The following is a 57,671-nucleotide window of genomic DNA, read 5'->3' on the forward strand; positions in this document are numbered from 1 at the left end:
CGGGACCTTACGCGGCATGGATGCCGCGTAAGAGCCTACAAGGACGTACTTGCGGCGTGTCCCGCGACGGTGGGCGGACAAGGGCCCGGCTGCCAGGCCACAGATCGTCCGCCCTAGCCGCAGATCGTCCGCACTGCAAGCGCGCGATAGACCTGCACAATCGCGTTCAAGCAATACGCTCCAGCCAGCGCACCGCATAAGCCGGCAGTACCAGCCGCATGTCATCGCTCAGCGATTCGACAGCCGCCTCGCCGCCATCTGCCACCACCTTCCATCGGCCATCTCTGAGCGCGGCAAGCTCTACCGTCAACGGTTGTTTGCCGAAGTTGTGCACGGCCAGGAAGCGATCGCCGCGCGTCAATGCAAACAGGCGCGCATCGCCCAGCGCAAGGCTGCCCAGCGCCTGATCGGCCGCCAGTGCGGGCAGCGCGGCACGTTGCCGGATCAATCCACGTAGCCGGCGATACACCGTGCCGCTCAGGCTACCCGCATCTTCGCGCTGTGCTGCAAGCTGCCAATCCATTGCCGGGCGATGCAACCAGCGACCTTCATGCCGACGCTGCGGATCGTCGCGGTAGCTGCCGTCGTTGGGCAGGGCGAGTTCGTCGCCCATGTAGATCAACGGCACGCCCGGCATCGCCAGCGCGATGGCATAGAGCAACACCAGCCGATCCACCGCCATGCGCAACGCCGCCGTATCGCCCGATGCCTGTGCGGCCTGGATCCCGGCCAGTGCCGCGGCCATGCCATTGGTGCCGTGCACGCCGTCGCCACTGCTCTGGAAGCTCTCGCCACGCGCGTAGCTGCCCGGCACCTCGTTGGCATAGAAGCGCGCGACATCGCGCAGTGCGAATGGCGGCTGCGCGGCGTTGCCGGCGGCTTCGTGTTGCAGCACGTTCCAGCCGATATCGTCGTGGCAGCGCACATAGCTCAGCCAGGCGCAGTTGGCCGGCAAGGGCGGGCTATGCGCGATGACGTTGTGCAGGATGTCGCCGCGTTGCAGCGCCAGCGCCGACCAACCGGCCGCCATCAGCGTGCTGTGATAGGCCAGGTGGCATTCGTGGCCCTGGTCTGCACCGCTGCCGAAGTAGGGCGGCAATTGCGTCATCGGCACGATGGCTTCGGCCTTCATCACCACCGACGGCGCAACGATGTCGGTGACCGCGCGCAGCGCCACCAGCAGGGTATGCGCCTCGCGTTGATTCATGCAGTCGGTGCCGGTGCGCTTCCACAGATACGCGGTGGAATCCAGGCGGAAGGCTTCCACACCCAGATTGGCCAGCTGCAGCATCGCCAGCGCCATCTCGCCGAACACCGCCGGGTTACTCCAGTTCAGATCCCACTGATAGGGATAGAACGTGGTCCACATCCACTGGCCGGTGGCGTCCACCCAGGTGAAGTTGCCGGGTGCGGTATGCGGGAAGACCTGCCCCAGCGTGGCTTCGTACTGGTCGGGCTGCGTGCGATCGGCGAAGTGATGGTAGTAGTTGAGATAGCGCGCATCGCCGGCCCGCGCCGCCTGCGCCCAGGCGTGATCGTCGGCGGTATGGTTGAGCACGAAATCTGCGCACAGGCTGATGCCGGCCTCGCGCAGGCGTGTGGTCAGCGCGACGAGATCGTCGTTGCTGCCCAGGCTTGGCTCCACCTGGCCATAATCGCTGACCGCAAAGCCACCATCGTTATCGCCGGCGCGTGCACGCAGGAACGGCAGCAGGTGTAGATAGCGCACACCCAGTTCCTGCAGATACGGCACGCGTTCGGCCACGCCCTGCAGCGTGCCGGCGAAGCGGTCCACATACGCGCTGTAGCCCAGCATGTGCTGCTCGCCGAACCAGCCGGGCTGACGCGATGTGTCGAGCTGTTGCAGTGGCTGTGGCCGCTGTTGCGCGCTGCTGCCAAGCGCGCTCAACCACTGCGTCAGCCACGACGTATAGTCCGGGCGTTGCCCATACAGCGCTTGTAGCGCGTCGAGCAGACGCGGCGCATGCCGGTCGAAGCGCGGTAACAGCACGCTCGCACGCTGCGCATCCAGGGGCGCGGCAAACGCCGCGCGCAATGCAGTGAAATCGGTGGGGGAGGTGCTCATTGGCAAGCGCCGGGACGAACCCGGCGAGGGGTCCTTAGAAGTCGTAACGCAGGCTGATGCTGGTGGTGCGGCCGGCAATCGAGCGTGCGCGGATGATGCCGTTGGCCGGGATGCTGGCTTCTTCGGCCTCGGTCAGGCCGAAGGTGTTGAACAGGTTGTTGACGTTGAGCGCGACAGTGAGTGCGTCGGTCACGCGGTAGTCGCCGAACAGGTTCACCTGCGTATAGCCCGGCATCTTCAACTGGTTGGAGTCCTGGGTGTAGGCATCGGTGGTACCGATCAGGTTGATACCGAACTGGTAGCCGTCGCCGCGATAGCTGGGTGTCAACTGCCACACCACATCGGCCTGGCGACGCGGCACGTTGCCGGTGTTTTCCGGAGTGATCTGGTCCTTGGAAATCTCCGCATCGGTCCAGGTCAGGCCGCCGTTGACGGTGAAGCCCTCGTAGCGGTAGCTGGCTTCCAGCTCCACGCCGTGCGCCTCGTAGCTGCGGTTGAAGAAACGCTGGCTGGTGACTTCGAAGTTCTGTTCCTCGGTGCGCGCCGAGAACGCGGTGGCGAACAGGCTCAGGCCGTCGCGGCGCCACTTCAGGCCGGCTTCGGCCTGGCGGACCACGTTGACGCCTTCATCGGAGGAGACCGAGCCGTCGTCGCGGACCACGCCGAACAGCAGGCGGTCGGCATTGGCGCGTGCGCCGCGGCTGATGCGCGCGAACGCGCCCAGGTCGTCGTTGATCAGGTAGTTGCTGCCCAGCGAATACGACAGGTAGTTCCAGTCGTAATCCACCGGCCGTGCGTTGGCGGTATCGACCGTGGCCACGCGTTGTTCCATCGGCTGGATCACGCCATCGCCGTTGACGTCCAGGTTCTGCGCGATCGCGGTGCCGGCATAGCTGCCGCGTGCATCGCCCATGTCGTAACGCAGGCTGCCGTCGATGCTGAACTTGCCGCTGTCGAAGGTCAGTGCGACGTACGGCGCGTTGACGTCGTAGCGCACGTCGTAGCTGCGGGTGATGCAGCAATCGCCCCAGAACGGGGTGCCGTACGCATACAGGCCATTTTGCGAGCGCGACACGCCGCCGGCATCGACCACGTTGAGCAGGCGCGAATCGCGGCCCAGGCTCTGCACGTAGGAGTTCCAGGTCCAGTCCATGTCGATGGTCTGGCGCGAGCTGTAATAGCCCATGCGCAGGTTGAGCGTGCGGCCGTCGCCGCCGAACTCGCGCGAGACGCTGAGGTCGTTGGTGACGTTGCCCAGGTCGTTGATCGCCACATTGAACAGATGCGTGCGGATCGCGTTGCCGGTGTAGGCCTGGCCGGCGTCCGGGCCGCTGGCCTGCACCAGTTGCGCGCCGGCGCCGCCGATGGACGCGGCCAGCGTGGCGGCATCGGTGACCTCGGCCGGGAATGGGCTGACGAAGCGGCCGCTGTTGTCGGCGATGCGGAACTTCTCGCTCAGGTTCCAGCCGCTGCCCAGGTCGAACCAGGCCTCGGCGCCGATGGTGCGCGAGATCGGGTGCATGCCGTCGCCCAGGTCGGTGCGGCGCGGCTGGTTGTTGCCGTCCAGGCCGACATCGCTGCGGAAATTGCGGCTGTACAAGGTGTCGTTGCCCGGATCGAAGCCGGCAAAGCCGCCCAGGTCCGGCGAGCCGTCGCGGCCACGCACGGAGGTCGGCACCGGCAGATAACCGGCGGCGCGATCGTTGAGGTATTTGCCGTAGACGCGCACGTAGCCGTTCTCGAACAGCCGGGTCAGGTTGGCCTTGAGCTGGCCGCCCTTGTCGGTGGTGTAACCGGCATCGCGCACGCCATCGCCCTGGCGGAAGAAGCCGCCGATGTTGAACTGCCAGTTTTCCGCGAACGGCGCGCCGTAGTCGAAGTCCACGCGGGTGTTGTCGTAATCCAGGCCGCGGCTCACGCCGACGCTGCCGCCTGCGGTGTCGCCGGTCTTGCTGATGAAGTTGATGATGCCGCCGGGCGCGTTGCTGGTGAACGTCGATGCCGAGCCGCCGCGGATGGCTTCGATGCGGTCCAGGGTGAAATCCGAGCGCAGGAAGATGTCCGAGTTGCCGAAGGCGATATCGCCGAATTCCATCACCGGCAGGCCGTCCTCCTGCAGCTGCAGGAACTTGGCGCCGCCGGAGGCGACCGGCAGGCCGCGCACGGCGATGTTGGCATTGCCTTCGCCACCGCTGGATTCGGAGCGGATGCCGGGGATGTTGCGGAAGATCTCGGCGGTGCTGCGCGGCGCCGACTGTTCGATCGCCTCGGCGCCCACGGTGCTGACCGACACGCTGGACTTCAACTTGGTGGTGGCGGTGGAAGTACCGGTGACGAACACCGAATCCAGATTGACCGCGGCGCTGTCGGCGGCCGGCGGGGTGACGGGTGCGGCCGTGGTCGCATCCTGCGCCAGCGCGGCTGGCGCGCACAGGCAGGAGACGACCGCGCAGGCCAGGGCATGCAGGCGCAGGGTGTGCAAGGTGGACATCGCGGTTCTCTCTCTCACGGATGGTGGTGTGCCGACGCCTGCATCGTCCCCTCCCAGGGAGTGGCCGTGTGGCCTGCAGTGCGAGCGCAGTAATACGCCCCAATGCAATCGATTGCAATCTTGCGTTGCAGCATCATTTCTCGGCTCTCTCGCTCATGTTTCGACAAGCGGAAACGTGTTGCGGCGCAGCGTTACAATCGATTGCAAAGACGGCAGGGTACAGTGCGCTGCGGCCACTGGGAGCCGCACCGATGCCCAGGGTTCTGCATGTCGTCGACCGCCACTCCGTTCTCCTTCGCGCGCATCCTGGCGCTCAACGCCGGCTTCTTCGGCGTGCAATACAGCTTCGGCCTGCAGCAGAGCAACATGAGCCCGATCTACAACTATCTGGGCGCCGATCACGCGAGCCTGCCGTACCTGTGGCTGGCCGGGCCGATCACCGGGCTGGTACTGCAGCCGTTCGTCGGCGCGTGGAGCGACCGCTCGGTGACTCGCTGGGGCCGGCGCATGCCGTACATGGTGCTGGGCGCGCTGGTGTGCAGCCTGTGCCTGTTGGCGATGCCGTTCAGCACTGCGCTGTGGATGGCGGTGTGCCTGCTGTGGATCCTGGATGCGGCCAACAACGTGGCGATGGAGCCATACCGTGCGCTGGTCAGCGATGTGCTGGCGCCACCGCAGCGGCCGCTGGGCTATCTCACCCAAAGCGCGTTCACCGGGCTTGCGCAGACGCTGGCCTATCTCACCCCGCCGTTGCTGGTGTGGATGGGCATGAACCAGGACGCCGCCAATGCGCACCACATTCCCTATGTCACCATCGCCGCCTTCGTGATCGGTGCGGGGTTTTCTGCGGCCTCGATCCTGCTCACCGCGCGCAGCGTGCGCGAGCCGGTGCTTGCGCCGGCAGAGATCGCGCGGATGCGCCAGACCGGTGCCGGCCTGGGCGCCACAGTGCGCGAAATCTACGGCGCCCTGCGCGCAATGCCGCCGACCATGCGCCAGCTCGCGCCGGTGATGCTGTTCCAGTGGTACGCGATCTTCTGCTACTGGCAGTACATCGTGCTGTCGCTATCGACCAGCTTGTTCGGCACCACCGAAGCCGACTCGCATGGCTTCCGCCAGGCCGGCCTGGTCAATGGGCAGATCGGCGGGTTCTACAATTTCGTCGCCTTTCTGGCCGCGTTTGCGATGGTGCCGGTGGTGCGCCGCATCGGCCCCAAGTACACGCATGCGGCCTGCCTAGTCGCGGCCGGCGTGGGCATGTGGGTGTTGCCGGGTATCCAGGACCGCTGGCTGATGCTGCTGCCGATGATCGGCATCGGGCTCGCCTGGGCCAGCATGATGGGCAACCCGTACCTGATGCTGGCCGACAGCATTCCGCCCGAGCGCACCGGTGTGTACATGGGCCTGTTCAACCTGTTCATCGTGCTGCCCATGCTGATCCAGATCGTCACCTTGCCGCTGTATTACGAGTGGCTGTTGCACGGCGACCCGCGCAACGTGATCCGCCTGGCCGGCGCACTGATGCTGGCCGCCGCTGTGGCGATGCTATGCGTACGCGTCCGCAAGCCCAAGGCAGCAGTGGTGTAGCCGCGACGCGTTACGCCTGTGTCGCTGCGTACTGAAACAACCGACCGCGATAACGTGGACAGCAACGCGCAGTTACGCGCCGCGCACCAGCACGCCCGCTCTTACGATTCCCCAATCCCCAATCCCCAATCCCGGCCTCAAGCCGACTCACGCACCACTAATTTCACCGGCATTTCCACCGACTCCACCGCTTCGCCGCCGATCAACGCCAGCAGCCGGTCCACCAGCAGGCGCGCGGCCAGGCCCAGGTCCTGCCGCACTGTGGTCAACGGCGGTTGGCTGTAGGCGGCCAGCGGAATATCGTCGAAGCCCACCAGCGAGATGTCCTGTGGCACGCGATGCCCGGCTTCGACCAGGGCGCGGATCGCACCGACCGCAATCACATCGGAGGCGGCGAACAGCCCATCCGGCGGATCGGTCTTCTTGAGCATCGCGCGGGTGAGGCGGTAGGCGTCTTCGCTGAGGAAGTGGCTGCGCGCATGCAGGCGCGTATCGAACTCCAGCCCGTGCCGCTGCAGCGCATGGCGATAGCCGGCAAAGCGCGGTGCAACCTCGGGTAACTGGTCGTCGCCGAGAAAGGCGATGCGGCGACGGCCGCTGGCAATCAGATGTTCGGTGGCCAGCGCGCCGCCCTGGAAATTGTCGCTGCCCACGCTGATGTACGACTGCCCGTCGATGCGGCTGCCCCAGACCGCCATCGGCAGGCCATCGCGCGCGGCTTCGTCGAGCGCGGCATGTTCGGAACTTTGCCCCAGCACGATCACGCCATCGGAGCGGCTGCCGCGTGCGAGTTGTTCCACCCATCCGTCCTGATGCCGGTCGAGCTTGGACAGCAGCATGCTGTAGCCGCGCCCGGTCAGCTCCTCGGCCAGCAGCGCCAGCATCGTCATCATGAAGGGGTCCGACAGCGGCTGGTCCAGCGCATGCATCATCGGCACCGCCACGCTCACCGTGTTGGAGCGTTTGGCGCGCAGGCTGCGCGCGATCGGATCGACCTGGTAGCCGGCATCGGCGGCAATCTGCTTGATGTACGCACGCGTCCGCTCGGCCACCACCGGGCTGCCGGCCAGGGCACGCGACACGGTGGATTCGGACACGCCCGCCATGCGGGCGATGTCGGCCATCTGCGGGCGGGCACCCGGCGTGGCGCGTTCTGAAGGTTTGGCCATGTCAGCGCAGTGCGGAAAACGCCGAGTGTAATCAGTTCGCGCTGGAGGCGGGTTGATCGACGCAGTGGCGCCCGCTTGTGCGCGCTGGTCAAACGCAATCACGCACCTGCATGCAAGCGGCAGGCGCGCGGGGCGTGCATGACAGCGGCCACGACTAGCGGGGGGCTTTGGAGCGGTGAGGCTTCAGGGGAGTGAGGCTTCAGAGCAGTTGACCATCAGAGCAGAGCAGTTGACCATCAGAGCAGTGATGCGTCAGAGCGGTGATGCTTCACCGCCACTAGCAAGGACTGCGCTCAGCGCTCGGCTGGCGCGCTGGGTGTTCGGAGCCGGCATGTATCCTCCACACGAGTCCTACTCGAGCGTGTCGTCCGCATCGACCTGACGGCCGCTCGCTACGTTCTGTCTACGTTCTGTCAGCGGCTCTCAACCCATGTACAGACCGCCGTTGACCGCATAGTCGGCGCCGGTCACGTAGGCGGCCTCATCGGAGGCGAGCCAGGCGCACAGCCCGGCGACTTCGGCCGGTTTGCCGAGCCGGCGGATCGGCACCGAGGTGGCCAGGCGGTCGAGCACGTCGGGTGGGAAACTGCTGATCGAGGCGCTGGCGATATAGCCCGGCGAGATGGTGTTGACGGTGACCCCGCGCGAGGCCACTTCCTGCGCCAGGGCGCGGCTGAAGCCATGCATCGCCGCCTTGGCGGTGGCGAAATTGATCTGCCCGATCTGGCCCTTGTGCGCACTGACCGAGCCGATGTTGACGATGCGTCCCCAGCCGCGCGCGGTCATGCCGTCGACCACCTGCTTGGTGATGTTGAACAGGGAATGCAGGTTGCTGGCGATCACCGCGTTCCAGTCGTCGCGGCTCATCTGCCGGAACAGGGTGTCGCGGCTACCACCGGCGTTGTTGACCAGCACATCGATCTCGCCGACCTCGGCCTTGACCTTGGCGAACGCGGCCACGGTGGAATCCCAATCGGCGGCATTGCCTTCGGAGGCGACGAACTCGAACCCCTGCTCGCGCTGCTCGCGCAGCCAGGAGGTCTTGCGCGGCGAATTGGGTCCGCAACCGGCGACCACGGTATGTCCGCTGCGCGCCAGCTTCTGGCAGATCGCGGTACCCACACTGCCCATGCCACTGGTGACGTATGCGATGCGAAGTGTCATTGCTTGAACTCCTTCGGAGTTGGGATTCGGGATTGGGGATGAGGGGATTCGTAACAGCGGGCATTGGTTCGCTCTGGCTTTGGCGAATCCCCAATCCCGAATGCCGAATCCCGGCGCGCGGCTAGCGCGCCAACGGAAACAGGCCAAACAACAACCCGCCCGCCAACATCAACAGGGAAATCAGCACCGCCCACTTCAGCGTGAAGCGTTGATGGTCGGCGAAGTCGACCTTGGCCAGGCCGACCAGCAGATAGGTCGATGGCACCAGCGGGCTGAGCAGATGCACCGGTTGCCCGGCCAGCGAGGCGCGCGCCATTTCCACCGGGGTGATGCCGTAGTGGCCGGCGGCCTCGGACAGGATCGGCAGCACGCCGAAGTAGAACGCGTCGTTGGACATGAAGAACGTAAACGGCATGCTGACGATCGCGGTGATCACCGCCAGATACGGGCCCCAGCTGTCCGGGATCACCGCCAGGAAGCTGCGCGACATCGCTTCGACCATGCCGGTGTTGGACAGGATGCCGGTGAAGATGCCGGCGGCGAAGATCAGCGACACCACCGACAGCACGTTACCGGCGTGATTGACCAGGCGGCGGCGCTGCTCAGCCAGGTTGGGGTAGTTGATCATCAGTGCCAACGCAAAGCCGATCATGAACAGCACTGGCATCGGCAGCACGCCGACCACCAGCGCGGCCATCAGCGCCAGGGTCAGGAGCAGGTTCACCCACAGCAGCTTGGGCCGCTTCATGTCCTCGGTGTCTTCCACGCGCGGCAGTGCATTGCTTTCTTCGGGGATGCTGGTGTCCAGCCAGTTGCCGTCGGCCGGCAGGCGCACCACGCCCAGGCGGCGCCGTTCGCGCATGCCCAGAAACCAGGCCAGCGTGAGGATGCCGGCGATCGCCATCGCCATCGCCGGCACCAGCGGCACGAATACATCGGCCGGATCCACGTGCAGGGCGGTGGCGGCACGCGCGGTGGGGCCGCCCCACGGGGTCAGGTTCATCACGCCGCTGGCCAGGATGGTCACGCAGGTGAGGTTGAGCGCGTTCATGCCCAGGCGCTGGTACAGCGGCAGCATCGCCGACACGGTGATCATGTAGGTGGTGGAGCCATCGCCGTCGAGCGAGATCAACATTGCCAGGATTGCCGTGCCCATGACGATCTTCAGCGGATCGCCCTTGACCAGGCGAAGGATGCGGCCGACCAGCGGATCGAACAGGCCGGCATCGATCATCACCCCGAAGTAGAGGATGGCGAACATCAGCATCACGCCGGTGGGCGCGATCTTCTTGATGCCGTCGAGCATCATCTCGTTGATGCCGGTGCCGAAGCCGCCCAGCAGCGCGAACACGATCGGCACCGTGATCAGAGCCACCAGCGGCGACAGCCGCTTGCTCATGATCAGGTACATGAAGGTGATCACCATTCCGAAACCGAGCGCGGTCAGCATGCGGGCAAATCCTTTGAGGCGTACAGCAGGGGGAGAGTGGAGCGCGCGGCGGCGGGTGCATTGCAGCAGCGGTGACGCATCATGCGAAGACCAGGCAAACGGTCAGAAGTCGTACTGGAAGCGGCCGGTCACCGCCAGCGTGTGATCGACCACCGCATCGGCCATGCGGTCGCGGTTGCGGCTGTCGATCACATTGAGCATCACGCGCATGTTCGGCTTGAAATACCAGTTGCCGCCCAGCGTCCACGACTGCGTGCTGGCGTTGATGAAATCGGGTTGGCCATCCAGATGCTGATCGCCGCGCATGTAGTCGTAACGCAAGGCCAGCTCGAACGCGCCGGAGGGGCGATTGGGCGTCTTGATCCGGCTGAAACGTCCGGTCTTGCGGTCGTAGCCGCGCGACTCGCCGGTGACGAACCAGCTGACCAGGCCGTAGCTGGCCAACACCTTGGCATGCTGCGAGCCGTCGTCGAGCAGGCCGCCGCTGAATTCGCTCTGCCACGACCAAGGGCCCAGCACTTCGGCGTATTCCAGCGACCATTTGTCGAAATCGGTATCGCGGCCATCGGCAAAGCGCGCCAGGGTGATGCGGCTGTTGTTGGCCAGATCGTTTTCCGGACGTGGACGGATCAACAGGGACGCCGCGCCGCCGCTGCCCGGATGCGAATAGCGCTCGTGCGCCAGCGACACGCCCAGGTGGCGCAGCCGTGCCTCGCCCATCTCCGGTGCGAAGGTCAGCCGCGTGCCGAGCGCGCCGCCCTTGGTCGAGGAATTGTCGATGCTTTCCAGGCTGTAGGCCGCGGTGGACCAGGTCGCATCGGGGCGATTGGCCTGCCAGGAGATCGCCTTGCGATAGATCGGCGCCAGCGTGGTGGAGGCATAGCCGCGTTCCAGGAACGGGCCGTAGTTGGAGCCGGTGCGATCGTCCAGCGAGAAGTACTGCTTGAACTGGCCCACGGTCAGCGTGCCGGCGGAAAACTTCTTGGCGATGTACACATCGCGCGCCAGGATGCCGCGGCTGCCGGACTCGTATTGCAGGCCGGCAAATTCCGCCTCGGCCTTGTAGGTGAAACCGTAGAACTTGCCGGCCACATCCAGCCACACGCGGCGGAACTGGGTGTCGTTGCGCTCGGGCGTGCCGCGTTCGTCGTTGTCGAACACGGTGAAGTCCCAGTGCACGCGCCCACCCACCTCGGCGGTGACCGGGCCGTCGCCCTCGGCCGCATGCGCGGCCGGTGCCAGGCACAGCGCGGCGCAGGTGGTGAAGACGCGCAGACGCAAGGTGTCGTTGCTCACAGACCCTCCCAGGTACATGTGTGAATCACGTTCAGCGATGCACCGCACAAGCACGCTGCGGCGCGTTGGCAGCAGCCTAGTCCGGTGAAGCTGTCATGGACCTGTCGTTTGGGCGGGGATTGGGGAGTTGGGATTGGGGATTGGCAAGAGCCAAAGAAGCTTTTGTTTGCGTGGCCTGTTACCTTCCGGCCGCGAGAGCATTGCCTTTGCGAATCCCCAATCCCGACTCCCCAATCCCCGCCCATGCGCCTGCTGCTAGTCGAAGACAACGCCGATCTCGCCGATGCCATCGTGCGGCGCATGCGCCGTAGCGGGCATGCGGTGGATTGGCAGTCCGATGGCCTGGCGGCGGCGAGTGTGCTGCGCTATCAGAGCTTCGATCTGGTGGTGCTGGATATCGGCCTGCCCAAGCTGGATGGGTTGCGCGTGCTGGCCGGGATGCGCGAGCGTGGCGATACCACGCCAGTGCTGATGCTGACCGCGCGCGATGGCATCGAAGACCGCGTGCAGGCGCTGGATGTCGGGGCCGACGACTACCTGGGCAAGCCGTTCGATTTCCGCGAGTTCGAGGCGCGTTGCCGGGTGCTGCTGCGGCGCAACCGCGGGCAGGCCAGCGAGGTGGTGCAGATCGGCGGGTTCGTGTTCGACAACGCCGCGCACACGCTGGTGCTGGACGGGGTGCCGATCGAGTTGCCCAATCGCGAATACCGCCTGTTCGAGATCCTGATCGGGCGCCTGGGCCATGTGGTGGGCAAGGACGAGATCGGCAACGGCTTGTTCGGTTTCGACGACGATGCCGGGCCGAATGCGATCGAGCTGTATGTCGGCCGCCTGCGTCGCAAGCTGGCGGGCGCGCCGTTGCGCATCGTCACCGTGCGCGGCGCCGGCTACAAGCTCGAAGAAGCCGATCCGCATGCGCCGGTGGAGCCGGGCCTCGATGGCTGAGCCGCGCATGGTGGCACCGTCGATCCGGCGCACCTTGCTGCTGTATCTGGGCAGCCTGTCGGTGCTGGGCGCGGTGGTGCTGTTCTTTGCCGCACGCGACTACGGCGAGCGGGCCGCCAACCGCTCCTACGACCACCTGCTGGTGTCCTCGGCCCTGTCCATCGTCGACAGCGTGGCGCTGGTCGGCGGCGACTGGCAGGTGGACCTGCCGTATGCCTCGCTGGACCTGCTCGGCATGGCACCGGAAGACCGCGTGTTCTACCGCGTGTTCGATGCGCAAGGCCGCACCATCACCGGCGAAGAGAGCTTGCCGTTGCCGGCGCGTGCGCCCGGCGACGAGCGCCCGGTGCTGTTCGATGCCGACTACAGCGGCGAGCCGGTGCGCTTTGCGGTGGTGATGCATCGGGTGGCATCGGCCTCCGGGCAGGGCGAGGTGCGCGTGCAGGTCGGTCAGACCCGGCGCGCCCGCGATGCGGTGGCACGCGATGTGGTGCTCAACGCGCTGGTGGCGATCGGCGTGCTGTCGCTGCTCGCCCTGGGCCTGGTGTGGCTGGGCGTGTATCGCGCCCTGCGCCCGTTGCAGCGTATCGAGCGCGACCTGTCGCGGCGCGAGCCCTCCGATCTGAAACCGCTCAGCGTGCCGGCGCCGCAGGAAATGCAGTTGATGGTGACCGCGCTCAATCGCTTCATGGCGCGGCTGTCGTCCAGCAACGAAACCCTGCGCGCCTTCATGGCCGAAGCCGCGCACCAGATGCGCACGCCGCTGGCCGCCTTGCGCGCTCAGGCGCAGCTGGCGATGGACGACGACGACCCGCGCGAGATGCAACGCAGCCTGGTGGCGATCGAGCGCAATGCCAGCCATATGAGCCGGCTGCTCAATCAATTGCTCAGCGACGCCAGCGTGATCCACCGCGCCAACTTGCAGCGCTTTGCCACCGTGGACCTGGCCGAAGTGCTGCACCAGGCCTTGCACGAGGCCTTGCCGCGCAGCGACGGCGCACCGCGCGTGCACCTGGCGATCGACCCGCAACCGGCACTGCTGCGCGGCGATGCGTTGCTGCTGCGCGAGGCGCTGAAGAACCTGATCGACAACGCCTGCAAATACGGTGCCGGGGCACCATTGCAGGTGGCGCTCACCAGCGACGGCAGCCATCACGTGCTGACCATCGCCGATCACGGCCCCGGCATTCCCGCCGCCGAAGCCGAGCGCGTGTTCGAGCGTTTCGTCCGCGGGCCGGATGCGCCGGCCGGCGGCGCGGGGCTGGGGCTGGCCATCGTCAAGCGCGTGGTCGAAGCGCACGGCGGGCGCATCGATCTGAGCAACCGCGTCGGTGGCGGGCTGATCGCCTCGTTGCATTTTCCTGGAGGGACGCGGTGATGCGCGTGCTGTTGCTGATGGTGGTCTTGCTGGCGCCGGTTGTTGCGCGCGCCGCGCCCGGCGATGTGCGGGTGTTTCCCGCGCACGGCCCGAAACAGGCGCAATTACGCGTACAAGGCTCCACCGATCTGGAAGTGTTCGGCGCGGTCATCCAGGACTACCAGCGCCTGCATCCGGGCACCGAGGTGATCTACGAGGACGTGATTGCCTGGGACATCTACGAGCGCTATCTGCATCCGGGCAAGGCCACGGCTGCCGCCGACATGCTGATCAGCGCCAGCATGGACCTGCAGACCAAGCTGGTGAACGACGGCCACGCGCTCGCGCATCGCTCCGCGCAGACCGAAGCGCTGCCGGCGTGGGCGCAGTGGCGGCACGAAGTGTTCGGCATCAGCTACGAGCCGGTGGCGATCGTCTACAACACACGCAAGCTGGCCGCCGCGCGGGTGCCGCGCACACGCCGGCAGTTGCTGGCCTTGCTGCGCGCGCCCGACGCGCCGCTGCGCGGCCGGGTCGGCACCTACGATGTCGAGCGCAGCGGCGTGGGCTATCTGTTCGCCACCCAGGACGGGCAGGTCGGCAGCATCGCCGGCGCGTTGCTGGCCGCGTTGGGGGCCAACCAGGTCAGGCTGGAAGAACGCACCGGCACCTTGCTCGACCGCGTCAGCCGTGGCGAGCTGCTGCTGGCCTACAACGTGCTCGGCTCCTATGCGCAGACGCGCATCGACGCCGGCGCGCCGCTGGGCATCGTGCAGCCGCAGGACTACACGCTGGTGGCCTTGCGCACTGCGGTGATCCCCAGGACTGCACCGCACGCGCCGGAGGCGCGCAGGTTCCTGGATTACCTGCTCTCGCCACGCGGCCAGCAGGTGCTCTCGCGCGAGGCGCGGCTGATGCCGATCCTGCCGGCCGCCGGCGGCCGTGGCGGCCCGGCGCAGCCGCCGTTCCGGCCGATCCCGCTCGGCCCCGGTCTGCTGGTGTATCTGGACAAGCTCAAACGCCGGCAGTTCCTGGATGCCTGGCGGGCCAGCACGCAGCCGCCGCGCTAGGCAAGCGCTGACGAGCTGCGCGAACGGCTGCATGCCGGCGCGGCGCGCGCTGCCGGCCTTGGCGTGCAGGGCGTGGACGCGGCGATTTCCACGCCCATTCTGGCTGCCCGGCAGGCCAGATGCCCGCGTAGCGAGGCGGGGATGGATGCCCGGACGCGGGAAACCGACACAGCCATGTGCCAGACTTGGCGCATGGCCGATCTCACCATCCTCGTCGCCGACGACCACCCGTTGTTCCGTGCCGCCGTGATCCATGTGCTGCAGCAGACCCTGCCGCAAGCCGATGTGGTGGAGGCCTCCAGCGCCGCCACACTGAGCGCGATGCTGCGCTCGCACCCACAGGCCGAGCTGGTGCTGCTGGACCTGGCGATGCCGGGCGCACGCGGCTTTTCGGCGCTATTGCACGTGCGCGGCGAGCATCCGGACATCCCGGTGGTGGTGATCTCCTCCAACGATCACCCACGCGTGATCCGGCGCGCGCAGCAGTTCGGCGCGGCCGGCTTCATTCCCAAATCCACCCCGGCCGAATCGATCGGCACCGCGGTGGCCAGCGTGCTGGAGGGCGGCACCTGGTTCCCGCCGATGACCGCCGAGCGCTCGGAGGCCGACGCGCAACTGGCCTCCAAGCTCGCCCAGCTCACCCCGCAACAGTTCCGCGTGCTGCTGAGCCTGGCCGATGGCCTGCTCAACAAGCAGATCGCACACGAACTCGGGCTGGCCGAGAACACCGTCAAGGTGCACGTCACCGCCATCCTGAAGAAACTGGACTGCTACAGCCGCACGCAGGCGGCAGTGCTGGTCAAGGCGCTGGAGCCGGAAGGCGAGGGCTGATCGCTCCGGCAAACGCCTTGCGGAGTCCGGTCAGCGCCGGATTGCGGCGAGCAGGCGCGGTGCAGCGGTGGCGCGCAGATTCTTGCCCATCTGCACTCCGCTCTGGTCAGCTGCGCAGCTGCAGCTTGTGCGTCCCGTAGATGAGCTGCTGCGCCATCGGCCGGCCGATAAAGCGTTCCGGGAAGATCGGCGCCAGCGCGCTGATCCGATCCAGCCGAGCCAGGTGTTCATCGCTCAAGACGATTTCCAGCGCACCGAAGTTGTCCTCGGCCTGCTGCAGCGTGCGTGCGCCCATCACCGGCGAGACCACAGCCGGATTGCGCAAGGTCCAGGCCAGCGCCACCTGCGAGCGCGAGGCGCCCAGTTCCTCGGCGACCGCACCGACCGCATCGGCGATCTCCAGCGAGCGTGCATTGAGATGCCCGGTCGAGGCGATCACGCCCTTGCGGCTGGTCGAGACCTCGGCCGCGTTGTCGTCGGAGAGATCGGCGCGGCTGTACTTGCCGGTCAGGATGCCACCGCCCAGCGGCGACCATGGCAGCACGCCCAGGCCCAGCTCGCGTGCCATCGGCAGCAGCTCGTGTTCGACGCTGCGCTCGACCAGGCTGTATTCGATCTGCAGCGCCACCAGCGGCGACCAGCCACGCAGGTCGGCCAGTGTCTGCAATTGCGCCACCCGCCAGGCCGGGGTGTTGCAGATGCCGAGGTAGAGCACCTTGCCCGATTGCACCAGATGCTCCAGCCCGCGCATCACTTCCTCCGGCGAGGTGGTGAAATCCCAGGCATGCAGGTACAGCAGGTCGATGCGGTCGGTGTCGAGCTGGCGCAGGCTGGTCTCGACCGAGCGGATCAGGTTGAGGCGATGATTGCCGCCGGCGTTGATGTTGTCCGGATCGCGCGCCATGGTGAACTTGGTGGCCAGCACGAAGCGCTCGCGGCGGTGCTTGAGCAGCGCGCCGAGGATGCGCTCGGAGCCGCCGTTGGTGTAGTTGACCGCGGTGTCGATGAAATTGCCGCCGCGGTCGGCATACGCATCGAAGATGCGCCTGGCTTCGTCCGCGTCCGCGCCCCAGCCCCAGTCTTCGCCGAAGGTCATGGTGCCCAGCGACAGTGGCGAGACGCGCAGTCCGGAGCGGCCGAGCAGGCGATAGTGGTCCAGCGACAGTGTCTGACTCATGCGGTGTGTCTCCCGGTAGTGGCGTTGTGCGTGTTGCGATGCACTGTGCCGCGGGCCGCCGGGTCGGCGTGAGCCTGGTGATCCGGCATTCTTGCCCGATCGTCCGGATCGTCCGGATCGTCCGGACCGTCACCTCGGCATCGTCACGCAGGAATGCGCGCCACTGGGAGGCGATTGAGCGACCAAGACGCTGATGTCTGCGACTTCGTTGCAGGGCCCTTGCCCGCCCACCCTCGCGGGACACGCCGCAAGTACGTCCGTGTAGGCTCTTACGCGGCATCCATGCCGCGTAAGGTCCCGCGACGGTGGGCGGGCAAGGACCAGTCGGGATAGTCGGTGTGCATGTTGCAAGCAATGCACGATGCATATTGTTCGGGTGATCCGTGGGTGGCTGCCTGGTCGGCGTGTATGGTTTTCAGCGAAGCAACCGACAAGCTCTCTGGTGCGGTGGCCTTGCCGCTTGCGGGACCGTGTGGCGGCATGGATGCCGCCACCGAGCCTCCACGGACGGATTCACGGCGTGTCCCGCGGGCCGCGCCCTCGACCGCCCAGGCTGTTGACTGCATCTAAACGACGCGACGAATCGGCATCCATGCGCAGCGGCAGGCGTGCGCAGGCGTATCGCGCGCTGCTGGCAATCACGCCACGCCATCAGAAATCCAGCGAATAGCCCAGCGTGATGGTGCGGCCGCGCCCGGCGAAGTAGCGCAGCGGTTCGACCAGGGCCGATTGCGAGTAGTAGGTGATGTACTGCTTGTCGAACAGGTTGGACACACCCATGCGCACTGCACCACGCGGCAACGCGTAGTTGAAGGTCGCATCCACCAGCGTGTAGCCGCTGAAGCGCTTGTCGGCCTCGTCGAAGGATTGGCTGAAGGCATGCTGGGCCTGCACGAACGAGGAGAACTTCGGCGTCCACTGCGCCGACCACGAGGCGATCACCCGGTTGGGCGCCACGTTGAGCCCATCCAGGCGTGCGTCCAGCTGCCCATCGTTATCGCTGTCGTAGCGGCCACGGGTGTAGGCATAGGACAGGCGCAGGCGATGTGCCGCATCCAGGCGATAGCCCAGGCTGGCGTCCACGCCCTGCACGCGGGTCTTTTCGCGGCTCATCATGAAGGCGCCGTTGATCGGCACCACGCGCGTGCCCAGGTCCGAGTTGGACTGGAAGTAGCTCAGGTCCGCGTCGAAGGCGCCGCGCGTGAGGCGGGTGCCCGCTTCCACGCTCTTGGTCAGGATCGGCTCCAGCGTGCTCAGGCTGGCCACGCGCGTGCCCGGCGTGTTGATCGCGCGCAGCACGCGGCCCACGTCCGGCATGCCGAAGCCTTCGGAATAGCTGGTGAAAAAGCTCACACCCTCGAGCGGCGTGTAGACCAGGCCGGTGTTGTAGAGGGTCTGGTTGAAGTCGAGCGTGCCGCCTTCGACAGCGACCCGGTTGTAGCGCCACAGCGTCTGGTAGCTGTCGATCTGCAACTCGGCTTCTTCGCGGCGCACGCCGGCGTGCAGGGTCAGCGTGGGCAGCAGCTTGTATTCGCCCTGCACGAACAGCGATAGATTGCGGTAGTCCGACTCGGGCACATAGGTCCGCCCGGTGCCGTACAGATCCTGCTTGCCGGTGTCGGCCAGCAGGTCGACGCCGCCGGTGAGCTTGAGCCGGCTGTCGAGCAGCTCGTCCCTGGTCAGGCTGATCTTGCTGCCCCACTTGGAGGCGACCGAACGCGATTGGTCGTACAAGGTGCCGACCGGGGCGATGCGCGGGTCCTGAAACGTGGACGAGTTGTCGGCACCGAACAGCCCTTCGAATTCCTGGTTGAACACCATCGCGCTCAGCTGCATGCCGGCCAGATCGTCATGGGTGTACGACAGGCTGGAGGTCAGCACATCGTTCCAGGGCGCGGTGCCCTGCGGCGTGCCGCGCACCGAGCTGGTGGGCAGGCCTTGCGCGCGGTTGCCGGCGACGCCGATGTAGTCATTGTCGTTCTTGATGCGGTAGCGGTTGACGCTGACGCTCAGGCGCTGGGTGTCGGTGAGGGCGTAGCCGAGCTTGGCCAGCACGTCGTAGCTCTTGGACGTCATCAGGTCGCCCTGAGTGTTGTCGGCGCCGATCGGCCGGCCTTGTCCATCCACGTACAGGCCCTGGTCGCTGTAGCTGGCCGAGAACAGGTAATCGAGCCTGTCCGAGCGGCCGTCCACGCGGTAGCGGGTCTCGACGCTGCTGGTTTCCGCACGCGTTTCTGAGGTAGGTGCGGTGGCCTGCACGTCGATGTGCTGGTTCAACGAGCCGTCCTGCGGGCGCCGGGTGATGATGTTGATGGTGCCGCCGGTGGCGCCCAGGCCGTTGATGGCATTGGCGCCCTGGATGACTTCGATGCGCTCGACCATCGCATAGTCGATGGTGTGCGCTTCGCGCCCGGTGGGGCGGATCGGATTGGACTGCGGCACGCCATCGATCAGGATCAGCGGCGTGCGCCCGCGCAGGGTTTCGCCGCTGCCATTCATCTTGCCGCGGCTGGGCGTGTACGAGGGAATCAGGTTGGCGAGCACGTCGGAGGAATTGCTGGAGATCGTCAGCTGCTGCTGGATCTGCGCCTTGTCGATGATCAACACCGTCTGCGGCGATTCGGCCACGGTCATGTTGGAGCGCGAGGCGGCGACCACCACGGTGTCCAGCGTGTCGGTGACGCCCGATTGCGCGGACGCGGTGGCAGAGGCGAGCAGGCAGAAGGTGGCAACGAACGGCATGCCGGCCGATCCGGAGACGGGAGACTTCATCGGGCAAGGAACTCCAAGGCGCGGTCGGCACATACGCAGCATGTGCACGGCAACGCGAAAGGTGAAGATTAAATGGGAATCATTATCGCAATTCTAGCAGGCGCGAGCGCCGCCACGCTGGGCATGCCGCAGCGTCGTGCGCTGCGAATGCGCGCGTTGGCAGCATCGCGGCGATGCCCGAGCCATGCGCCGCGCGTGCGGGTATCACCTGCGTCGGAAACAGGCGTGTGCATTCCTGCGGCGATGACCGCCTGCACGAATGTTGCAAGCCGCGCGCGCCGCGTCTGCAGGCGTCTGCGCACGCAGTGCAGCAGGCAACTGTCTATGCTATGGCGACCGCCATCGAACATCGCAGCCGCGGCATCGTGACCATCAAATTCGACCTCAACGATCTACAGGCATTCCGTGCCGTTGCCGAAAACGGCAGCTTCCGCCGCGCTGCCGAACGCATCCGCATCACCCAGCCGGCGCTCAGCCGCCGGATCGACAAGCTCGAGTCGGCGTTGAACGTCAAGCTGTTCGAGCGCACCACGCGCAAGGTCGCGCTCACCACGGTCGGGCAGGCGTTCATGCCGCAGGTCGAGCGCATGCTCGACGACCTGGACATGGCGTTGATGAGCATCGGCGATGCCGGATCCAGCCGGATGGGCACGGTGACCGTGGCGTGCGTGCCGTCTGCGGCGTACTACTTCATGCCCCAGGCGATTCACGGGCTGCATCAGCTGTTTCCGAAGATCCGCATCAGGCTGTTCGATGGCAGCGCCAGTCACGTCAGTGCGGCAGTGGCCTCCGGCGAGGCGGATTTCGGCGTCAGCTTCAGCGGCAACCTGGCACCGGAGGTCGAGTTCGAGCCGTTGCTGCAGGAGCGCTATGTGATTGCCTGCCGCCGGGACCATCCCCTGTCCGGACGCGAGCAGGTCAGCTGGCAGGAAGCCTATGGCCATGACTACATCACGCTCGACAAGACCTCGGGCAACCGGCTGGTGCTGGACCGGGCGCTGTCTGCATTCACGCCGGAGCAGCCGAGCATCTGCGAAACCCGCCACGTCACTACATTGCTGGGCTTGGTGGAGGCCGGCGTCGGCATTGCCGCCGTTCCTTCGATCGCCATGCCCTCCGGCCCGCATCCGGTGCTGGCGGCGGTGCCGCTGGTCGAACCGGAGGTGTTGCGCAACGTGGGGATCCTCAAACGCCGTGGGCGGACGCTGACACCGACCGCGCTCGAACTGGCGGAACTGGTGCGACGGATGCCCGCGCGCTCACGGTGAGACCGGATCCAGGCCGGTCGCGCGCGCAACCGCCTGCGCGTCACCCGACTGCAGGTAGGCAAGCAGGCGCCTGGCCGCTGCGGGATGATCCGCGCTGACCGGCACGCCTGCCGCATAGCGCGTGATCGACTGCAGCGGTTCGGGGATCTTGCCGACAACATCCACGCCTGCCACCGGCAGCAGTTCGGCCACCTGCTGAAAGCCCAACTGATAACTGCCGTCGGCCACCACCGAGCCCACCGGGATGCGTTCGATCTTGCGGCTCTTGGCCATCATCGGGCCCTGGATCTGCAGCTGCTTGAACAGTGTGGTCTCGATGTAGACGCCACTGGCGCTGTCGGAATAGGCAACGGAATCGGCCTGCAGCAACGCGTGTTTGAACTGCTCGACGGTATCGATCTGCGGCTTGGGTGCGCCACTGCGCACCACCATGCCGATCCGGGAATCGGCCAGCTCCACCCGCGATGCCGGATCCACCAGTCCCGCATCGATCAGTTTCTGCAGCGCGCTGCCCACCATGATCACCACATCGGCATGCTCGCCACGCGCAAGCCGGTTGGGAATGGCTTGCGGCGTCTGCCCCATCGAAGGGCCATGCAGTGTCGCAACTGTCACTCCGGTCTGCCTGCTGTACTGCGGCGCCAGACGTTCGAAGGCGGCGGTGAAACCGCCGGAGGTCATCACGGTCAGATCCTGCGCGGCTGCGGCCGGCGACAGCAGGGCCGTGGTGACAACCGCAGCCAGCAATTTTTTCCAGAGAGCCCGCATCATTTCGCCGCTCCCGCAGCCGGATCGAGGCCGGTCGCTGCCGCTGCGTTGCCATGCCGGCGATACAGGAACAGCGTTGCGAACAGCGCGCACACCGAGGCGAACACCAACCAGTACCCAGGGGCCGCCTTGTCGCCGCTGACATGGATCAGCCAAGTCGACATCACCGGCGTAAACCCACCAAAGACTGCCGTGGCCAGGCTGTAGGCGAGCGAGAAGCCCGCCACCCGCACATGCGCCGGCATCAGTTCGGTGAGGGCGGGAATCATGGCGCCGTTGTAGATACCGTAGAGGAAGGACAGCCACAGCAGCGCCTGCAACATGTGCGCAAAGCTCGGTGCGGATGCAAGGAACGCGAGCACCGGATAGGCGCTCAGTGCGCACACCACCGCCATGGTCACCAGCAACGGCTTACGGCCGAAGCGGTCGCTGAGCGCGCCGCCGATCGGCAGCCAGAGGAAGTTGGAGATGCCCACCAGCAGCGTCACGATCAAGGCGTCGCCGGTGCTGAGCTTGAGCACGCTCTTGCCGAAGGTCGGTGCGTACACGGTGATCAAATAGAACGCGGTCGTCGTCAGCGCCACCATCAAGCCGCCGGCAATCACGGTGCCGGCATTGTTCGCCAGCCCGCGCATCACCTGCTTCATCGTCACCCGCTGGGTGCGCTGCGCGAATTCCGCAGTCTCTTCCAGGCGCCGCCGCAGCAAAAAGATGAAGGGGATGATGACGCAACCGATGGCGAAGGGAATCCGCCAGCCCCACTGCGCCAGATCCTGCGGCGGCATCAGCTGGTTGAGCGCATAGCCGATGGCGGCCGCAGCGACGATGGCCACCTGCTGGCTGGCCGATTGCCAACTGGCATAGAAGCCGCGCCGCCCCGGCGTTGCCATCTCGGCCAGATACACCGACACACCGCCCATTTCGGCACCCGCCGAGAAGCCCTGCAGCAGCCGTCCGAGCAGCACCAGTGCCGGTGCCCACAAACCGATGCTGGCATAGCCCGGCACCAGCACGATCAGCACCGTGCCGCTGGCCATGATCGCCAGGGTGACGATCAAGCCCTTGCGGCGCCCGACATCGTCGATGTAGGCGCCCAGGATCACCGCGCCCAGCGGGCGCATCAGAAAGCCTGCGCCAAACACTGCGAAGGTCATCATCAGCGAGGCGAATTCATTGCTCGCCGGGAAGAACGCCGCGGCGATCTGGGTTGCGTAGAAACCAAACAGGAAGAAGTCGAACTGCTCGAGGAAGTTGCCCGAGGTCACCCTCAGCACCATCCCCAGTTTCGACTGCCGCGTTGCCTCAAGGTTCGAAGTCTGCATAGATCGCCCTCCACGCTAGGTATGCACGTGCGTCTGATAGGTGAGGCGATCGATTCTGGTGGAGCGGGCCGGCATTGATAATTGCTGCTTTCTCATCGACTGATGCGCGTTGAACATCAGCCACGCCGGAGCAATGCTCGACTCGACCTGGCGGCGATGCGACGAACGTGGCATGCAGCAGGTGCATGCAGGGAGTCCGCGAGGCGTGGGCGTTTATCGATCCAGGGCGTAGAAACGAACGCTGTCTCGAGCTGCCGATGCGCAGATCGGTCCTGAGTAGTGCGCGTACTACCGCTCTGCATCAACTGCTAGGCCGCATGCCGTGCCGGCAGCCGGGCAACCTATCCGCGCCGCAACAACATCTGGGTGACCAGTGCGCGCAGCGCGGGCGGGCGCACCGGCTTGGTCAGGAATCCCCAGCCCAGGTCGAGCGCGTGTTCGCGCAGCGCCGGGTCGGGTTCGGCGGTGACCAGGATCACGCGCGGTTCGCGTTGCCAGCGTTGCACCAACTGCGGCAGCAGCATGGGGCCGTAGTGCTCGCCCATGCGCACATCCAGCAACAACAGCTCCGGCACCTCGTCGGGGCTGGCGGCGGCCAATGCCTCGTCGGGTCCGCCGGCAAGGTCCACGCGGCATTCCCAGCGTTCCAGCAGGGCGCGGCTGGCCTCGCACACGCGCGGGTCGTCGTCCACGCACCACACGCGGCAACCATGCAGGATCGGGTCGTTGGCGTTTTCTGCGGTGGTGGTGGTTGGCGGCGGAAATTGCCTGACGATCGCAGCGCGTTCGCCCAGCGGCACGGTCACCGAAAACACGCTGCCGCTGCCCAGCGTGGAGCGCAGGCCGATGCGGTGGCCGAGCAGCCGGCCGATGCGCTCGACGATGGCCAGGCCCAGGCCGGCGCCACGGTCGTTGGCCACGCCGTCGTCCAGGCGCCGGAATTCTTCGAAGATCTCTTCCTGCAAGGCTTCGGGAATGCCGGGCCCCTGGTCGTGCACCTCGATGCGCAGCCAGCCGCCGCGACGACGGCAACCGATCAGCACCCGCCCGCGCGGGGTGTAGCGGATGGCGTTGGACAGGAAGTTCTGCAGGATGCGCCGCAGCAGGTTTTCATCGCTCAACACCACCGCGGACGTGGGCACCCAGTCCAGCACCAGGCCGCGGTCTTCGGCCAGGATGCCGAACTCGCGGGCCAGCGTTTCCAGCAGCGGGGCGATGGCGAAATCGCGCACCTGGGTCTTCAGGCTGCCGGCCTCCAGCCGCGAGATGTCCAGCAGGCTGTTGAGGATGGCGTCCTGCGCGGCGAGCGCGCCTTCGATGTTGTCGACCACGCGCGCGCTGCCGGCCTCGCCCACCTGTCCGCGCAGGACCGAGACGAACATGCGCGCGGCGTTGAGCGGTTGCAGCAGGTCGTGCACGGCCGAGGCGACGAAGCGGGTCTTGTAGCGATTGGCGCTCTCGGCCTCGCGCTTGGCCGCGGCCAGGTCGCGGGTCCGTTCGGCCACGCGGTGTTCCAGTGCATCGGCCAGCGAGCGCAGCTCGCGCGCGGCGTTCTTGTAACTGGTGATGTCGGCATAGCTGGTGACGAATCCGCCATCGGGCAGCGGATTGCCACGGATTTCCAGCACGGTGCCGTCTTCCTTTTCGCTCTCGCGCATATGCGGTTTGCCGCTGCGCAGATGATTGAGGCGGCGTTCGATCGCCGCTTCGATCGGCCCCGGTCCGAGCAGGCCGCGGCGTGCGTTGAAGCGGAACAGGTCTTCGATCGGCCGGCCGATCTTCAGCAGTTCGGGCGGGAAGCGGAACAGCTCCACATAGCGCGAATTCCACGCCACCAGATTGAGCGCCTCGTCGATCACCACCACGCCCTGCGGCAGGTGTTCCAGGCTGCGGCTCAGACCGGCATTGGCCTGTTGCGCGGCGGTGACCACGCCATCCTGCGCGGTACGCAGTTCTTCGGCGTGTTGTTGCAGCAGCGTTTCCAGCTCGTGCCGGCTGCGCTGGCGCAATGCGGACAGGCGCCGCCGCTGCTGCACGAACAACCACAGCAAGGCCAGTGCCAACCACGCACCGGCCGCGGCAATCGCCGCGGCGCGGCCGGCCGCTGCGCTGGCGCGGGTGTCGTGCAGCAGATGCAGGCGCCAGCCGCTTTCGGGCACCTCCAGGGTCTGCCACAGCACCGGGCCGGCGAGCGGTGGGTCGCTGACCTCGGCCAGCACGCCACCGTTGCCGGTCTGCTCGATCAGCCGGCGCCGCAGCGGCAGCAAGCCCTGGTCGGCGTACTGGCGGGTGCTGCGCAATTCGCTGCGATCGCGCAGGCTCAGCGGGGCCAGCATGCGGTAGCGCCACTGTGGGCGGCTGGCCAGGAACACCACCGCATGCGCGTCGGAGGCCAGCACGATGTCCGGGGTCTGCAACCACTCGCGTTCCAGCGCGGCCAGCGCGATCTTGATCACCACCACGCCCTGTACCTGGCCGCCGGCATCGACGATGGCCTGCGACAGGAAGTAGCCCGGTTCGCTGGTGGTCATGCCGATGCCGTAGAAACTGCCGCTGCCGTTGGCCAATGCCTGCTGGTAATACGGGCGGAAGGCGTAGTCCACGCCCACGTTGCTTCGCGCCGCGCGCCAGTTGCTGGCAGCCAGCGCAATGCCGTCGCGGTTGATGAGCGTCAGCGTAGAGGATTGGGTGACGTTGTTGGCGCGCTCGAGTTTGCGATTGAGCCGCTCCACCTGCGCGGGCGACAGCGGGCCGGAAACGGCCGCGCGCAGTTCCGGGTCCAGCGCCAGGATCTGCGGCAGCGTGCGATAGCGATCGATGCGTTGCTGCAGGGCCTGCGCGTACAGGCGCAGCTGGCGCCGCACGGTGGCACTTTCCTCGTGCAGGGCGTTCTGTTCGACAAAATGCCCGGCCGCCAGCATGGCCACCAGCATGCCGCCCAACACGATGGTCAGGGTGAGCAGCAGACGGCGGCGTTGCGAAGCGTACATGCCGACAAGTATGGCGGTGCGTCGATGCATCGTGCAGCCATCGCCGCCACGGCGCCCCAAAAACGACTGCGGCCGCATCCCCGGAAGGAAGCGGCCGCAGGGGCCTGCATGCTGGCTTGAATAGCCAGGTTGCCGCGTTGAAGCGGTCAACCGAAGCCAAGCCGCGGCCGAACAGGCCCGCGTCAGCGTTGCGCGATAAGGCTAGAACTGCACCTGCGCGCGCAGCTCCATCACATGCGGGGTTTCATGCACGCCGTTGCGCGTGGCATCCACCCAGCTGTAGTTGGCCTGCATCTTGAAGTGGCTGGTGAGGTACCAGTTGGCGCCGATGGTGGTGTCGTGCTGGCGGCCGCCGCTGACGCGGTTGTCTTCCAGATCCAGGCGGCTGTAGCGGGCGGTGAGCTCGACCGCGCCGTAATCGTGCGCCGGCTTGATGTTGCCCGGTACGCCGCCGGCATAGCTGCGCGACTCGCCGGTCAGCGTCCAGGTGCCATAGAGGTATTGGCCCTGCGCGATGTAATGCGGCAGGTTGTCGTTACGCGCCACCTCGGCGCGCAGCGCTTCGCTCTGCAGCGAGAACGGGCCGTGGATCCACACCGCTTCCACGCCGGCGCGGATCACGTGGTCCACATCGAGAATGGTGCCGGTGTCGATCAGGCGCACGTCGGTCAGGCCGGCTTCCGGGCGGGCACGCAGGCGCACGCGCGGGCTGAACGACACGCCGCGGCCGTCGCTGAAGCCGCGCGGGTTTTCCACCGAACCGGCCAGGCCCAGGTGCAGCACATTGCCTTCGGCCTTGAACGGGGTCCAGGCGGCATGCACGGCCTGGGTGGTGCCCGGGTTGTCGCCCTGCAGGTCCTTGCCGCCGTAGGCGCCGGCCTGCAGCAGGTACTGCTGGCGCTCCAGCGTCCATTCCACGCCGGTACGACGGCCCTGGAACACCGCCTGGATCGGCAGGCCCAGTTCCATGAAGCTGCCAGCACGCGAGCTCTGCACCGCTTCCAGGCCCACCGGCACCTTCATGTAGCCCATCCGCACGCGACCGTAGTCCTGGCCGAACAGCGCCTTGGTCTCGACGCGGAAGAACACGTCCAGCCACAGCTTGGACTCGAAATCGAAATACACCATGGCGTCGTAGACGCCCTTCTTCTTGAGGGTGGCGCCGAATTCCTTGCGGCGGAAGTCGGTGCGGTCTTCCAGGCGGTCGTCGCCGGAGAAGTTGTTGTCGTCGTAGGCATAGTTGCCGGTCAGGCCGAGCTCGGTGCCATCCCCGAAGGTGTATTTGGTGGGCCAGTTTTCCAGCGAGGTGGCCGCATTGGCGGCAGCGGGCGCGGCGGCGATGGCCAACGCGAGAACGAGCGGATTGAGGCGCATAGGTGTGGTCTTCGGCAAGGAGAAGGGGCCGGGCGTCCTGCCATGGCGGTCGCACTGAACAGCTTCAGCAAGCGCGCAGGTTCCGGACGGCCAACAACACAGGAATCGGTGTCTGCGTTAAACGGAATTAACGGCCGGTGGTGGCGCGGCTGAAGTGTAAGGCGACGTTCAGCCCGGGGACAGTGCGTAGTACCAATGGGCTATCGGCTCGGGCTGTGACGTACGGCCAGAATGCCCGCACCGGGTACCTGCTCAGGCACCCTCTATGTTCCCTCGGAGTGGCGTCATGCACATCAGCAAGCCTGCCGGCCCCTTGCCGGCGCCCGTCCCGTTTTACCGTCAGCTGTATTTCCAGGTGGTGGTGGCGATCGTCCTGGGTGCCCTGCTGGGCCACTTCGAGCCGGCCTTCGCCGAAAGCCTGAAGCCGCTGGGCGATGCCTTCATCAAGCTGGTGAAGATGATCATCGCCCCGGTGATCTTCCTGACCATCGTCACCGGCATCGCCGGCATGACCCACCTCAAGACGGTGGGCCGGGTCTTCGCCAAGTCGATGACCTACTTCCTGTTCTTCTCCACGCTGGCGTTGATCGTGGGCATGATCGTGGCGCACGTGGTGCAGCCCGGCGCCGGCATGAACATCAACCCGGCCGAGCTGGATCAGAGCGCGGTCAACACCTACGTGCAGAAGTCGCACGAGCTGAGCCTGGTCGGCTTCCTGATGGACATCATCCCGGCCACGCTGGTCAGCGCCTTCGTCGATGGCAACATCCTGCAGGTGCTGTTCGTGGCGGTGCTGTTCGGGATCGCGCTGGCCCTGGTCGGCGAGCGTGGCCGCCCGGTGCTGAGCTTCCTGGAAGCGCTGACCGCGCCGGTGTTCCGCCTGGTGCACATGCTGATGAAGGCCGCGCCGATCGGTGCGTTCGGTGCGATCGCCTTCACCATCGGCAAGTACGGGGTGGAATCTCTGGTCAACCTGGCCTGGCTGGTGGGGTCGTTTTACCTGACCTCGCTGTTCTTCGTGCTGGTGATCCTGGGCATCGTGTGCCGGTTGTGCGGCTTTTCGGTGCTCAAGCTGATCCGCTACCTCAAGGCCGAACTGCTGCTGGTGCTGGGGACCTCCTCGTCGGAGTCGGCGCTGCCGTCGCTGATGGAGAAGATGGAGAAGGCCGGCTGCGAGAAGTCGGTGGTGGGCCTGGTGGTGCCGACCGGCTACTCGTTCAATCTGGATGGCACCAACATCTACATGACCCTGGCCGCGTTGTTCATCGCCCAGGCCACCAATGTGGACCTGAGCCTGGGCCAGCAGATCACCCTGCTGGCGGTGGCAATGCTCAGCTCCAAGGGCGCGGCCGGCGTGACCGGCGCCGGCTTCATCACCCTGGCCGCCACGCTGTCGGTGGTGCCGGACGTGCCGGTGGCCGGCATGGCGCTGATCCTGGGCGTGGACCGCTTCATGAGCGAGTGCCGCTCGCTGACCAACTTCATCGGCAACGCGGTTGCCACCGTGGTGGTGTCGCGTTGGGAAAATGCGCTGGACCGCGACCAGCTCAAGCTGGTGCTGGATGGCGGCTCGCCGCCGCTGCAGGCACCGGTGGCCTCGACCGACGTCGTCGCCCCGATCAGCGCACGCTGATGCTTCCTACGGCCCTGTATTCCGTCGGCGCTGCCGGCGGGGTGCAGGGCCGTTTCCGCTTCCAGCCCACCCTGGCCGCCGCGCACGACGCGCTGCAGCCTGCGATCTTCCTGCCACGCCGACAGCTGCGCGACAGGCCCTTGTTCAGGCAGGAGGGTAGAATTCAGCCCTCCTGCGCCTTCGAGACCCACACAGCCGATGTCCAACGACGACTTCAAACAGGCCGCCCTCGACTACCACCGCCAGCAGCCGGCCGGCAAGATCAAGGTCACCGCGACCAAGCCGATGCTGACCCAGCGCGATCTGTCGCTGGCGTATTCGCCGGGCGTGGCCTTCGCCTGCGAGGCGATCGTCGAGGAACCCACCCAGGCCAGCGAGCTCACCGCGCGCGGTAATCTGGTGGCGGTGATCACCAACGGCACCGCGGTGCTGGGCCTGGGCAACATCGGCCCGCTGGCCTCCAAGCCGGTGATGGAAGGCAAGGGCGTGCTGTTCCAGAAGTTCGCCGGCATCGACGTGTTCGACATCGAGATCAACGAGAACGACCCGGACAAGCTGGTCGACATCATCGCCAGCCTGGAGCCGACCTTCGGCGGCATCAATCTGGAAGACATCAAGGCGCCGGAGTGCTTCATCGTCGAGCGCAAGCTGCGCGAGCGCATGAACATCCCGGTGTTCCATGACGACCAGCATGGCACCGCGATCATCGTCGGCGCCGCCGTGCTCAACGCGCTGGTGGTCACCGGCAAGAAGATCGAAGAGGTCAAGCTGGCCACCACCGGCATGGGCGCGGCCGGCATCTCCTGCGTCAACATGCTGGTCTCGCTGGGCCTGAAGCCGGAGAACATCCTGGCGCTGGACCGCGACGGCGTGATCCACACCGGCCGCACCGACCTGGACCCGGACAAGCAGCGCTACGCGCGCGACACCGACAAGCGCACCCTGGCCGAGATCGTCGAGGGTGCGGACATCTTCCTGGGCCTGTCGGCGGCCGGCATCCTCAAGCCGGAGATGGTCGCCAGCATGGCGCGCCAGCCGGTGATCTTCGCGCTGGCCAATCCCAACCCGGAAATCACCCCGGAAGCGGCCAAGGCGGTGCGTCCGGATTGCATCATCGGCACCGGCCGTTCGGACTACCCGAACCAGATCAACAACGTGCTGTGCTTCCCTTACCTGTTCCGCGGCGCGCTGGACGTGGGCGCCACCGGCATCAACGAGGAAATGAAGATCGCCTGCGTCAAGGCGATTGCGGCGATGGCGCGGCGCGAGGCCTCCGACCTGGGCGCGGCCTACGGCGGCGAGACCCCGAGCTTCGGCCCGGAATACCTGATTCCGCGTCCGCTGGACCCGCGCCTGCTGGTGGAGCTGTCGTCCGCCGTTGCGCAGGCGGCGATGGATTCGGGCGTGGCCACGCGCCCGATCACCGACATGGAGGCCTACCGCGACAAGCTCGGCCAGTTCGTCTACCGCACCAGCCTGATGATGAAGCCGGTCTATGACCGCGCGCGCGCCGACAAGCAGCGCGTGGTGTATGCCGAGGGCGAAGAGGAAGTGGTGCTGCGCGCGGTGCAGAACGTCGTCGACGAAGGCCTGGCGTTCCCGATCCTGATCGGCCGCCCGGACGTCATCGAGGCGCGCATCGAGCGCATGGGCCTGCGCCTGACCGCCGGAGTGGACTTCGAGATCACCAACATCCTCGACGACCCCCGCTTCAACGAATACTGGCAGTACTACCACGCGCTCACCGAGCGTCGCGGCGTGACCGTCACCGCCGCTAAGGAACTGATGCGCTCGCGTCCGACCCTGATCGCGGCGGTGATGGTGGCGCGTGGCGAAGCCGATGCGATGCTGTCGGGCGTGGTCGGCCGCTTCCACAAGAAGCTGGGCTACGCACGCAGCGTGATTCCGCTGGAGCCGCGGGTCAGCTCCACCTCGGCGATGACCGGCGTGATCAACCAGCTGGGCGTGTTCTTCTTCCTGGACACGCACGTGCAGGAAGACCCGACCGTGGAGCAGGTGGTCGAGGCCACGCTGCAGGCTGCGTACCGCCTGAAGCTGTTCGGCATCGAGCCCAATATCGCGCTGCTGTCGCACTCCAACTTCGGCAGCCACGACTCGCGCGATGCGCTGAAGATGCGCCAGGTGCGCGAAGCCCTGCTCAAGCGCAAGCCCGAGCTCAACATCGACGGCGAAATGCAGGGCGACACCGCCTGGGACGAGGCGCTGCGCAAGCAGATCATGCCTAACAGCACGCTCAAGGGCCGCGCCAACCTGTTCGTGCTGCCGAACCTGGAAGCGGCCAACATCGCCTACAACCTGGTACGCGTGTTCACCGACGGCGTGGCGATCGGCCCGATCCTGATGGGCATCTCCAAGCCGGTGCACATCCTCACCACCAGCGCCACCTCGCGCCGGGTGATGAACATGACCGCGATCGCGGCGGTGGATGCGCAGATCCGCCGGCAGCGCGATGCCGAGAAAACCGCCAGCGAAAAAAATAGCGATTGAGATCCCCCACCGGGAAACATCAAAGACCGATCCGTTAGCGGCACCCCACGTGCCGCGCCAACGCCCCTCTCCCATCGGGGCGACAAGGCACTGCTTGCGCGCCACTGGCACGCGTGCCTTGAAGCGCCCGCGCCGCAAGCGCGGGCCGGCGCGCGGAGAGGGGGGGGGTTACGATCGCCAGCGCTGCTGACGTTGCAGTAAAATCCCCGCTCCGGCAGCCCCCGTGTAACTCCGTCGATTGCGTGAGCGGGTGCCTGCATCCTGCAGTCGCCTGCCTGCAGAAAGTAGCGCGATCAGCGATGCGAGACCGGCGCCTCAACGCGCCGCAGGCTCAGCCCCCAGCAACTCGATCTCCGCCAGCTGCAGTTTCGCAGGTGCGCTGAATCGCAGCCGATACTCGGCATATGCGCCCGGGGAGGCAATGCGAAACGGCCGCGTCTGCAATGGCCAGTCAAACGTTTCCTCACGGCGCTGATCGACCACCTTCCACGCACCATCGGCCGTCCGTGCTTCCAGCGTCCATCCGCTCGCCGCAATCGCCGCGTTGCCGCTGGTCAGCGTGTAGAGCGTCGGCGTGCTGCGCGCCATGCCGCTGAACGTCAGTGCCGATGCCGATGCAACTGCAGCGACCGTCCCCGCATCGTCGTCATGCAGTGCCGGGACATCCCCACCATCGGCCAGGGTGATGCGCGCCGTGTCTCCGAGCACATCGCGCAAGGGGGCAGGGCGTTCACCCGCAGGCGTCAGCGATGGCGGCGCATCGTCCGGCCCGGTGCCCCAGCGCGAGGGCGTCGGCCCCATGACGAAGTCCAGCGTCGCACCCCTGGCGATGTCTGCATGCGGCAACCAGGTCTTGCGCCAGGGCTTGCCGTTGACCTTGAGCGATTGCACGTACACGTTTTGCGGCGAATTCTGCAGCGCATTGACCGTCAGCGTCCCGCCGTTCGGCAAACGCAGGCTGGCGTGCGTGAACAGCGGCGAGCCGATCACATAGTCCGGCGTACCCATGCGCAACGGATACAAGCCCATCGCTGCGAACAGATACCACGCCGACATTTCGCCATTGTCCTCATCGCCGGGGTAGCCCTGGCCGATCTCGCTGCCCAGGTACAGGCGCGCCAGGATCTCGCGGGTCAGGCGTTGCGTCTTCCACGGCTGCCCGGCGTACAGGTACATCCACGGGATATGGTGCGCGGTCTGGTTGCTGTGCGCGTACATGCCCATGCGCACGTCGCGCGCTTCGGTCATTTCGTGGATGGTGGAGCCGTAAGAGCCGGCGAACCTGGCTTCGGCGGTCTCGGGGGTGGCGAAGAACGTATCCAGCTTCGCTGCCAGACCGGCGCGTCCTCCATACAACGTGGCCAGGCCTTGCCCATCGTGCGGTGCGGTGAACGCAAACGTCCAGCCGCTGGATTCGGTGTAATCGTGGCCCCAGACGCGCGGATCGTACCGTGCCGCGTCCACGCGCCAGGTGCCGTCCGGGGTGCGGCCCTGGAAGAACCCGATCGCCGGGTCGAACAAGGCCGAATAGCCCGCCGCGCGATGACGGAAATACACAGCCTCGGTCGCGTAACGCTCGCGCGCCGTGGCTGTTTTCGCCTGTGTGGCCAGCGCATCGGCCATGTTGGCGATACCGAAGTCGTTGAGCGCGCCTTCCATCGACCACGACATGCCTTCGTGGGTGTCGGTATCGGTATAACCGCGAAAGGTCGAACGCGCCATGCCCTTGCGGCCGACATGCCTGTCGGGCGCCACCACGGTGGCGTTCTTGCGTGCGGCAACATATGCCTCGAGCGGATCGAAGCCCTGCACGCCCTTGAGCCAGGCATCGGCAAAGGCCACGTCGGAACTGGTGCCGACCATCAGATCGGCATAGCCGGGCGACGACCAGCGCGCCACCCAGCCGCCCGCGCGCGACTGCTCCAGAAAGCCTTGCACCAGCGCACCGGCATCGTCAGGGGCGAACAAGGCGTACGCCGGCCACGCGGTGCGAAAGGTGTCCCACAAGCCGTTGTTGACATAGACCCGGCCATCGCGGATCGGCGCGAAGCTGCGCACCGCGCTGCCATCGATGTTGTCGTCCGACCAACTGCTCTGGCTGGCGTAACGCCAGTCCGGTGCGCTGGCGCTGCCGACGTTCTCATGGCCGGAGTTGGGATACAGGTGCAGGCGGTACAGGTTGGAGTACAGCGTGGTCTTCTGGTCGGCGGTGGCATCGGGCACCTCCAGGCGTCCCAGCAATGCATCCCAGGCGTCCTGCGCACGCGCGGCAACCTGCTCGAATGTTGCCTGCGGCGCGATTTCCAGGGCCAGGTTGTGCCTGGCCTGATCCAGCGAGATCAGCGAGGTGGCAATGCGCATCTGCACCTGCCGGGTGCTGCCTGCATCGAACTTGATCCAGCCGGTGGGCCGGCCGGTGTCGCTCAGGCCGCTGGCTTTCCACGGCGTGTCGAAGCTGGCATGGACATACATGCGCGTGGCCCCGGTCGATAGCCCGCTACGCACATCGGTGTAGCCGGAGAGCGTCTGTGTTGCCGCATCCAGGCGCAGCGCGCCGCGCGCGTCCACATTGTCGAACACCAGATTGGCATCGCCCTGCGCCGGGAAGCGAAAGCGGAACAGCGCGGCATGGTCGGTCGGTGCGATCTCGGCCTGGATCCCGTTGTCCAACCGCAGCGCGTAGCGATAGGGGCGCGCAGTTTCATTGGCGTGCGAAAACGTCAGTGCACGCTGTTTGCGATCGGCTGGCGGCACGCCGGCGGCCAACGACGGCATCACCTGAAAGGTCTGGCGGTCGCCCATCCACGGGCTGGGCTGATGGCTGAGCGACAACGCCTGCAGGCGCGGGCGATTGTCCGCATCGTTATGTTCGTTCCAGCGATACAGCCAGGTCAGCGTGCCCGCATCGGTCACCGGCGTCCAGAAGTTGAAGCCATGCGGCACGGCCGTTGCAGGGAAATTATTGCCGCGCGAGAACGTGCCATTGGACTGCGTGCCGCGCGTGGTCAGCACCCAATCCGACGCACGCGTTGCCGGCGTCAGCGGCACCTCGGCAAGCGCGATATCGTCGATCCAACCGGCACTGGTCGCGCCTGCGGGCGGCGCAACGTCCAGCTCGATCGCACGCACACGGCGCCCACGCAGGCCGGGCACGTCGCCCAGCCGCACCGCCTTGCGCGCCCATTGCTGCGGATACAGCGTCTTCGACTCGCCTTGCGCCTGCGCAGCTAGCGCGACGCCATGCTGATCCCGCGCAGCGCTGGCAGACACGCGCGTGCCGTCGTCCAGCAGCAGATCCAGTGACACATAGGTCGATGCCACATGCTCGCCGCCCACACTCTCCGGCAATACCAGCCACGACAGCGTCGTATCGGCACCGATCGGGACATCGGCGGTAAACAGGGTGCGCCGCCCACCTGCAGCATGACCTTGATACCGCAATGCATGCGCACCGCTGTAGCCGGCGTTGGGCTTGGCCGCATACGGCGCGGCCGGGCCGGTACCGATGGCAATCTGCACATCGCCTGCCGCCGCGCTCACCGGCAACGGCTGCCCGGGCTCGAACGAACTCGAAAACTCAATTGCCGCGCTCACCGACAGCGGCGCAGCGCAGCCCAGGGCGACAACCAGCCGTAGCCACAGCTCACGCGGGTGCAACAGCACAACAGACGAGGTCACGTGGCGATGTCTCCTTAGGGTGCGATGCCGCAGGGCAGGTCCGGCCGAGTGCTGCGGGCGATCCGGACACGGGGCGCAGGCGCGGGGCGGTGCGCCATGGTCAGGCGATGATAAGCGCGATGTCCGGGTGGGGTGGTGCTGCCGTGCCTGTAGGGGGCCAGGCTCTGCTGGATCTTTAGCATCTCTCGAGGTTGCCGGCGCCCGCGCTGGCGCCGAGACCATCGCCACCCGAACCGGCATCGCCCGCTCAATGGGCCGATCACCACGCAGGCTGCTAGAATCCGCGCTCTGCCTTTGCCTCTACGATCGTGCCGCCATGAGCCAGACCGCCACCGCGCCCGCCAATGCCGAATCGCGCTACACCGTGCATCGCAGCGATCTGCCGCTGAGCTGCCCGACACCGCAGATGGCGTTGTGGAACTCGCATCCGCGCGTATACCTGCCGATCGAAGACGAGCCCAACTGCGAAGCCAAGTGCCCGTACTGCGGCGCGCTGTTCGTGCTCGCCGACTGATCCTGGCCGGATGCACCGCCTGACCGTGGTGCAACTGCTGCCGGCGCTGCAGTCCGGCGGCGTCGAGCGCTCCACCCTGGAAATCGCTGCTGCGCTGGTGCGCGCCGGCCACCGCGCGGTGGTGGTGTCGGCCGGCGGTCGCCTGGTCCAGCCGCTGCTGGAGGCGGGCGGCGAACATCTCACCCTGGATATCGGGCGCAAGTCGCTGCTGACCTTGCGTCATGTGGTCGGCCTGCGCCGGCTGTTCGCCGAACTGGGCGCCGACATCGTGCATGCGCGTTCGCGCCTGCCGGCCTGGCTGGGCTGGTATGCCTTGCGCGGCATGCCGCCAGCCACGCGGCCGCGCTTTGTCACCACCGTGCACGGGCTCAACTCGCCCAGCCGCTACAGCGCGGTGATGACCTACGGCGAGCGGGTGATCTGCGTGTCGCAGACGGTGCGCGAGTACGTCTGCACGCACTATCCGCAGACCGACAGCGCGCGCTTGCGCACGATACCGCGCGGTGTCGATATCGCGCAGTTTCCGCGTCGCCCGCGTCCGGATCGCCGCGCGCGCACCTGGGCACAGAGCATGCTGCCCGGCTTGCCGGCCGATGCACCACTGCTGCTGCTGCCCGGGCGCGGCACCCGGCTGAAGGGGCACACCGACGGTCTGCAACTGCTCGCCGACGTGCGCGCTGCCGGCGTGCCGGCCTGGTTGTGGCTGCCGGGCGCGCGCGAGCCGGGCCGCGAAACCTATCTGCGCGAGCTGGAAGCCGAGGCCACCAGGCTGGGCGTGGCTGAGGCGGTCGCCTTCACCGAACCCACCGCACGCATCGCCGAGGCCTACGCCGCCAGCGATCTGGTGCTGCAGCTGTCGCGCAAACCCGAGGCCTTCGGCCGCACCGTGGTGGAGGCCTTGTCGGTGGGCCGGCCGGTGCTGGGGTGGGCGCATGGCGGCGTCGGCGAGCTGCTGGCCGAGTTGCAACCCGGCGGCGCGGTGCCGGCCTTCGATGCCGCTGCCTTGCGCACCCAGGCGCTTCATTTGCTGCAGCAGGCGCCGACAGCGCCCGCCGTGCTTCCCTACACGTTGCAGGCCATGCAAGCGGCCACCCTGAAGGTCTATGACGAACTCCGCCGCTGAGGCCATCCCTCCCGCGTCCGTGCTGACGCCCGATGCCGGTCGCTGGGCGCCGCTGTGGGTGATCCTGTTCGTGGCCCTGTGGCCCACGCCCGGGCTGGCCGAGACGGTGTTGTCGCTGGGCGCGCTGTTTGCGGCGTATCGCCTGCTGCATGCGCGCTTCCGCGGCGGCACCCGGCTGCTCAGCGGTGCGGCCTGGGCGCTGACCAGTGTGTTGTTCTTCGCGTACTGGTTGCCGCAGATGCTGTCGGCGTTCGATGCGGTGGACGTGGGCCGCGCGCTGCGCAAGTCGGCCACCGATCTGCGCTATCTGCCTTTCATGTGGTTGTGCGCGATCGCGGTGGCCAATGCGCAGCGGCGTCGGCGCACCTTCACCGGCCTGGCAGTGATTGGCGCGGTGTGGACGCTGGATGCGCTGCTGCAGGCCGCGTTCGGCAACAGCCCGTTGTTCTTCGGCCTGGATCAGATCAAGCAGCTGATCAGCGGGCATGGCCTGTGCACGCCGCAGGAGCTGGCCCTGGTCGACCGCCTCAGCGGCGTGCTGGGGCCGTGCAACCTCAAGTTCGGCCAGACCCTGGCCAGCCTGTCGCCCTTCCTGTTGCTGGCGCTGGACCGGCGCCATGCCTGGGCCTGGGCAGGCGCTGCGGCGGCGGTCGGGGTGGTGTTGGTGCTGGCCGGTTCGCGGGCGTCGTGGATCACCTATGGCGTGATCGTGCTGTTGTCCGGCTGGCAGTTGCTGGGTGGCCGTCGCCTGCTGGGAGTGGCGCTGATCGGCGCGCTGCTGGCGGCCGGCGTGGTGGCGGTGGCGCCGCAGGCGCGCGAGCGGATCCAGCGCACCGCCCTGGCCTTTAGCGATGGCGAGCAGGGCGTCGACCAGGCCCTGTCCGGGCGTGCGCAGATCTGGGGCGCGGCGCTGTGCATGATCCGCGCGCATCCGCTCAATGGCGTGGGCGCACGCGGATTTCGGCAGGCGTATCCGGCCTGCAATCCGGCCCCCGCGCAGGCGCCGGCATGGGGCGACGGGCCGGCCTTCCATGCGCACCAGATCGTGCTGGAAATCCTGGCCGAAACCGGGGTGATCGGTTTGCTGCTGTGGCTGGCCGGTGCGGCCCAGGCCTGGCGCGCGTGGCGCTATTCCAGCCTGGCCGCGCGCGCGCAGGCACGCCCGGCAATGATCGCGCTGGTGGCAACCGTGTTCCCGCTCAATACGCATCTGGCGTTCTATTCCAGCTTCTGGGGCGGGCTGAGCCTGATGCTGGCCGGCCTGTATGCCGGTGCCTTGCTCAACGACGACGCAGATCAGCCGCCGCCGCGCTGACCCGCCGCACATCCGTGCGTTGCGGCTTCTGCACGCAGCGCAGGCATGAGGCCCGCCGACATCAGCGATAGAATTCGCTGCGCCCGCCCGGCTGGCGCTTGAAGCGCCGATGGATCCACAGGTACTGGTCCGGCGCCTCGCGCACCATGTCCTCGATCGCCGCATTGACCTGCGCGGTATCGGCGATCACATCGTCGGAGGGGATGTCTGCCAGCGGCGGTGCGATCTTGAGGATGTAGCGGCCACCTTCGCGCCGATGGAAGTACGGCACCACCGCGCAGCCGGTCAGCCGCGCCAACTGGTGGGTGGCGGTGATGGTGGAGGCCGGATGCCCGAAGAATGGCACGAACACGGTGTCCTTGCCGCGCATGTCCTGATCCGGCGCGTACCACAGGAAACCGCCGCGCTTGAGGTGCTTGATGGTGGCGCGCAGATCCTCGTTGGCGAACATGTGTGTGGCATAGCGCAGCCGCCCGCGCTTGACCGCCCACTCGAACACCGGGTTGCGATGCCTGCGGTACATGCCGGCCAGCGGCACGTAATCGCATAGCAGCCGCCCGCACATCTCCAGCGTCATGAAGTGGCCGGACACCAGCAACACGCCGCGCTTTTGTTCCTGCAGACGCTGCAGATGTTCCAGCCCTTCGACCTGCACGCCCGGACGGATGGCATCGATGCTGCCCCACCAGGCACGCGCGAATTCGAACAGGCCCACGCCCAGCGCATCGAAACTGTCGCGCAACAGCCGCGCCCGCCAGGCATCGTCCTGTTCGGGAAAACACAGCGCGAGGTTGACCTCGGCAGCGCGCCGGCGCGTGCCGGCCAGGCGCATCGCGATCCAGCCCACGCCACGGCCGAGCGCGCGCTGCAGCGTCCAGGGCAGGCGCCCGGCGATCACCATGACGGCAAGGGCCAGATACATCGGCCAGTGCCTGGGGTTGCGCAGGGAAGGGCGGACAGCGACGTTGGCGGGTTCGGACATGCGTCAATTCTAAGGGATCACGCGCGCGCGTCGGCGTGCACATGCGCACGCCGCAACGCTCCCGTATCCTGCAGCGATGCGGAAAGACCCGATCGAATGGCTGTTGCGCGGACTGTACTCGGCGCTGTTGTACCTGTTGCTGCCGGTGACGGTGTACCACCTGGTGTGGCGCGGTTTTCGCGTGCGCGAATACTTCAACCGCTGGAACGAGCGCTATGCCTCTTACACGCATGCCTGCGGTCGCCCGCGCGTATGGGTGCACGCGGTGTCGGTGGGCGAGGTCAATGCCGCCGCGCCGCTGGTCAATGCCTTGCGCGCGCAGCGTCCGGATATCCGCTGGGTCATCACCACCATCACCCCCACCGGCTCCGAGCGCGTGCGCGCGGTCTGGGGCGATGCGGTGGACCACGTGTATCTGCCCTATGACGTACCTGGCAGCGTTGGCCGGTTCCTGGAGCATTTCCGGCCGCGCCTGGCGTTGATCCTGGAAACCGAACTGTGGCCGAACATGTTGTTCGGCTGCCGCGACCGCAGGATTCCGGTGTACATCCTCAATGCGCGGTTGTCGGCACGCTCGCTGCGTGGCTATCGCCTGCTGGCGCCGTTGATCAGCCGCGCGCTGCGCAGCGTCACCTGCGTGGCGGCGCAGTCGCACGACGATGCCGAACGCTTCATCACGCTGGGTGCGCGGCCCGACCAGGTGATCGCACTGGGCAATCTCAAATTCGATATCGCCGCACCTGCGCAGTTGCAGGCGCTGGTCGCGCAGTTCCATACGCAGGTGCCGGCAACGCGGCCGGTGTGGATTGCCGCCAGCACGCACGAAGGCGAGGAAGCGGCCGTGGCCGACATCCATGCGCGCCTGCTGCTGCAGTTTCCTGACTTGCTGATGTTATGGGCGCCGCGCCACCCGGAGCGCTTTCCCAAGGTCGAGGCCGTGGCGCGCGAGCGTGGCTGGGCCGTGTCCACACGCAAGAGCCAGCAATGGCCGCAGGCGCGCGACAAGGTGTTTGTCATCGATACCCTGGGCGAGCTGATGAGTTTCTACGCCTGCGCACAGGTCGCCTTCGTCGGCGGCAGCCTGCAACCGATCGGCGGGCACAATCTGCTCGAACCGGCAGCAGTCGGCACGCCGGCAGTCACCGGCCCGCATCTGCACAATTTCTCGGAGATTTCGCGGCGCATGCGCGAGGCCGATGCGGTGGCCATTTGCGACGATGCCGACTGCGTGTACCACGATCTTGCGCGCCTGCTCGGCGACCCAGCCCAGCGCGAGGCGATGGCCGCGGCGGGGCTGGCCTTGGTCGCCAATGGCAAGGGTGCGGTGGCGCGGACGCTGGTGCAGATCGCGCCGGACCTGCCACCGGTGGTGAGCGAGGGCGCGGCGTCCTGAGGATGTCACTGCGCCTGCACTGCAGCGTTGCAGTAATCCTGCCGCAGTCACGCTAATGCGCGTCATCCAACGGCCTTTTGGAGTGCCAACAGGGCGTGGCGATCGCGCAGTCGTGTGATCAGCCGCTTTGGGCGTCATCTGGAGAGTCTCAAGCCGCATTGGTCGAGCGTGCGGTGTCCTCGCCGCTCGCGGGACACGCCGTGAATCGGTCCGTGGAGGCTCGGTGGCGGCATCCCTGCCGCCACACGGTCCCGCAACCGGCGAGGACACCGCAGCAGAGAGTTCGCCGGTTGCTTTGTTGAAATTGCTTGCAAACCTGCACGCCGACCATCTCGACTGGTCCTTGCCCGTTCACCGTCGCGGGACCTGACGCGGCATGGAGGCCGCGTAAGAGCTTACTGGGACCTACTTGCGGCGTGTCCCGCGATGGTGGGCGGGCAAGGGCCCTGCAGCCAAGTCGCAGATCAGCGGCTAATGCCGCAGTCATCGCAGGGATCGCACGCAGCCAGGTACGCGTATGCATCGGACATAAAAAAGGCGGGCTGCGCCCGCCTTTTTAGTTACCTATCCGCCCGCATTACTGCAGCGAGCCACTGCCCTGCAGCTTGGACTCGGCATCCTGCGACAGCAGGCGGTTCACGTCCTGCAGGTCGGTGATGTCGAGCTTGCCGATCGCCTGGCCCAGCAGCAGACGGTTCTGCAGGAAGTTGTAGCGCGACTGCGCATAGTTCAGCTGCGCCTGGAACAAGGTGCGCTGGTTCTGCACCACGTCCAGCACGGTGCGCGTACCGACTTCCAGACCCACCTGCGAAGCGTCGTATGCGGCCTGTGCGGAGACCACGGCCAGGCGGCGTGCTTCCACTTCGCTGATGCCGGCGACCACGGTCTGATAGGCATTGCGCGTATTGCGATCCAGCGCGCGCTTCTGCTGCTCGTAGGTGTCCTGCTGGATATCGCGACGCGACAGCGCCTGACGCACGGCCGACTGGGTGGCGCCGCCGGCGAAGATCGGAATCGACAGCGTGATGCCGATCGAATCGGTATCGATGTCGCGGCCGCTGGTAGTGAAGTTGCCGGCCGCCTGATCGACGGTGCCTGCGCCTCCCCAGCTGTTGGTGCGGCCGATATTGGCGCCAAGGTTCAAGGTGGGGTAGTGGCCCGCACGCGCGGCATTGACCTGCGCCTCGGCGGCGCTGACCTGCAACTGCTGCGCCTTCAACGCCGGATTGTCGGCGATGGCGGTGGCCACCAGTTGATCGACGTTGGCATAGGCGGCCGGTACTTCCGGACGGAACTCTTCCGGCAGTGCACGCAGGCTGACCACCGGCTGGCCGGTGAGCTCGGTCAACGCCTGGTAGTAATCCTTCAGCGTGTTGCGCGCATTGATCGTATCGGCACGCGCCTGGTCGTACTGGGCACGCGCTTCGTGCACGTCGGTGATCGGGGCCAGGCCCACTTCCAGGCGCTTGTCGGCGTAGTCGAACTGTTTCTTGGCGGCCGCTTCGTTGGTTTCTGCCGCCGCCAGCGATTCGATGCCGACCAGTACCTGGAAATACGCCGCCGAGGTGCGGGTGATCAGGTCGTTGTTGGCCGATTCCAGCGTGAAGTCCGCCGCCTTGGCCACTTCGCGCTGTGCACGCAGATTGGCGAACTGCGCCCAGTTGAAGATGGTCTGGTTGCCCTGGATCGCGTACTGACGCTGCTTGGTGGTCGAGCGGCCATCCACGCCTTCCAGCTCGCGGTGCGACTGGGTGTACCCGGCGGTGCCGTCCAGCTGCGGCAACAACGCCGCACGCGCCTGCACCTGACCTTCCCGATTGACCAGGCGAGTGGACTCGGCCACTGCCAGCTGCGGATCGCCGTTGCGGGCCATTTCGTAGACCTGCAGCAGATCGGTGGCGTTTGCAGCCATCGGAGACAGGGCGGCGGCCAGCGCCAGGACGAGGGATCGGCGGATCATCGGGGAAGCTTCCTTGGGAATCAGAATTGGAATCGGGGCGTCGGTGCGGCGCCCTGGAGATAGGCGAGGTCGGTTTCGAACAACGATTCGATGCGCGGCGCGTTGACGTCGCCACGGACCAGGACCGCTTCCATCACTGGATCGTGACCGCGCACCACGAACAGCCGGCCGTTCGGGCGCAGCCACTGCAGCCACTGCGTCGGCAGCGACTCGACCGCGCCGGTCACGCAGATGGCATCGAAGCGACGCTCGCTCTGCCAGCCAAACACGTCGGCGGTCTCGATCCGCACGTTGCTGCCCAGGCCGCTGCTATCCAGATTGGCGCGTGCAGCGGCGGCCAGTGCCGGGTCGATCTCCAGGCTCAGCACTTCGCGGGCCAGCGCGGCCAGGCAGGCAGTGGAAAACCCGCTGCCGGTGCCGATTTCCAGCACGTCTTCGCCCGGCTGCAGATCCAGCGCCTGCAACATGCGGCCTTCCACTACCGGCTTCATCATCTTGTGGCCGGCCGACAGCGGGATTTCCACATCGACATAGGCCAGGGTCTTGTAGGCCTCGGGCACGAAGGCTTCGCGCGGCAGGCGCGCCAGCACCTCGAGCACGCGCAGGTCCAGCACGTCCCACGGCCGGATCTGCTGTTCGACCATCTTTTCGCGGGCCTGGGAGAAATCGATCGTCATGGTGCGGTTATCCAACGCGGTGGGGCAGGCATTTTACCGGTGCACGGGGCGACTGGCGCATCTAGCATCGCTGCGCGCCGCCAAACGGCGCAGTGCCGGAAGTCATCGCCACCAAAGGCCGGGGGCGGTCAGCGCGGCGCATACGCCCTCAGGAAAAAATCCACGCTGGCCTGCAGGTGCTCGTCCACCTGCGCGCGGGTGGGCTGGCCATGCAGGCCGCACATCATCAGCGCATACAGCTCGCCCTTGAGCAGGCAGAAGAACTGCGAGGCCGCACGCGCCACGTCGTCGATCTTCAGCTGGCCGTCGGCCACGCGCGCGGACAGGAAATCCGCCAGCGCCTGCTGGGTTCGCTTGGGGCCGGCGTCCCAGAACATCTCGCGCACATGCACATCGCCGGTACCCGGCGCCATCATCATGCGGTGGGTGGCGATGGCCGAGTCGGTGCTGACCATGGCGAAGAAGGCATCGGCGATTTCGATCAGCTGATCGCGCAACGCGCCCTCGGGGGCGTGGTCGAACAGGTCGTCCGGCATCATGTGCTGGCATTGCGCACGGATCGCCTCGGAAAACAGGCTCTCCTTGTCGCCAAAATGACTGTAGACGGTGAGCTTGGACACGCCCGCCTGCGCGGCGATGCCATCCATGCTGACACCGGCATACCCCTGCTCCATGAACATGGTGCGGGCAGCGCCCAGGATGGCGGCGCGTTTCCCAAGATCCTTGGGCCGTCCAGGGCCGTTGCTCTTGGCCTTGGACTTGAGGGGGGGCGAGCTGGACATGCCGCCAATACTAGACCATCGGGTTCTATATTTATACTCGCCGCCCGCGCTGCGCCTTGAAGCACTCAGGAAAGATCGCGCCACCGCGTTAGCTGCGCCCCCGCTTGGTGATGGCCAATAATTGTTTCAACTGAATGCCTCCCGGTGTCATGGTGCGTCCCATCCTTGTGGGGAATCCACCTAGGGCGCCGAAAAACCCCCGGTGATAGATTGACTAACGGTCTGTCGGCGCATGTCGGCAGCCTCTTTTGCCGGCACGACGAGGGGATGGGAGAGCGTGGACAGGGTCGGGGCGCATGCGCATACAGGCTGCGTCCGCAGCACATGCGTGCGGCGGACCGGGCTGCTGTGGCGATGGGCGTTGCTGGCCTGCATCCTGCTCGGCGTGTGGCCGGCCGGCGCCCAGCCGCCGACCCATACCGCGTATCACACCGTCACGCGCTGGAGCATGGACGACGGCCTGCCGCACAATCTGGTGCATGCGGTGGCGCAGGGCGCCGACGGCCTGATCTGGCTGGGCACCTGGGAAGGCGTGGCGCGCTTCAACGGCCGCGACTTCACCGTGTATGACCGCCAGAACACACCGGGCGTCGAGCTGGGGGGCGTGTTCGTGGTGATACGCGACAGCACCGGCGGGATGCTGTTCGGCACCGCGTTCGATGGCGTCTATCACTACCAGGACGGCCACTGGCAGCAACTGGGCGACGCTTCGGCGCGGCACCTGGCGGTCAGTGCGCTGCTGCGACGCGCCGACGGCGCGCTGTGGGTCGGCACGCCGCAGACGCTGTACCGCATCGAGCCGGATGGGCGGGTGGTGGACGTCGGTCGCCAGGCCGGCCTGCCGCGCGCGCGCATCACCGCGCTGGCGGCCGAGGGCAGTGGCGATTTATGGGTGGGTACCGAAGTCGGGCTCTATCGTCTGCCCCGCGACGGCAGCGCAGCCGAGGCCTGGGGCAAGGCACATGGGATGCGCGCCGCACCGGTGCGGCGGCTGGCCAGCGATCGTCAGGGCGGCCTGCTCGTTGCAGGCGACGACGGCGTGTGGTGGTGGAGCCGCGGCGGCGGCCTGCAGCGGTTCCGCCAGGGCCAGCGCGTGGATGCATTGCTGCTGGACCGGCGCGGACATCTGTGGATGAGCCTGCCGTCGGGCACGCTGGTGGTCCACAGCGGCGCGAATGCGCCCGACGAACAGATCGCCATTTCAGGAGTGGCCAGCCCGGCGCTGCTGGAAGACGCCGAGGGCCTGATCTGGGTCGGCAGCACGCACGGCCTGTTCCGCATTGCCGAGGGCGCCGCGCACGGCATCACCCACGAGGATGGGCTGGCTTCGGACTATGTGCGCACGGTGTTGCAGACCGGCGACGGCACCGTGTGGGTGGGCAGCGCGGTGGGCCTGGACCGCTGGCGCAATCGTCAGATCAGTCGCGTGTCGGTGGTGCCGAACCAGGGCGGACGCGTGCTGGAGCAGTCGGTGCTGGCCCTGGCCGACGCCGGCGATGGCGGCGTCTGGGCCGGCACCTACAGCCAAGGTGTGGTGCGGCTGGATGCGCAAGGTCGCGTGCTGGCGCGCATCGGTGCGGCCGACGGCCTGCCGTCGCTCTCGGTGCGCGCGGTGTTGCCGGATGGCCAGACGCTATGGATCGGCACCACGGCCGGGCTGGTGCGCTGGCGCGATGGCAAGGCACGCCGCTACACCGCCGCCGACGGCGTACCCGATGGCTCGGTGCAGGTGCTGTATCGCGACACGCTGGGCACCGTGTGGATCGGCACCGATCGCGGCATGACCGCGCTGTCGGCAAACGGCAGCACGCGCGCATGGCTAGGCGAGCAGGATTTTCCCGGACAGAACGCCTTCGACTTCCTGCGCGATGCCAAGGGCGACCTGTGGATCGCCAGCGATCGTGGCCTGCTGCGCCTGAGTGGTGAGACCTTTCGCGTCTACGACCACCGGGTCGGGCTGCCGCGCGACAAGGTGTTCCGGGTGATCGATGACGGCCGCGGTTATTTCTGGTTGTCGAGCAACCATGGCGTATTCCGCATCGCGCGCAGCGACTTCGACCAGCTCGATGCCGGGACGCGCGAGCAGTTGAGCGTGGAGGTGGTGGATCGCAGCGACGGCATGCCCGGCAATCAGGGCAACGGCAGCAGCGCGCCGGCCGGCTGGATGACGCAGTCCGGGCAGCTGCTGTTCCCCACCGCTGCAGGCCTGGGCGTGATCGATCCGGCGCGCGTGGGCACCTTGCAAGGCCATCGCGTGCCGATCGTGTTCGAGCGCCTGCTGGTCGACGGCATGGTGCAGCCGCTCACTGGCCTGCATCGCTTCGGTGCGGAGACCCGGCGCATCGCCATCGGCTATGCCGGGTTGAATTTCCGTGGCCCGGACAAGGTGCGCTACCGCTACCGGCTGGAGGGCTTCGACCCGGACTGGGTGGACGCCGACAGCACCAGCGAGGCGGTCTACACCAATCTGCCGCCGGGGCGCTTCCGCTTCCGTGTCCAGGCGATGTCGCTGCCGGTGGACTGGCGACAGACCGCGCTGTTGGGCGAATCCAGCCTGGTGATCGCGCTGGCGCCGCCGTGGTGGCGTCGTGGCGAAGTGATCGCCCTGGGCATCCTCGGGCTGGGCAGCCTGATCTACGGGTTTTATCTGTGGCGTACCGCCAGTTATCGCCGCCGGCAGCGCCAGCTCAATACGGTGATCGACGCACGCACACGCGAGCTGAGCGACAAGAACCTCGCGCTGCAGCAGGCCAGCCAGGAGCGCGAAGCGCTGATGCGCCAGCTCGAATACCGCGCCAGCCATGACGTGCTGACCGACCTGCCGAATCGCCGCGAGGCCGAGCGGGTCCTGCAGCAATGGTTCGACGATGCGCACGCCGGTGGCGCCCCGTTGGCGTTGGTGCTGATGGATATCGACCATTTCAAGCACATCAACGACGAATACGGCCACGAGGTCGGTGACGCGGTGCTGTCCGCGATCGGCGAAGCACTCAGCGAACAGGATCGGGCGCAGTGCTTTGCCGCGCGCCACGGTGGCGAAGAGTTTCTGCTCGCGGCAGTGGGTGTGGACGCGGCACAGGCGCGCGCCTTGTTCGAGCGCATGCGCCAGCGGCTCGCCGCGATCGCTGTCCAGACGCAGGGCACGACGGTGCGCTGCACCGCCAGCATGGGCATGGCGATGAGCGATGAGGCACCGAGCCGGCGCGAATTGCTGGCGCTGGCAGACCGCCGTCTGTACCACGCCAAGCGGCTGGGGCGCGATCGGTTGGTGGATCAATAAGGCTGCTGTGTTGCCGGCTGCGCGGGACTGCCGCGCTCACGTCTGCAGCTGGTCCGCCTGCGCATGCAACAACGCCACAAATGCCTGCGCGGCGCGCGACAGGGTGCGCCCGCCATGGGTCACGCAGCCCAGCTCGCGCGACAGCGCCACGTCGGGCAGCGGCAGCGCCACGATCTGATGGTCGATCATGCGCTCCGGCAACACGCTCCACGCAAGGCCCACCGACACCAGCATCTTGATCGTCTCCAGATAGTTGGTGGTCATACGCAGGCTCGGCACCAGGGCGCGCTCGGCGAACAGACCGGCGACGATGCGATGGGTGAACGTGCCCGGGTCCGGCAGCACCGCTGGATGCGCCACCACATCTTCCAGCGACACCGCGCGCAACGCGGCCAGCGGGTGATCCGGCGCCACCACGAACTGCAGGCGGTCATGCCAGATCGGTTGCGCGCGTAGCGGCGCACGCGTATCCGGTGCCAGCGTGGTGACCGCCAGCTCCACCTCGCCGCGCAGCACCGCGGCATAGGCCAGTTCCGAATCCAGAAACTGGATGTCCAGCGCGGCCTGCGGATGTTGCGCAGCGAAGCCGCGGAGCAGGGCGGGCAGGCGGTGCAGGCCGACATGATGGCTGGTCGCCAGGCTCAGGCGCCCGCCGACCGCCGCGCCAAGATGCTCCAGCACGCGGCGGGTGTCCTGCAGCTCGGCCAGGATGCGTTGCGCGCGCGGCAGCAGGGCCTGGCCGGCCTCGGTCAGCACCACCTGGCGACCAAGGCGGTCGAACAGCCGTGCCGACAGTTGCGCTTCCAACAAAGCGATCCGCTTGCTCACCGCCGGCTGGGTGAGGTGCAAGGCCTCGCCGGCTGCCGAAAAGCTGCCGCTCTCGGCGATCGCCACGAAGGCGCTGAGGCTTGCCAGGTCCATTGCCATTCCCAAATTTCATTTGTTGAATAAACAATATGAATTTGCGTTATCCAAGGCAAGCTCCTAGCATCGAACGCAGCCAGGTGGGTGCTCCCACCATCCGCCAACCGGATCGCCGCAATGACTGCCAAGACGCTGTACGACAAGCTGTGGGACCTGCACGAGGTCACGCGCCGCGACGATGGTTCGTCGCTGATCTACATCGACCGCCACATCCTGCATGAAGTGACCTCGCCGCAGGCGTTCGAAGGCCTGCGCCTAGCCGGGCGCAAGCCGTGGCGCATCGACGCCAACATCGCCACGCCCGACCACAACGTGCCGACCACGCGTGCCGAGCGCCAGGGCGGGCTGGAGTCGATCTCCGACGAAGTCTCGCGCCTGCAGGTGCAGACGCTGGACGAGAACTGCGACGACTTCGGCATCCTCGAGTTCAAGATGAACGATGCGCGCCAGGGCATCGTGCATGTGGTCGGCCCCGAGCAGGGCGCCACCCTGCCGGGCATGACCGTGGTCTGCGGCGATTCGCACACCTCCACGCATGGCGCGTTCGGCGCGCTTGCGCACGGCATCGGCACCTCCGAGGTCGAGCATGTGCTGGCCACGCAATGCCTGATCGCCAAGAAGATGAAGAACATGCAGGTGCGCGTGGAAGGCACGCTGCCGTTCGGCGTGACCGCCAAGGACATCGTGCTGGCGGTGATCGGCAGGATCGGCACCGCCGGCGGCAACGGCCATGCACTGGAATTTGCCGGCAGCGCGATCCGCGCGCTGTCGATGGAAGGCCGCATGACCATCTGCAACATGTCCATCGAAGCCGGTGCGCGCGTGGGCATGGTGGCGGTGGACGAAAAGACCATTGCCTACGTGCAAGGTCGCCCATTTGCGCCCAAGGGCGCCGACTGGGAGGCGGCGGTCGCGCTGTGGCGCACGCTGGTCTCCGATGCCGACGCGCACTTCGACACCGTGGTGGAACTGCGCGCCGAAGACATCAAGCCGCAGGTCAGCTGGGGCACCTCGCCGGAAATGGTGCTGGCGGTGGATCAGCAGGTGCCCGACCCGGCAACCGAACAGGATCCGACCCGGCGCGATTCGATCGAGCGCGCGCTGAAGTACATGGGCTTGCGCGCAAACCAGCCGATCACCGAGATCCGCCTGGACCGCGTGTTCATCGGCTCGTGCACCAACTCGCGCATCGAAGACCTGCGTGCGGCCGCTGCGGTTGCGAAGGGCCGCAAGGTCGCCTCCACCATCAAGCAGGCGCTGGTAGTGCCGGGCTCGGGTCTGGTGAAAGCGCAGGCCGAGGCCGAAGGCCTGGACAAGGTATTTCTGGACGCCGGTTTCGAATGGCGCGAGCCGGGTTGCTCGATGTGTCTGGCGATGAACCCGGACAAGCTGGGCAGCGGCGAACACTGCGCCTCCACCTCCAACCGCAATTTCGAAGGCCGCCAGGGCGCCGGCGGCCGCACCCATCTGGTCAGCCCGGCAATGGCCGCAGCGGCGGCGGTCAGCGGGCATTTTGTTGATGTGCGTGACCTTGGGGATTCGGGAATAGGGATTCGGGATTCGTAAAAAGCGCTCCACCATCCCCAGCCTTTTCGAATCCCCAATCCCTAATCCCCAATCCCGGCCTCTCTCAATGACCCCTTTCACCCAACACACCGGACTGGTGGCGCCGCTGGATCGCGCCAATGTCGATACCGACCAGATCATTCCCAAGCAATTCCTCAAGTCGATCAAGCGCACCGGCTTCGGGCCGAACCTGTTCGACGAGTGGCGCTATCTGGACATCGGCGAGCCCGGTCGCGACAACAGCCAGCGCCCGATCAATCCGGAGTTCGTGCTCAATTTCCCGCGCTATCAGGGCGCCAGCGTGTTGCTGGCACGCGAGAACTTCGGCTGCGGTTCCTCGCGCGAGCACGCGCCGTGGGCGCTGGACGAATACGGCTTCCGCGCCGTGATCGCGCCCAGCTTTGCCGACATCTTCTTCAACAACAGCTTCAAGAACGGCCTGCTGCCGATCGTGCTGGCCGAAGCGGAAGTGGACGCCCTGTTCGAGCAATGCCTGGCCACCGAGGGCTATCAACTCACTGTGGATCTGGCCGCACAGCGCGTGCGCCGCCCCGATGGCGTGGAATACGGCTTCGACATCGATGCATTCCGCAAGCACTGCCTGCTCAACGGCCTGGACGACATCGGCCTGACCCTGCAGGACGCCGATGCGATCGGTCGCTTCGAGCAAGGCCATCGCGCGCGTCAACCGTGGCTGTTCGGCGCGCTGCAGTGAGCGCGGTTGCCAACGCTGACGCCGGTGCGCTGAGCAAGCATGTCGCTGCGCAGTTCGGGCCGCAGGCGCAGGCTTATCTGCACAGCGACGTGCATGCGCAAGGCGCCGAGTTCGCCGAGCTCCGCGCAGGTCTGCAGGGTCATTGCAACGGGCGATTGCTCGACCTGGGCTGCGGTGCCGGGCATGTGAGTTTCCAGCTGGCGCCGCTGATGGCCGAGGTGGTGGCCTACGATCTATCTGCCGACATGCTCGAGGTCGTGGCGGCCACTGCCGCAGAGCGTGGGCTGACCCAAGTGCGCACGGTGCAAGGTGCCGCCGAGCGCCTGCCGTTCGAGACCGGCAGCATCGATGCAGTGGTCAGCCGCTACTCGGCGCACCATTGGAGCGACCTGGGACAGGCACTGCGCGAAGTGCGGCGCGTGCTGCGTCCAGGCGGAATTGCGGCCTTTGTCGATGTGGTGGCGCCTGGCCTGCCGCTGCTGGATACGCATCTGCAGGCGATCGAGTTGCTGCGCGATACCAGCCATGTGCGTGACTACAGTGTTGCGCAGTGGTTGCAGACGCTGGGCGATGCCGGCTTGCAGGTGCAGCGGCATCATTGCCAACGGCTGCAGCTGGACTATCTGAGCTGGGTAGACCGCATGCGCACGCCCGAAGTGCTGCGCGCGGCCATTCGCGCATTGCAGGGCGCGGCGGTAGACGAAGTGCGCGAATACTTTCAGATTGCGGCCGATGGTTCCTTCAGCACGGATGTGCTGGTGGTATGGGCGGCACGTTGATTTTCAGGGCGCTACGGCGCCAACCTATGAGGATTGCATGAGCAAGCAGATTCTGATTCTTCCTGGCGACGGCATTGGCCCGGAGATCATGGCCGAAGCGGTCAAGGTGCTGACGCGCATCGATGCGCAACATGGTTTGGGTTTCAGCCTGGTGTACGACGAACTGGGTGGCGCGGCCTACGACAAGTACGGCAGCCCGCTGGCCGACGAAACGCTGGAGCGTGCCCGCGCTGCCGACGCGGTGCTGCTGGGCGCGGTCGGTGGGCCGCAATGGGACACCATCGACCCATCGTTGCGCCCGGAGCGGGGCCTGCTCAAGATCCGCTCGCAGCTTGGGTTGTTCGCCAATCTGCGTCCGGCACTGCTGTATCCGCAGCTGGCCGAGGCCTCCACGCTCAAGCCGGAGGTGGTATCCGGGCTGGATCTGCTGATCCTGCGCGAGCTCACCGGCGGCATTTATTTCGGTCAGCCGCGGGGTACGCGCACGCTGGAAAACGGCGAGCGTCAGGCCTACGACACGCTGCCATACAGCGAAAGCGAGATCCGCCGCATCGCCAAGGCCGGTTTCGAGATGGCACGTTTGCGCGGCAAGAAGCTGTGTTCGGTGGACAAGGCCAATGTGCTGGCATCGAGCCAGCTATGGCGTGCCGTCGTCGAAGAAGTGGCCAAGGATTATCCGGACATCGCGCTGTCGCACATGTACGTGGACAACGCGGCGATGCAGTTGGTGCGTGCGCCCAAGCAGTTCGACGTGATCGTGACCGACAACATGTTCGGCGACATCCTGTCCGACCAGGCGTCGATGCTCACCGGCTCGATCGGCATGCTGCCCTCGGCCTCGCTGGATGCCAACAGCAAGGGCATGTACGAGCCGTGTCATGGCTCGGCGCCCGACATCGCAGGCAAGGGCATCGCCAATCCGCTGGCCACCATCCTGTCGGTGGCAATGATGTTGCGCTATACGTTTGCGCAATCTGCTGCCGCTGATGCGATCGAGCAAGCAGTCGGTAAGGTGCTCGACCAAGGCCTGCGCACCGCCGACATCTGGTCGGAAGGCACGACCAAGGTTGGCACGGTGGCAATGGGCGATGCAGTGGTGGCCGCGCTGTAACAGCGATCGCTTCCCCGAGGCGTCTTGGCTGTACTGGTGGCTATCGTTCTTCGGACGATAGCCACTTTCGTTTGGCGGCTGCCTCATCTGTGACCACATCATTCAACCGAAGCATCTGCATGAACCTGCGGATGGCGTGCGCAGGACTGGTCGGCATGCAGGGTCGGTCGGTAGCGCGGCGCCGCATCCGATGTCGGGACGCGCCGTCAATCCGTCCCTGGAGGCTCGGTGGCTGCATCCATGCCGCCACACGGTCCCGCCCCCGGACGCGGCACCACGCTCCCAGCATGCCCTCTGCATTTCTTTCCGTAACCGATAGCAATTGGTGGTGCTTGCGCGGGTGCCGGCGTGGGACCTTGAGCGGCATGGATGCCGCGCCAGAGCCTACACGGACGTACTTGCGGCGTGTCCCACACCGGCACGCGTGCAAGCGCCCGCAGCAAACCGAAGCATTCGCGCAAAGTCGGCAGACCTCGTGCGCGAGGCTGTTCTGTGTCGGTACGCGTGCAAGCGTCTGCAGCAACCCGATGCATTCGTATAAAACCCGCAGATGCCGCCCCCAAGATCGGTGGCGCGGCGCCGTATCCAGTGACGGTAGGCGCACAGGCGCCCGCAGCAAATCGACGCCCTTGCAAGAAAGCTGGGACATCAAAACCAGAACGGCCAGCAGATCACACTGCCGGCCGTCAGGTTTGCATCGTCCAGCGAATGAGCGGTGTTACGCCACCGCAGCCGTCTTGCCGGCAACCACGCCGCGCTCGCGCTGACGCAGCAGGCGGTTGGCCACATCCAGCCACGCCAGGGCGCTGGCTTCGATGATGTCCTTGCTGGTGCCGGTGCCTTCGTATTCCACGCCATCGTGGCGCACGCTCAGGCTGGCTTCGCCGCGCGCATCTGCGCCGATGCCCACGCTATGCACCTGGTAGCTGTCCAGCTCCAGCTTCACACCGGTGGCCGAGGCCAGTGCGCCGAAGAGCGCATCCACCGGGCCATTGCCTTGGGCGGTTTCGGCCACGCGATTGCCTTCCGGGTCGGACAATTCCACCAGCGCATTGGCACGGCTGCCGACATCGCTGATGGTCATCGACGCCAGGCGATAGCCTTCCTGCACAGTGGCGTCCTGCATCAAGGCCTGCAGGTCCGCGTCGGTGACCACACGCTGCTTTTCGCACAACGCCTTGAACTGCTCGAAGACCAGCTTGACCTCTTCTTCCTCCAGCAGGTACCCCAAGGCACGCAGGCGCTGTTCCACCGCCGCGCGGCCGCTGTGGCGGCCCAGCACCATCTGCGAGGACTCCCAGCCCACGTCTTCCGGACGCATGATTTCGTAGGTGCCGCGATGGCGCAGCATGCCGTGCTGGTGGATGCCCGACTCGTGTGCGAACGCATTGCCGCCGACCACTGCCTTGTTGCGCTGCACCGGCATGCCGACCAGGCGCTGCAGCAACTGCGAGGTGGAGACGATGCGTGGGGTGTTGATGTCGGTGTCGATGTTGTAGAACGCACCGCGCACCTTCAGTGCCATGGTGATTTCTTCCAGCGCGCAGTTGCCAGCACGCTCGCCGATGCCGTTGATGGTGCACTCGACCTGCCGTGCGCCGCCTTCGATCGCCGCCAGCGAGTTGGCCACCGCCAGGCCCAGATCGTTGTGGCAGTGCGCGCTGAAGATCACGGTGTCGGCACCTTCCACGCTGGCGATCAGGCGCGAAAACATGCCGCGGATTTCTTCCGGCGTGGTAAAGCCCACCGTGTCCGGCAGATTGATCGTGGTGGCACCGGCGGCGATCGCTACGCGCGCCACCTCGGCCAGGAAATCTTCTTCGGTGCGGGTGGCGTCTTCGGCGGAGAACTCGATGTCGTCGATATAGCCGCGCGCCAGCGTCACATGCTTGTGCACCGACTCCAACACCTGCTCGCGGCTCATGCGCAGCTTGTGCTCGCGGTGCAGCGGGCTGGTGGACAGGAAGACATGCAGGCGCGGATTGGCGGCCGCCTCCAGTGCACGTGCGGAGGTTTCGATGTCGGCCTGCAGGCAGCGCGACAGCACCGCCAGCGTGGGGCGACGCAGCTCGCGGCCGATCATCGCGACGGCCTCGCGGTCCGAATGCGAACTGGCCGGGAAACCGGTTTCGATGATGTCCACGCCGAGTTCGTCCAGCGCGCGCGCCATTACCAGCTTTTGCTGGGGCGTCATGCTGCAGCCGGGGGATTGCTCGCCGTCGCGCAGGGTGGTGTCGAAAATTCGGATACGCGGGGTCTGGTTGGATACGGTCGTGTTCACCAGGAAGACTCCTCTACGGCGATGGCGGTGACAGGCGTTGGAGCGACTGCGGATGGGCGGGAGAGAACGGGTGTTTCGGGAAGTGACTTGGCGCTGCGTTCGTTGCGAAGTCGCTCGGTGTTGCGACGACGCGGCTTGCGTGGCGGCCGCGGCCGCACCTCGGACAAGAGTGTGGCCAGAACAGTTGCGTCGATATTACCGCCAGAGACCACCGCACACTTGCGTTTCCCTGAAACGCGGCGACCGGCGGCCAAGGCCAGCGCGCCAGCGCCCTCGGCGATGACGTGTTCTTCCAGGGCCAGGCGCACCAGCGTTTCGCGTAATTCGGCCTCGCGCACGATCACCACATCGTCGAGCAGGCTCGCGCACAGGCGGCGGGTCAGAAAGCCGGGAATCTTGACCTTCACGCCGTCGGCCAGGGTGGGGACCGGAGCGATTTCACGCAGATCGCCACGTACGGCGCGCGCCATCGAATCGACACCTTCCACCTGCGCGCCGACGATGCGCACGCCTTGCGATTTCAGCGCCAGCGCCACCCCGGAGGCCAGCCCGCCGCCGCCGATCGGCACGATCACCACGTCCGGCGCATGCGCGGCCAGCTCGATGCCGACCGTGCCTTGCCCGGCGATCACATCCGGGTCGTCGAAGGCGGACAGAAAACGGTAGCCGTTCTGGTCGGCCAGCTCGCGCGCGAACGCAAACGCCTCGTCGTAGCTGTTGCCATGCTGGCGGACGGTGGCGCCCCAGTGCGCGACGCCGGCGATCTTGGTCTGCGGCGCGCCGTAGGGCATCACCGTGATGGCTTGCACGCCCAGCCGGTACGCCGACCACGCCACACCTTGCGCATGATTGCCGGCCGAGGCGCAGATCACCGGGCGCTCGTCGCCGCGTTCCAGCCCTGCCAGCAAGGCATTCAATGCACCGCGCACCTTGTAGGAGCCGGTGCGCTGCAGATTTTCCAGCTTCAACCACACACCAAAGCGTTCGGCGTAATGCAACGGCGTGGGCGACAGATACTTGCGCAGGCGGGCCTGCGCGGCCAGGACGTCGGCCACGCTGACCGCCACGTCGCCTACGTCTGGCTCCTGCGGGGAGGGGCGGCCGGAATCAGGCATTGCGGCACGCGCACGGCCGATCCGGGAGAAGACACCTCCGGACAGCAGTTTCATGCTCGCGCGAGGTCCGGGCGTTCACGCCGCGACCTCGACCGAGTCCAGCGCGGTGATCGTCACCGACTCGCAGTCGTACACCTTCTCCAGCTGCAGGCGCAGCGTCTCCGGCGGGCGGGTGCTGTCCACGTCCAGTTGCAGATGCCAGCGGCCGGCATCGTCCGGGGCGCTGGCGCCCTGGATGGCGCAGGGGCGGAAGCCGCGTCGCTCGGTCATGCCGAGCACGCGCACCAATGCGCCTTCGGCCGGCTTCAGCACCAGATCAAGCCGGTAACGCATGCGATGTCTCCTTGGCCGCGTGTGCGGGATTGCTGTCCAGCATGGTGCTGTTGGCGTTGTTGGGCGGCACCAGCGGCCATACGTTGGCACGCGCGTCGATGGCCACATGCAGCAGGCCGGGGCCGGGTTGCGCCAGCAGTTCGGCCAGTGCGGCATCGACATCGCCGCGCGCGATGATGCGCTTGGCCGGGATGCCGAAGACCTGCGCCAGGGCGGCAAAATCCGGGTTGTCGGACAGATCGATTTCGCTGTAACGCTCGGCAAAGAACAGTTCCTGCCATTGCCGCACCATGCCCAGCGAGCTGTTGTCCAGCAACACGATTTTGACCGGCAGCTTGCAGCGCGCGATCGTCACCAGCTCCTGCACGTTCATCATGAAACTGCCGTCGCCGGAGACCAGCACCACGGTGCGGTCGGGGCAGGCGAACTGCGCGCCCATCGCCGCCGGCAGGCCGAAGCCCATCGTGCCGAGCGCGCCGCTGGTGAGGTGATTACGCGGATCGTTGAAGCGGCAATGCTGGGCCACCCACATCTGATGCTGACCTACATCGCAGGCAATGATGGTGTCGGCCGGGGCCACTTCGCTCAGGCGCTTGAGCAGCGCCGGCGCGTAGATATCGGTGCCGGGCGCGTCGTAACGCGCGCCGAATTTTTCGCGGTTGGCAAAGCAGCGCGTACGCCATGCCTGGCAATTGCCACGTGCCGCGCTCAATGCCTTCAGACTGACCGCCACATCGCCGGGCACGGCGATGTCGGCCGTACGCAGCTTGGAGATTTCATACGCATCGGCATCCAGATGGATGACGCGCGCGAATGGTGCGAATTCGCTCAACTTGCCGGTGGCACGGTCGTCGAAGCGTGCGCCGACCACCACCAACAGATCGCATTCCTGGATCGCCATATTGGCCGCGCGGGTGCCGTGCATGCCCAGCATGCCCAGATAATCCGGATGCGCATGCGGCAGCGCGCCCAGGCCGCGCAAGGTCAGCGCGGTGGGAATGCCGGTGGCTTCGACAAAGCGCCGAAACGCCTCCACCGCACCGGCCAGGGCAATGCCGCCACCGCCGTACACCACCGGGCGTTCGGCGCTGGCGATGGCCGCCAGCGCTTCGGCCAATTTCGCATCCTCCGGGGCCGGAGGCGGCAGCACTGCCGCCGGCACATGATCGGGCAGATGCGAGGCATCGGCGATCTGCACGTCCTTGGGCAGGTCGATCAGCACCGGCCCGGGACGTCCCTCGCGCGCAATGCGGAACGCTTCGCGCACCATCTCCGGGAGATCCTCCACACGCCGCACCAGAAAGCTGTGCTTGACGATCGGCATGGTCATGCCGAACACGTCCAGTTCCTGGAACGCATCGGTGCCCAGCAGGGGCGTGGCGACCTGGCCGGTCAGGCACACCATCGGGACCGAATCGAGCATCGCATCGGCGATGCCGGTGACCAGATTGGACGCGCCCGGGCCGGAGGTGGCCACGCACACGCCGACCCGGCCGCTGGCACGGGCGTAGCCGTTGGCGGCGAGGGCGGCGCCCTGTTCGTGACGGACCAGGATGTGCTTGAGCCTGGAATCCACCAGGGCGTCGTAGAACGGCATGATGGTGCCGCCCGGATAACCGAACAGCGTTTCCACGCCTTCGGCTTCCAGGGCCTGCGTCAGCCAGCGCGCGCCGTTGCGGGGCGTGCTGTGTGCGGAGGTGTTCATGCGTTGCGGACCTTCGGTGTTAGCGGTGGGGGTGCGGCGGCATTACGCCGCTTGTTGATTCGCAGGTGCGGCGGCGGCCTGCTGCTGACCGTTGAGCCACACCATCTTGGCGCGCAGCTTCTTGCCCACTTCCTCGATCGGGTGCTCCAGATCGGCCTGCTTGAACTTGGTGTAGTTCGG

General features: G+C 66.6%; 40 protein-coding genes (1 of these 40 running past the window's edge). 17 read left to right on the plus strand and 23 right to left on the minus strand.

The window, feature by feature from the left end:
* Positions 1–166 precede the first annotated feature (166 nt).
* The gene (locus ABQ137_RS19655; protein ID WP_349783411.1) at positions 167–2,086 is read right to left on the minus strand and encodes an alpha-amylase family protein; all 1,920 of its coding nucleotides are present in this window, start codon (positions 2,084–2,086) and stop codon (positions 167–169) included.
* Positions 2,087–2,120: 34 nt separating this feature from the next.
* Entirely contained in the window at positions 2,121–4,577 is a 2,457-nt protein-coding gene (locus tag ABQ137_RS19660) for a TonB-dependent siderophore receptor (protein ID WP_349783412.1), read from the minus strand.
* A 267-nt stretch (positions 4,578–4,844) separates the two neighbouring features.
* Between ABQ137_RS19660 and ABQ137_RS19665 the strand changes: the two genes are divergently transcribed.
* A complete protein-coding gene (locus ABQ137_RS19665) occupies positions 4,845–6,164 on the plus strand; it encodes an MFS transporter (RefSeq protein WP_039525534.1) in 1,320 nt (439 codons plus the stop codon).
* A 137-nt stretch (positions 6,165–6,301) separates the two neighbouring features.
* Here ABQ137_RS19665 and ABQ137_RS19670 read toward each other — a convergent pair whose 3' ends face one another.
* The 4 genes from ABQ137_RS19670 to ABQ137_RS19685 all read right to left on the minus strand — a co-directional run bounded on the left by ABQ137_RS19670 (position 6,302) and on the right by ABQ137_RS19685 (position 11,243).
* Positions 6,302–7,333, minus strand: coding sequence for a LacI family DNA-binding transcriptional regulator (locus tag ABQ137_RS19670; protein ID WP_024938961.1), 1,032 nt, complete (start codon positions 7,331–7,333; stop codon positions 6,302–6,304).
* Between the two features lie 423 nt (positions 7,334–7,756).
* A complete protein-coding gene (gene phbB, locus ABQ137_RS19675; protein WP_024938962.1) occupies positions 7,757–8,497 on the minus strand; it encodes an acetoacetyl-CoA reductase in 741 nt (246 codons plus the stop codon).
* A gap of 121 nt (positions 8,498–8,618) precedes the next feature.
* Entirely contained in the window at positions 8,619–9,947 is a 1,329-nt protein-coding gene (locus tag ABQ137_RS19680; RefSeq protein WP_349783413.1) for a CitMHS family transporter, read from the minus strand.
* Between the two features lie 102 nt (positions 9,948–10,049).
* Positions 10,050–11,243, minus strand: coding sequence for an OprO/OprP family phosphate-selective porin (locus tag ABQ137_RS19685; RefSeq protein WP_349783414.1), 1,194 nt, complete (start codon positions 11,241–11,243; stop codon positions 10,050–10,052).
* 243 nt (positions 11,244–11,486) lie between these two features.
* Between ABQ137_RS19685 and ABQ137_RS19690 the strand changes: the two genes are divergently transcribed.
* The 4 genes from ABQ137_RS19690 (at position 11,487) to ABQ137_RS19705 (ending at position 15,446) form a co-directional block, all read left to right on the plus strand.
* Positions 11,487–12,188, plus strand: coding sequence for a response regulator (locus tag ABQ137_RS19690; protein WP_104556113.1), 702 nt, complete (start codon positions 11,487–11,489; stop codon positions 12,186–12,188).
* Entirely contained in the window at positions 12,181–13,566 is a 1,386-nt protein-coding gene (locus ABQ137_RS19695) for a sensor histidine kinase (protein ID WP_039510483.1), read from the plus strand. The genes ABQ137_RS19690 and ABQ137_RS19695 overlap by 8 nt, the downstream gene beginning before the upstream one ends.
* Positions 13,566–14,615 (plus strand): ABC transporter substrate-binding protein, encoded by a 1,050-nt coding sequence (locus ABQ137_RS19700; RefSeq protein ID WP_047124705.1) that lies wholly within the window; start codon positions 13,566–13,568, stop codon positions 14,613–14,615. Before ABQ137_RS19695 ends, ABQ137_RS19700 begins: the two co-directional genes overlap by 1 nt.
* Before the next feature lie 192 nt (positions 14,616–14,807).
* Entirely contained in the window at positions 14,808–15,446 is a 639-nt protein-coding gene (locus tag ABQ137_RS19705; protein WP_024938967.1) for a response regulator, read from the plus strand.
* A 106-nt stretch (positions 15,447–15,552) separates the two neighbouring features.
* On the opposite strand, the gene ABQ137_RS19710 is transcribed toward ABQ137_RS19705, so the two are convergent.
* Both ABQ137_RS19710 and ABQ137_RS19715 read right to left on the minus strand, forming a co-directional pair.
* Complete coding sequence (locus ABQ137_RS19710) at positions 15,553–16,623, minus strand: aldo/keto reductase (protein WP_228910988.1); 1,071 nt, start codon at positions 16,621–16,623, stop codon at positions 15,553–15,555.
* A 651-nt stretch (positions 16,624–17,274) separates the two neighbouring features.
* Positions 17,275–19,395 (minus strand): TonB-dependent receptor, encoded by a 2,121-nt coding sequence (locus ABQ137_RS19715; protein WP_349783415.1) that lies wholly within the window; start codon positions 19,393–19,395, stop codon positions 17,275–17,277.
* A gap of 365 nt (positions 19,396–19,760) precedes the next feature.
* On the opposite strand from ABQ137_RS19715, the gene ABQ137_RS19720 reads away from it, so the two are divergent.
* Positions 19,761–20,663, plus strand: a complete 903-nt coding sequence (locus tag ABQ137_RS19720; RefSeq protein WP_026064333.1) for a LysR family transcriptional regulator — start codon at positions 19,761–19,763, stop codon at positions 20,661–20,663.
* Here ABQ137_RS19720 and ABQ137_RS19725 read toward each other — a convergent pair.
* The 4 genes from ABQ137_RS19725 to ABQ137_RS19740 all read right to left on the minus strand — a co-directional run bounded on the left by ABQ137_RS19725 (position 20,655) and on the right by ABQ137_RS19740 (position 27,117).
* Positions 20,655–21,434 carry a substrate-binding domain-containing protein gene (locus tag ABQ137_RS19725; protein WP_104542334.1) on the minus strand — a complete coding sequence of 260 codons (780 nt, stop codon included), beginning with the start codon at positions 21,432–21,434 and terminating at the stop codon, positions 20,655–20,657. The genes ABQ137_RS19720 and ABQ137_RS19725 overlap by 9 nt on opposite strands.
* Positions 21,431–22,753, minus strand: a complete 1,323-nt coding sequence (locus ABQ137_RS19730; protein WP_349783416.1) for an MFS transporter — start codon at positions 22,751–22,753, stop codon at positions 21,431–21,433. The genes ABQ137_RS19725 and ABQ137_RS19730 overlap by 4 nt, the downstream gene beginning before the upstream one ends.
* A gap of 341 nt (positions 22,754–23,094) precedes the next feature.
* On the minus strand, positions 23,095–25,743 hold the full coding sequence (locus ABQ137_RS19735; protein ID WP_349783417.1) for a hybrid sensor histidine kinase/response regulator: 2,649 nt from the start codon (positions 25,741–25,743) through the stop codon (positions 23,095–23,097).
* Positions 25,744–25,944: 201 nt separating this feature from the next.
* On the minus strand, positions 25,945–27,117 hold the full coding sequence (locus ABQ137_RS19740) for an OprO/OprP family phosphate-selective porin (protein ID WP_016902551.1): 1,173 nt from the start codon (positions 27,115–27,117) through the stop codon (positions 25,945–25,947).
* Positions 27,118–27,403: 286 nt separating this feature from the next.
* Here ABQ137_RS19740 and ABQ137_RS19745 point away from each other — a divergent pair, with 286 nt between their 5' ends.
* On the plus strand, positions 27,404–28,750 hold the full coding sequence (locus ABQ137_RS19745; protein ID WP_016902552.1) for a dicarboxylate/amino acid:cation symporter: 1,347 nt from the start codon (positions 27,404–27,406) through the stop codon (positions 28,748–28,750).
* A 198-nt stretch (positions 28,751–28,948) separates the two neighbouring features.
* Positions 28,949–31,258: an NADP-dependent malic enzyme gene (locus ABQ137_RS19750; protein ID WP_024938976.1), complete on the plus strand. Its 2,310-nt coding sequence runs from the start codon at positions 28,949–28,951 to the stop codon at positions 31,256–31,258.
* Positions 31,259–31,573: 315 nt separating this feature from the next.
* On the opposite strand, the gene ABQ137_RS19755 is transcribed toward ABQ137_RS19750, so the two are convergent.
* Positions 31,574–34,936 carry a GH92 family glycosyl hydrolase gene (locus ABQ137_RS19755; protein WP_349783418.1) on the minus strand — a complete coding sequence of 1,121 codons (3,363 nt, stop codon included), beginning with the start codon at positions 34,934–34,936 and terminating at the stop codon, positions 31,574–31,576.
* Positions 34,937–35,252: 316 nt separating this feature from the next.
* Here ABQ137_RS19755 and ABQ137_RS19760 point away from each other — a divergent pair, with 316 nt between their 5' ends.
* From ABQ137_RS19760 to ABQ137_RS19770, 3 genes are read left to right on the plus strand one after another with little or no spacing between them, the layout of a single operon-like run.
* Positions 35,253–35,450: a zinc-finger domain-containing protein gene (locus ABQ137_RS19760; RefSeq protein ID WP_016902555.1), complete on the plus strand. Its 198-nt coding sequence runs from the start codon at positions 35,253–35,255 to the stop codon at positions 35,448–35,450.
* Positions 35,451–35,460: 10 nt separating this feature from the next.
* The gene (locus tag ABQ137_RS19765) at positions 35,461–36,573 is read left to right on the plus strand and encodes a glycosyltransferase (protein ID WP_349783419.1); all 1,113 of its coding nucleotides are present in this window, start codon (positions 35,461–35,463) and stop codon (positions 36,571–36,573) included.
* The gene (locus ABQ137_RS19770; RefSeq protein WP_349783420.1) at positions 36,554–37,888 is read left to right on the plus strand and encodes an O-antigen ligase family protein; all 1,335 of its coding nucleotides are present in this window, start codon (positions 36,554–36,556) and stop codon (positions 37,886–37,888) included. The genes ABQ137_RS19765 and ABQ137_RS19770 overlap by 20 nt, the downstream gene beginning before the upstream one ends.
* 61 nt (positions 37,889–37,949) lie before the next feature.
* Here ABQ137_RS19770 and ABQ137_RS19775 read toward each other — a convergent pair whose 3' ends face one another.
* Complete coding sequence (locus ABQ137_RS19775; RefSeq protein ID WP_024938980.1) at positions 37,950–38,870, minus strand: LpxL/LpxP family Kdo(2)-lipid IV(A) lauroyl/palmitoleoyl acyltransferase; 921 nt, start codon at positions 38,868–38,870, stop codon at positions 37,950–37,952.
* A gap of 76 nt (positions 38,871–38,946) precedes the next feature.
* Here ABQ137_RS19775 and waaA point away from each other — a divergent pair, with 76 nt between their 5' ends.
* Complete coding sequence (gene waaA, locus ABQ137_RS19780; RefSeq protein ID WP_226427422.1) at positions 38,947–40,263, plus strand: lipid IV(A) 3-deoxy-D-manno-octulosonic acid transferase; 1,317 nt, start codon at positions 38,947–38,949, stop codon at positions 40,261–40,263.
* Between the two features lie 577 nt (positions 40,264–40,840).
* On the opposite strand, the gene ABQ137_RS19785 is transcribed toward waaA, so the two are convergent.
* From ABQ137_RS19785 to ABQ137_RS19795, 3 genes are all read right to left on the minus strand, one after another.
* A complete protein-coding gene (locus tag ABQ137_RS19785) occupies positions 40,841–42,223 on the minus strand; it encodes a TolC family outer membrane protein (RefSeq protein ID WP_102580728.1) in 1,383 nt (460 codons plus the stop codon).
* Positions 42,224–42,243: 20 nt separating this feature from the next.
* Positions 42,244–42,900 (minus strand): protein-L-isoaspartate O-methyltransferase family protein, encoded by a 657-nt coding sequence (locus tag ABQ137_RS19790; protein WP_024938983.1) that lies wholly within the window; start codon positions 42,898–42,900, stop codon positions 42,244–42,246.
* 128 nt (positions 42,901–43,028) lie between these two features.
* Positions 43,029–43,682, minus strand: a complete 654-nt coding sequence (locus ABQ137_RS19795) for a TetR/AcrR family transcriptional regulator (RefSeq protein WP_065032828.1) — start codon at positions 43,680–43,682, stop codon at positions 43,029–43,031.
* A gap of 232 nt (positions 43,683–43,914) precedes the next feature.
* On the opposite strand from ABQ137_RS19795, the gene ABQ137_RS19800 reads away from it, so the two are divergent.
* On the plus strand, positions 43,915–46,962 hold the full coding sequence (locus ABQ137_RS19800; RefSeq protein ID WP_260400520.1) for a diguanylate cyclase: 3,048 nt from the start codon (positions 43,915–43,917) through the stop codon (positions 46,960–46,962).
* A gap of 36 nt (positions 46,963–46,998) precedes the next feature.
* Here the strand turns inward: ABQ137_RS19800 and ABQ137_RS19805 are convergent, their stop codons facing one another.
* The gene (locus ABQ137_RS19805) at positions 46,999–47,883 is read right to left on the minus strand and encodes a LysR family transcriptional regulator (RefSeq protein ID WP_039525576.1); all 885 of its coding nucleotides are present in this window, start codon (positions 47,881–47,883) and stop codon (positions 46,999–47,001) included.
* Between the two features lie 120 nt (positions 47,884–48,003).
* Between ABQ137_RS19805 and leuC the strand changes: the two genes are divergently transcribed.
* From leuC to leuB, 4 genes are all read left to right on the plus strand, one after another.
* Positions 48,004–49,452: a 3-isopropylmalate dehydratase large subunit gene (gene leuC / locus ABQ137_RS19810; RefSeq protein ID WP_102255905.1), complete on the plus strand. Its 1,449-nt coding sequence runs from the start codon at positions 48,004–48,006 to the stop codon at positions 49,450–49,452.
* Positions 49,453–49,519: 67 nt separating this feature from the next.
* Positions 49,520–50,167, plus strand: a complete 648-nt coding sequence (leuD, locus tag ABQ137_RS19815) for a 3-isopropylmalate dehydratase small subunit (RefSeq protein ID WP_024938988.1) — start codon at positions 49,520–49,522, stop codon at positions 50,165–50,167.
* 29 nt (positions 50,168–50,196) lie between these two features.
* Positions 50,197–50,946, plus strand: a complete 750-nt coding sequence (locus tag ABQ137_RS19820) for a class I SAM-dependent methyltransferase (protein ID WP_104542408.1) — start codon at positions 50,197–50,199, stop codon at positions 50,944–50,946.
* A 37-nt stretch (positions 50,947–50,983) separates the two neighbouring features.
* Positions 50,984–52,057 carry a 3-isopropylmalate dehydrogenase gene (gene leuB, locus ABQ137_RS19825; protein ID WP_047127201.1) on the plus strand — a complete coding sequence of 358 codons (1,074 nt, stop codon included), beginning with the start codon at positions 50,984–50,986 and terminating at the stop codon, positions 52,055–52,057.
* A 718-nt stretch (positions 52,058–52,775) separates the two neighbouring features.
* Here the strand turns inward: leuB and ABQ137_RS19830 are convergent.
* The 5 genes from ABQ137_RS19830 to ilvC form a co-directional block, all read right to left on the minus strand.
* Positions 52,776–54,338, minus strand: coding sequence for a 2-isopropylmalate synthase (locus ABQ137_RS19830; RefSeq protein ID WP_024940104.1), 1,563 nt, complete (start codon positions 54,336–54,338; stop codon positions 52,776–52,778).
* Positions 54,335–55,405 carry a threonine dehydratase gene (locus tag ABQ137_RS19835; RefSeq protein WP_024940103.1) on the minus strand — a complete coding sequence of 357 codons (1,071 nt, stop codon included), beginning with the start codon at positions 55,403–55,405 and terminating at the stop codon, positions 54,335–54,337. The genes ABQ137_RS19830 and ABQ137_RS19835 overlap by 4 nt, the downstream gene beginning before the upstream one ends.
* 123 nt (positions 55,406–55,528) lie before the next feature.
* Positions 55,529–55,786 carry an ACT domain-containing protein gene (locus ABQ137_RS19840; RefSeq protein WP_024940102.1) on the minus strand — a complete coding sequence of 86 codons (258 nt, stop codon included), beginning with the start codon at positions 55,784–55,786 and terminating at the stop codon, positions 55,529–55,531.
* Positions 55,770–57,491: an acetolactate synthase 2 catalytic subunit gene (gene ilvG / locus ABQ137_RS19845; protein ID WP_016902671.1), complete on the minus strand. Its 1,722-nt coding sequence runs from the start codon at positions 57,489–57,491 to the stop codon at positions 55,770–55,772. Before ilvG ends, ABQ137_RS19840 begins: the two co-directional genes overlap by 17 nt.
* A 42-nt stretch (positions 57,492–57,533) precedes the next feature.
* Positions 57,534–57,671, minus strand: the 3' portion of a protein-coding gene (gene ilvC, locus ABQ137_RS19850; RefSeq protein WP_024940100.1) for a ketol-acid reductoisomerase. 864 nt of this gene lie beyond the right edge of the window; 138 of the gene's 1,002 nt are visible here — the last part of the coding sequence; the start codon falls outside the window, past its right edge; it ends in the stop codon at positions 57,534–57,536.

Origin of the sequence: Xanthomonas sp. WHRI 8393 (genome assembly GCF_040203315.1) — a bacterium.
Classification (GTDB): domain Bacteria; phylum Pseudomonadota; class Gammaproteobacteria; order Xanthomonadales; family Xanthomonadaceae; genus Xanthomonas; species Xanthomonas arboricola.

What these genes read in the sequence shown, in the direction of transcription:
- leuD (WP_024938988.1), top strand. Translation starts at nt 49,520, where the DNA reads ATGACCCCTTTCACCCAACACACCGGACTGGTGGCGCCGCTGGATCGC.
- ABQ137_RS19680 (WP_349783413.1), bottom strand. Translation starts at nt 9,947, where the DNA reads ATGCTGACCGCGCTCGGTTTCGGAATGGTGATCACCTTCATGTACCTG.
- ABQ137_RS19745 (WP_016902552.1), top strand. Translation starts at nt 27,404, where the DNA reads ATGCACATCAGCAAGCCTGCCGGCCCCTTGCCGGCGCCCGTCCCGTTT.
- ABQ137_RS19840 (WP_024940102.1), bottom strand. Translation starts at nt 55,786, where the DNA reads ATGCGTTACCGGCTTGATCTGGTGCTGAAGCCGGCCGAAGGCGCATTG.
- ABQ137_RS19800 (WP_260400520.1), top strand. Translation starts at nt 43,915, where the DNA reads ATGTCGGCAGCCTCTTTTGCCGGCACGACGAGGGGATGGGAGAGCGTG.
- ABQ137_RS19660 (WP_349783412.1), bottom strand. Translation starts at nt 4,577, where the DNA reads ATGTCCACCTTGCACACCCTGCGCCTGCATGCCCTGGCCTGCGCGGTC.
- ABQ137_RS19700 (WP_047124705.1), top strand. Translation starts at nt 13,566, where the DNA reads ATGCGCGTGCTGTTGCTGATGGTGGTCTTGCTGGCGCCGGTTGTTGCG.
- ABQ137_RS19775 (WP_024938980.1), bottom strand. Translation starts at nt 38,870, where the DNA reads ATGTCCGAACCCGCCAACGTCGCTGTCCGCCCTTCCCTGCGCAACCCC.
- ABQ137_RS19735 (WP_349783417.1), bottom strand. Translation starts at nt 25,743, where the DNA reads ATGTACGCTTCGCAACGCCGCCGTCTGCTGCTCACCCTGACCATCGTG.
- ABQ137_RS19760 (WP_016902555.1), top strand. Translation starts at nt 35,253, where the DNA reads ATGAGCCAGACCGCCACCGCGCCCGCCAATGCCGAATCGCGCTACACC.
- ABQ137_RS19785 (WP_102580728.1), bottom strand. Translation starts at nt 42,223, where the DNA reads ATGATCCGCCGATCCCTCGTCCTGGCGCTGGCCGCCGCCCTGTCTCCG.
- waaA (WP_226427422.1), top strand. Translation starts at nt 38,947, where the DNA reads ATGCGGAAAGACCCGATCGAATGGCTGTTGCGCGGACTGTACTCGGCG.
- ABQ137_RS19730 (WP_349783416.1), bottom strand. Translation starts at nt 22,753, where the DNA reads ATGCAGACTTCGAACCTTGAGGCAACGCGGCAGTCGAAACTGGGGATG.
- ABQ137_RS19765 (WP_349783419.1), top strand. Translation starts at nt 35,461, where the DNA reads ATGCACCGCCTGACCGTGGTGCAACTGCTGCCGGCGCTGCAGTCCGGC.
- ilvG (WP_016902671.1), bottom strand. Translation starts at nt 57,491, where the DNA reads ATGAACACCTCCGCACACAGCACGCCCCGCAACGGCGCGCGCTGGCTG.
- ABQ137_RS19750 (WP_024938976.1), top strand. Translation starts at nt 28,949, where the DNA reads ATGTCCAACGACGACTTCAAACAGGCCGCCCTCGACTACCACCGCCAG.
- ABQ137_RS19740 (WP_016902551.1), bottom strand. Translation starts at nt 27,117, where the DNA reads ATGCGCCTCAATCCGCTCGTTCTCGCGTTGGCCATCGCCGCCGCGCCC.
- ABQ137_RS19670 (WP_024938961.1), bottom strand. Translation starts at nt 7,333, where the DNA reads ATGGCCAAACCTTCAGAACGCGCCACGCCGGGTGCCCGCCCGCAGATG.
- ABQ137_RS19725 (WP_104542334.1), bottom strand. Translation starts at nt 21,434, where the DNA reads ATGATGCGGGCTCTCTGGAAAAAATTGCTGGCTGCGGTTGTCACCACG.
- ABQ137_RS19695 (WP_039510483.1), top strand. Translation starts at nt 12,181, where the DNA reads ATGGCTGAGCCGCGCATGGTGGCACCGTCGATCCGGCGCACCTTGCTG.
- ABQ137_RS19790 (WP_024938983.1), bottom strand. Translation starts at nt 42,900, where the DNA reads ATGACGATCGATTTCTCCCAGGCCCGCGAAAAGATGGTCGAACAGCAG.
- ABQ137_RS19715 (WP_349783415.1), bottom strand. Translation starts at nt 19,395, where the DNA reads ATGAAGTCTCCCGTCTCCGGATCGGCCGGCATGCCGTTCGTTGCCACC.
- ABQ137_RS19770 (WP_349783420.1), top strand. Translation starts at nt 36,554, where the DNA reads ATGACGAACTCCGCCGCTGAGGCCATCCCTCCCGCGTCCGTGCTGACG.
- leuB (WP_047127201.1), top strand. Translation starts at nt 50,984, where the DNA reads ATGAGCAAGCAGATTCTGATTCTTCCTGGCGACGGCATTGGCCCGGAG.
- ABQ137_RS19710 (WP_228910988.1), bottom strand. Translation starts at nt 16,623, where the DNA reads ATGAGTCAGACACTGTCGCTGGACCACTATCGCCTGCTCGGCCGCTCC.
- ABQ137_RS19795 (WP_065032828.1), bottom strand. Translation starts at nt 43,682, where the DNA reads ATGTCCAGCTCGCCCCCCCTCAAGTCCAAGGCCAAGAGCAACGGCCCT.
- leuC (WP_102255905.1), top strand. Translation starts at nt 48,004, where the DNA reads ATGACTGCCAAGACGCTGTACGACAAGCTGTGGGACCTGCACGAGGTC.
- ABQ137_RS19665 (WP_039525534.1), top strand. Translation starts at nt 4,845, where the DNA reads ATGTCGTCGACCGCCACTCCGTTCTCCTTCGCGCGCATCCTGGCGCTC.
- phbB (WP_024938962.1), bottom strand. Translation starts at nt 8,497, where the DNA reads ATGACACTTCGCATCGCATACGTCACCAGTGGCATGGGCAGTGTGGGT.
- ABQ137_RS19705 (WP_024938967.1), top strand. Translation starts at nt 14,808, where the DNA reads ATGGCCGATCTCACCATCCTCGTCGCCGACGACCACCCGTTGTTCCGT.
- ABQ137_RS19805 (WP_039525576.1), bottom strand. Translation starts at nt 47,883, where the DNA reads ATGGACCTGGCAAGCCTCAGCGCCTTCGTGGCGATCGCCGAGAGCGGC.
- ABQ137_RS19655 (WP_349783411.1), bottom strand. Translation starts at nt 2,086, where the DNA reads ATGAGCACCTCCCCCACCGATTTCACTGCATTGCGCGCGGCGTTTGCC.
- ABQ137_RS19690 (WP_104556113.1), top strand. Translation starts at nt 11,487, where the DNA reads ATGCGCCTGCTGCTAGTCGAAGACAACGCCGATCTCGCCGATGCCATC.